This is a genomic window from Metabacillus idriensis (assembly GCF_050483325.1).
GTDB lineage: Bacteria > Bacillota > Bacilli > Bacillales > Bacillaceae > Bacillus_P > Bacillus_P idriensis_A.
The window spans coordinates 1-57,671 of the sequence record NZ_JBCMYF010000007.1; the positions used below are offsets into that span (position 1 = coordinate 1).

The window sequence follows — 57,671 nt, forward strand, 5'->3', positions numbered from 1 at the left end:
CACTTGACTAATCGTAAGAAAAGAGGCTGTGACGTAACTTTCATCTCCTGAATGAAAGCCGAACATTGAATCGCGCGAAAACCTTTAATAGAAAGGTTATTTCCGCATAAATTGTTGTTTTCGTGATAACTAATGTCGTTCCTTGCAGCGAGGGGAACTTGCATTCCGCGGGGAGCATGGGAGCCTCCTCGGCGTTTCGCCTGTGGGGTCTCCCAATTTGCTCTATTTCCCGCAGGAGTCAAGTTCCCTCCGCTGCAATCCACTAAAGTTTCTACCATTTAGTCTGGAAGCAGTAATATTTATGAAAAGAGCCAAAGAAAAAAATCCGAACTAAAACGAAATTCAAGTTGGAATTTCACATAATAGTTCGGATATTTCTTTGGCTGATAACCTTTTGTCCCTGCCTCTTCCAGAACCACTCACTTACAGGAGCGAGCTTCTTAAATCAAGGCGTGTAATCTACGCCTTTTGTATAGTTATTTCCGGCATTCCAAAGAAGGTACTCTTCTATCCCCTGATCATTCAATGCCTTGATTTGTGCTTCCACATCTTCTTTTCCGTACTTTTTGTAATTCCCGCTCCCGAGCCATGAGGCTGTGAAGTCTTGAAGCCATGGCCGTGAAACAGGTCTTGTTTTCAGCTCATCAAGTTTTTTATTTTCCAGTTTGGCATATTCAGTAATGAGTTCGTAAGGTTTTAAGTCTGGCTTCTCAATTCCAAAATAGGCCGTCCAGTGACTTGGGTAAATCATGGATGAGATGACATCAACATGGTCTGAGATTTTCGTGAAGTTTTGGCCGATTCCTGGTGCTTCAGGCAATGTTGCAGTATATCCAAAGATATCAACGGACGTTTTAACACCATAAGGCTTCAATTCTTCTCTTGCGTATTCAACAAAATCCGTTACAGCTGTTACGCGTTTTTGAATATTATCTTGATTTGTATCTGTATAATCGCCGTGGCTGTATTTTAGCGTGGCATCCTTATTTTCAAATCCTTCAGGGAAACGGACGTAATCAAATTGAATTTCCTGAAAACCGAGCTTTGCTGCTTCAATCGCAATCTTAACGTTGTAATCCCAAACGTCTTTTACAAATGGGTTTACAAATGATTCTCCGCGCCCGTTCTTCCAGACACTGTTTCCGTCTTTATATGACCATTCCGGTTTTTTATTTGCAAGAACTGTATCTTTAAAAACAACAACTCTCGCAATCGGATAGATTTTCTTTTTCTCAAGCTCTTTCAGCATGGCCCGCGGATCTTTTATGTATTGTTTACTAATATCGTAATAAGGCGACTCGGGGTCAGGGCGATACGTCAAATTCCCGTGATCATCTTTCACATCAATGACCATTGCGTTTAAATCCGTTGTATCCATCAGCTTTGTCAGCTGTTCAAATTTGCTTCCTCCGGCAGAATGACCTGTTACATAGATTCCTCTGATGGCATCTGGATATTCAAACTTCAATCCTGAATCAAATACGAAACGGGGCATCGACTCCGGCAATTCTTTCTTTTGATATACAAGTTCTTTGCTATCGTGTGCAGCAGCAACCAATCCTGTGTCTGCCTGAACCTGATTGCCTCCAGCTGCTGCAATAGACCCTGCTATCAGGAATGCAGGTACAATCTTTTGAAAAAAAGCCACGTTTAACACCCTCCATTTGCTGATTTCCCCTCATTATAAATGAAAAATCAGGATGTTCATACATGTATTGGGACTTATTTTGACAATTTTCTACAGCTTTCTGCTTTCATTTCTCATTCTTTTTACACATAAAAAAGTGATCTCAGTCAATGAGATCACTTTGAATTACTTCGCATATAAAGTTTTGTACTGCTTGTATTCAGCTTCTGAACACATTACGAAATGGCCTGGTTTTACTTCACGGAACTGCGGCTCATCTCCTTCTGTATACTGATGCTGAGCAGGGTCGTATTTCTTTCTGATACGAGTGCGCTCATAATCAGGATCTGGAAGAGGAATAGCAGAAAGCAAAGCTTGTGTATATGGGTGAATTGGATTGTTGTACAATTCTTCTGCATCTGCAAGTTCAACCAGCTTGCCGAAAAACATAACACCGATGCGGTCGCTGATGTATTTTACCATTGAAAGGTCATGGGCAATAAATAGATACGTAAGACCTTTTTCTTTTTGCAGTTTCTTCATTAAGTTTACTACCTGTGCCTGAATCGACACATCAAGTGCAGAGATTGGCTCATCTGCAATAATGAAGTCAGGATCTACTGCAAGTGCACGCGCGATTCCGATACGCTGGCGCTGTCCGCCGCTGAATTCATGCGGAAAACGGTTTGCATGCTCACGGTTCAGACCTACTGTTTCAAGGAGTTCATACACTCTTTCCATCCGCTCTTTATCTGATTTTGCCAAACCATGAATATCAATTCCTTCGGCAATAACGTCAGATACTTTCATACGCGGGTTTAAGGAAGCATATGGATCCTGGAAAATCATCTGCATCTTGCGGTTAAAGCTTTTCAACTCGCTTTTTGATTTCTTGCCGTGAACATTCACGCCATTAAATTTCACTTCACCGTCTGTAGCGTCGTATAAACGGATAATTGAACGGCCGGTTGTAGACTTCCCGCAGCCTGACTCACCAACAAGTCCAAGAGTTTCACCTTTATAGATATCAAATGAAATATTATCAACTGCTTTTACTTCATTTGCTTTTCCTACATTAAAATGCTGCTTTAAATTTTTGACCTCAAGTAGTTTTTCTCTTTCCATCTCTTACTTTCCCTCCTTCATTTCAGGGAACTTGCGCTGACGAAGCTTAACCGCTGCAGGCGGTTCAACTTTTGGTGCATCAGGATGAAGCAGCCATGTAGCAGCATAATGTGTATCCGAAACTTTAAACATCGGCGGCTGCTGTTCTAAATCAATTTGCATGGCATATTCGTTACGCGGTGCAAAAGCATCGCCTTTTGGAGGATGCAGCAGATTCGGAGGCGTTCCAGGTATTGCATACAGCTCCTGATCTTGCGAATCAAGGCTAGGCATCGAACTGATAAGGCCCCAGGTATACGGATGCTGCGGATTGTAGAAAATTTCATCTACCGTTCCAATCTCAATGATTTTTCCTCCGTACATAACCGCCACACGATCAGCAACATTTGCTACTACTCCAAGATCATGTGTAATGAAAATGATTGACGTATCAATTTTCTTTTGCAGATCCTTCATCAGTTCAAGAATCTGTGCTTGAATCGTAACATCAAGAGCGGTAGTAGGCTCGTCCGCGATTAACACTTTCGGATTGCAAGCGAGCGCGATGGCAATAACAACCCTTTGTCTCATACCGCCTGAGAACTGGTGGGGATATTGTTTGAAGCGCAGCTCAGGTTTTGGAATTCCAACAAGACGCAAAAGGTCAATCGCTCTTTCTTTCGCCTGTGCTTTGCTCATATTCTGGTGCTTTACGATCGGCTCCATAATTTGCTTGCCGACAATCATTGTCGGATTTAAAGAAGTCATCGGATCCTGAAAAATCATCGAGATATCTTTACCGCGGATTTTCTGCATTTGTTTATCAGACAGTTCCGCCAAGTTCTTTCCATTAAAGAGAATTTCACCTTGTTTGATTTCAGAGTTGCTCTCAGGCAATAATCTCATGATGGATTTTGTTGTAACAGATTTACCGGAACCAGATTCTCCTACAATTGCCAGTGTTTCCCCTTTTTTTAAGTCAAAGTCCACACCGCGGATAGCTTGTACTTCTCCTGCAAACGTGTGGAACGAAATATGCAAATCTTTTACTTCTAATATTTTTTCCATCTTAGGTCACCTGCCTTTTTCTAGTCTCTCATCTTAGGATCCAGCGCATCGCGCAGTCCGTCTGCAATCATGTTAAATGCAATCATAATGACACTGATTACGATCGCCGGATAAATCATTTGATAAGGGAATGCTCTCATTGATTTAAACCCTTCATCAATTAATGTTCCCAGAGAGGCAAGAGGATCCTGTAGTCCAAGTCCGATGAAGCTTAAGAACGCCTCGAAGAAAATAGCATTTGGGATGGTAAACATTGTATTAATGATAATAACCCCAACTAAGTTAGGAATCATATGTTTAAAAATAATTTTCGCATGACTTGCACCAAGTGTTCTCGATGCCAAAACAAATTCCTGATTCTTCATTTTAAGCACTTGAGCGCGGACAACCCTTGCCATTCCAACCCAGCCAGTGATTGTTAACGCAACTGTAATTGAAATAATACCAGGCTTTAATATCAGAATCATTAAGATAACGACAACTAAGTTTGGTATCCCCATCAGCACTTCAATGATACGCTGCATGACATTGTCAAGACGTCCGCCGAAATATCCGGAAATAGCACCGTAAGCAACACCGATAACCATGTCGATGAATGCTGCTAAAAATGCGATGTATAGCGAGATTTGTGTCCCTTTCCAGATGCGGGTAAACTGATCACGGCCCAGATTATCTGTTCCAAGCCAGTAGTATTCTTTAATTTGTTTTTGCTCATAAACCTTTACTTCTTCTCCATTATTAAGAGTTCTTGTTCCATCAAAAGGAAGCCATTCGATGTTTTCAAGTCCTTGAATACGCGGAGGCAAGTTTGCGTGTGTTGCTTTTTGGCGGGCTGAATCGTATCCGCTGACAGCAGGCCCGATAAAAGCTAATAGTGCAAGCAGAATAATAACAACCATGCTGAACACGGCAGCCTTATTTTTCTTAACCCGAAGCCAGGCATCCTGCCAATAATTCAGACTCGGCTTATTGATTTCCTCACTTTTTGCTGAATCAACCTTAGCGGGTTCGAATAATTCTTTGCTGATTTCTTTTTGTGCCATTATTTTTTACCTCCCGCTAAACGAATTCGTGGGTCAATGATGCCGTATAAAATATCGACAACAAGAATAATTAAAATAAATAGGAAAGCAAATAAAAGGGTTGTACCCATGATGACCGGGTAGTCATTTACTGTAATCGATTTAACGAACTGCTCACCAATTCCAGGAACGGAGAAAATTTTCTCGATAACAAGGGAACCGGTCATAAGTCCAACAGCAAGCGGTCCTAAAACCGTTACAACTGGAATTAACGCATTTCGCAATGCATGTTTAAAAGCGATTTCAAAATAGCTAGCACCTTTGGCTTTTGCAAGTGTAATGTAATCTGAATTTAAAACATCAATCATTTCTGTTCTCATAAAACGTGCAGCAATCGCGATTGGGAACATAGCAAGTGCTATTGTAGGCAAAATGCTGTATTCTGGTCCGCGCCAGAAGGCAACCGGAAGCCATCCGAGCTTTACACCGATGTAATATTGCATTAATCCGGCAAAAACAAACGATGGAATAGATTTACCGATTACAGCAAAGAATGTTGCACCGTAATCCACCCATGTATTCTGACGCAGTGCTCCGAGAATACCAAGAATTATTCCTAATATCGTTCCTACAAACATTGCCTGAAATCCGAGGATGGCAGATGGGGCTATACGTGCAGCAAGCAGCTCAGTTACCGGAGTGTTATTAAATTGGAAAGATACTCCCAAATCACCTTTTGCAAGGTTTGTCATATAAGTAAAGTACTGAACAGGTACAGGGTCATCTAATCCGTATTTTTCTTTCATGATCTCTACCTGTGCATCTGACAGCTTGTTGTTTTTAAATGGAGTACCGGGGATCACTTTCATTAGGAAAAATGTAAATGAAGCAATTAATATTAATGTGATAAGCATGTAAATCATACGTTGGCCTAAATATTTAACCATGTGTGCACCTCCTAGAACTATATGAAAAATTCAGAATCATCTACATAATTCGACAATTCTTTAGCAGGTAAAAAGAGAGTATATAGCATATACTCTCTTTTTATTCTTTTTGATTATAATCATTCGACTTGCATTCGTAAATAAGTATTACTCAGCGTCAGTGATTTTAATCCACTTGTAGCTGTATTCAGGACCAACAAGGTGATATGTGAATCCTTCAACTTTTTTGTTGATTAATAGGTTAGATGCACGTTGGTAAATTGGTGCGATACCAGCATCTTCTTCTAATACAACTTTCTCAGCTTGCTGAAGAGCTTCGAAACGTTTAGCAGGATCGTTAGCTAAAGTTGTTTGAGCGTCTTTTAATAATTTGTCATACTTTTCATTTGAGTATGCCATTTTATTGTTTCCGCCATCTGTAATCCATAGATCAGAGAAAGAAATCGGATCTAGGTAGTCAGGACCCCAGCCAGCAGCCTGGATGTCATAATCCATTGTTTTATCGCGGTCTAAACGAACACTGAAAGGAACACTTTGTACATCGATTGTTAAACCTTCAAGATTGTTTTGAAGCTGATCTTTCATGTAAGAATCGATTGTTTTTGACGTCTCAGTGTCTCCGCCAAGGTATACTAATTTCACTTCTTTTTGGCCGATTTCTTCTAAGCCTTTAGCCCAAAGTTTTTTAGCTTCTTCTACGTTGTAAGTTAACAGATCTCCATTAGCTTCGCGGAAGTCTTCACCAGTATCTGGGTTTGTAACGAATTCTTTCGGTACAGCATAGTTAGCTGGAATAGATCCATTGTTTAAGATCTCGTTTGTTAAATCTTCTTTATTAAATGCCATAGCGATTGCTTTACGGATGTTTACGTTAGCAAGAGCTTCGTTCTTCTGGTTTAATTTAAGCCAGAAAATTGTAGGCTCTAACCATCTTAATAAACGGTCGTCGCTTTCATATTGAGCGATAACAGCCGGTGTTGAAAGTTTAGGAGTAACATCAGCTTCTCCAGCTTCAAATGCATTTGCTGCAGCTTGAGGATCTTTTGAAACGTTGAATGTGATTTTCTCAAGGCTTACATTTTTTGCATCCCAGTATTCTGCATTTTTCTCTAAAGTCCACTCAGTATCAGCTGGTCCTTCCCATCCTTGGATCGTGAAAGGTCCGTTGAACACTAAATTTTCTGATTTTTTACCGAAGTTTGCAGCTTGTTCTTCAACAAACTTTTGGTTTTGAGGATAGAAAGTCGGGAAAGCCATTAATGATTTAAAGAACGCAATTGGTTTATCAAGTGTAACAACCAAAGTCTTTTCATCTTGAGCTTTAACACCTAATTCTTCTGGTTTCACTTCACCATTGAAAAGTGCTTCAGCATTTTTGATTTTACCCATCATCATGTATGGACCATATTCAGATCCTGTATCAGGGTTAAGAGCGCGCTGCCAAGCAAAAACGAAGTCGTTTGCAGTAACAGGCTCACCGTTAGACCATTTTGCATCTTCTTTTAATTTAATCGTATATTCTGTGCCGTCTTCATTAGCTTCTGGCTCGCCTTCAGCCATAGCAGGCACTGGCTCTTGGTTTTCATCAATACGGTATAAACCTTCATTCGTATTGTTTAATTGAGTTAAGCTGATTGTATCAGTAGCTAATACAGAGTCCATTGAAGGAATCTCAGATGATTCTAAAACTTTAAGCTCCTGTGCCACATTTGTTTCTTCTTTAGAGTCTTTCTCTTTGTCTCCTCCGTCAGAAGAACCTGAATTGCCTCCGCCGTAGCAAGCCGTTAAGAAAACGCTTAATACAAGCGAAAGAACTAAAAGCAATGAAAATTTTGACTTTTTCATTAATAACCCTCCCTTTTATTTTTAAAAAATTCTTACAAACACTATTATACAAGCTTTCGAATTTTTGTACATTCATTTTTTTAATAAAATTTACACAAATGCAATAAAATTAAGACTATTTTCAACTTAAAATAGTTCCTTATACCTATAAATTACACTGTATTCTGTCCTGATATTTCAGTTAATTTACACATGAAATACTAAATGCTTAGTCTTTGTAAAGAATTTAAACAGTGTGTAAAATATAAAATGTATACAATATACAACAATAGTTAATAAACTATTTTGCGGGCATAATGAAAAGATTCTGACTAGTTTTACTATTCGTGCTATAATATCTTTCGTATATTTCAATAAAAATTTGTTATTTAAACGTCTTTCATTTTAGTATAATTAATTAAAAAAAGAGGGTTTTTATGAAACGAAAATTATTTTTATCCGCTTTTTCCGTGTCGTTTGTTCTAGTCTTTTTGCTTTCCCTTCTATTCTATGGTGAAATCACGCTGCTTCACTATATCAATATTTCTTTTTACATATCTGGAATTCTGCTCTTCATTTCGCTGTTCCTGCTTGTAGCGGAAGGCGGATTTTTTGATGCAATTACGCTAGGCTTCAGAAGAACCTTTCAGTCAAAAGGCAGAGATTTAGAAAAGGAAGAAGCAGAGGAAATGAGGCTGTTTTCTGAACTGCTCAGCATTGAATACATGCCATTTTTATCAGCAGGCATGCTCCTTGCCGCCACAATGCTTGCCGGGTTAATGATCTATTACCTCTAAAGCAGTTGATTATCTGCTCATAAGCTTTTATAATGTAAAAAAATACTTATTTATGAAGCGATGATAAAGAGTAGTACATAGTGACTTCATTTTTAGAGAGCCTGCTGCTGCTGGAATGCAGGCAATGAAAGCTATCGAATGGACTTTTGAGCAGCTGGCCGAACATTAGTAGGATCAGCCGTTTCGTCTTGCGTTAAAAGACGTTAAGTGATTTCTTTTAGAAATAATTAGGGTGGCACCGCGGTCCATTCGTCCCTGTTCAGCAGGATACGAATGGGCTTTTTTGTATGTAATTCAAAACAGGAGTGATAAAATGAAAACTATTTTTTCGGGCATACAGCCCACAGGATCCGTTACACTTGGAAATTATATCGGGGCAATGAAACAATTTGTTGATCTTCAGCATGATTACGATTGCTACTTCTGCATCGTTGATCAGCACGCAATCACTGTCCCGCAGGATCGGCTTCAGCTGCGCAAAAATATCCGCAGTCTTGCAGCCCTGTACCTGGCAATCGGCATCGATCCTGAAAAAGCAACATTATTTGTTCAGTCTGAAGTTCCGGCCCATGCTCAGGCAGGATGGATGCTTCAATGTGTCGCGTATATCGGGGAACTTGAAAGAATGACGCAATTCAAGGATAAATCTACAGGAAAAGAAGCTGTTTCTGCGGGTTTGTTAACCTATCCACCACTTATGGCTGCCGACATTCTACTATATAAAACGGACATCGTTCCTGTCGGTGAAGATCAAAAACAGCATTTGGAGCTTACTCGTGATCTGGCAGAGCGTTTTAACAAAAAGTATAACGACATCTTTACAATCCCTGAGGTCAGCATTCCAAAAGTCGGTGCGAGAGTCATGTCACTTGCAGATCCTTTGAAAAAAATGAGCAAATCAGATCCAAATTTAAAATCGTTTATCACTTTATTAGACGAACCGAAGACGATTGAAAAGAAAATCAAGAGCGCAGTAACGGATTCAGAAGGAATCGTAAAGTTTGATAAAGAAAACAAACCAGGTGTCTCTAATCTGCTCTCTATCTACTCCATCCTTTCAGGTGAGTCCATTGAAAATTTAGAGAAAAAATATGAAGGCAAAGGATACGGTGATTTTAAAAGCGATACCGCGGCTTCCGTAGTTGAGGTTCTTAAGCCAATTCAGGATAAGTATCATGCTTTATTAGAGTCAGAAGAATTGGATCTTATTTTAGACCGCGGTGCAGAACGAGCAAATGCTGCAGCGAACAAAATGATTAAAAAAATGGAAAACGCCATGGGTCTTGGCAGAAAAAGAAGATAATCATCATATAAAAAAAGAGCATCGCATTCGATGCTCTTTTTTATATTTGCTGTTCAAACTCCATTCCTTTTTGGCTCATTAAATATTGAAGAGCCGTTCTGAAGGTTAAAAATGACTGAATTTCATTAAAGTTTGTCAGTCCGGAAGTGATCAGCAGCTGGGTTAAAGCCGGTCTAAAACCCACATATAGAATCTGAATGCCCATCAGCCTGATTGCTGATGTCATATTATGAATATAAGATCCAAACAGATCGAGTTCCCATATTTCTTTTTCTGAGATTGCTGAAAAATCAACAATAACAGTAGAAACTTCATCTGAATGAGAAACTTCTAATATTTTTGAAATTATAAAGTCAAATCTTTCAGACGAAAGTTTTCCGGTAATTGGAACAAGAATGGTATCAGGAATAATGGACGGGATAATTGGAACAGAAATTCCCTTAATAATCTCAGCACTTTCTGCTAATTGCTTTTTAAGTTCCAGAATTTCCGTCTGTAATTTAACAATTTGTTCTTTTTCGCTGCTCATATGAACCCTCGCTAATCGTTAATAATTGCATACCGCTCTATTTTACCATTCATTTTCAATTCATACAGATTTTTCACCATAAAAAAAGAAACCATATTCTGTGAATTGGTTTCTTTTTTTTAAGCTTGTCCTAGTTTACTTTTGATTCATGTTCCATTTCCCATAGCTTCTCAAAGAATGGCTGTCCTTTAATCAGATGTTCGCATAGCGTCATATGTTTAGGACTCCAGCCATTTAGCGTTTCATCGTAAAGCTTTCTCCACACATCTTCAAAGTTCATGTCCTGAATCATTTCATACATCGTCGGATTCCATTCTGTGTACCAATATTTCACCTCAGCAGCATTTTTTGTTGACTGAAGCTGATCAAGGGCCATGAAAAGCAGCTGCTTTAATTGCCGTTCTTTTCTAGTCAAACCGCTCATATGTGATGGACTTGGCGACAGGATATGAAATTCCTTTTCCATGGATTCTGCTTCAAACAAATATTCTTCTGCTTCCACATCTTTAATCATTTCATAAACAAGCTGTTCCTGGCGCGGAATTAACCTGCTTTTTCGGACCGGAATGCTGTAGCCGATCGTATCGACTGCAAGTATCCCCTGTCCATCTGTTACGACGAAACAGTAATCAAGCTGAATTCGCTCGTGATTTTTGCGAATGTAAGCTTTTTGGAAGGCATCTTTTAAAAGTCCCTGCGGCAGCTCCGATAAATCATTCTCAATATAATGGTATAAGACCGAGTTAACTTTAAATAGAGGAACCTGGTCCAGAAGCTCAACACTGTCATCTTTTCTCCATTCATGAAAATGACACACATTGTACCCGTTTTCTTCTCCTTCAAACCAGTTCACCCATACATCATGAAGAAACAACATTTATTACCCCTCACTTCCGATGCTTTTGTCTTTCAGTATAGGCAGAGAGAAGAAAATATATTCCAATTCGTTCATATTATGGATGTTTTCTTTCGACAATTTTTGAACATGCTCTGTATATCTTAGGATTAATCAGCAGGAATGATCAACCGATGAGCGAGAATTGCGTTCTATCCATGTAAATGTCATTCTATCGGCAAAATCCTGAATTCATTTAGTATTAATAGAAGTTCTATAAGGGAAAATCCGCGTGCTATCATTATTCAAAAAAAAAGCCAAGAATAAATTCTTGACTACGCGTTGTTATTCATTCACTTTAGGATCCAGTGCATCCCTGAGGCCGTCTCCCACGAAGTTAAAGGCAAGCACTGTCAAAAGAATCAGTGATCCCGGTAAAATCGGATACCATGGTGAAGTCAAAAGAATCGTAAAGTTTTGTGCGTCCTGCAGCATGTTCCCCCAGCTCGCAGTCGGAGGCTGAATGCCAAGACCAAGGTAGCTGAGCGTTGATTCAGCAAGGATAACTCCTCCTACTGAAAGGGTTGCAGAAACAATGATCGGTCCAATCGCATTAGGAAGAATATGCGAGAAGATAATCTTAAAGCTTTTTGTACCAATCGTTTTGGATGCAAGAACAAACTCACGTGTGCGCAGCGACAAGAACTCACCGCGTACAAGACGGGCAGTTGTCGTCCATCCAAGTACCGCAAAAATAATGATCAATTTATCTACACCCGGCTTAAAGATTGTTACAAGTGTGATTAATAGGAAAATCTGTGGAATGGAAAGGACAATATCAACAAATCTCATAAGAATTGCATCAATAATGCCGCCGAAATATCCTGCGATTGCTCCGATAACCGTACCAATGGTGATAGAACCAAGCACGGATGCAAATCCAACCAACAGTGACACTTGAGCCCCGTACAACAAACGCGTCAGCAAGTCACGGCCAAATCGGTCCGTTCCAAGAAGATGTTCACTGCCTCCTGGAGGAACAAGTTTCTTCATTAAATTCTGTGTTTCATATGAATATGGAGCGATCAGCGGAGCAAAGATTGCTGCTGAAATAATAATTATCAGAAAAACAGCACCTGCGATAGCCAATTTATTTTTACAAAATTTCCTGAAAAATATTTTCGTTAACGTATCAGGGTTCGCTTTTAAATTCCCATGAATCGCCAGTTGATTAGAAGTTTCCGGTGTTAGGTTTGTTTGTGCCATTTTGCTCCCCCTTCCTAATACTCAATTCTCGGATCAAAAATTGCATAAAGAATATCTGCAATTAAGTTGCCGATAACTACAAATACAGCGGAGATAACAGTTAGAGCCATAATGACAGGATAATCACGCTGGAATGCTGAATCGATAAACAGCAGTCCGATGCCTGGCCATGAGAAAATTTTCTCAACGACAACAGCTCCGCCAATAAATGAAGGAATCATTAATCCGAAAATCGTAATGATTGGGATTAATCCGTTGCGGACACCATGTTTAATAATTACTTTTGATTCACGGAATCCTTTTGCTCGTGCAGTTCTCATGTAATCCTGTTTAAGAACATCAAACATACTCGACCTTGAATACCTGGTCAGACCTGCCATATCGGCTGAGGCAAGAACAAATGCAGGCAGCATGAGATGATGAATCCTGTCCCATATGCTGAATTCGGCATTCAAAGTGGAGGTCCCTCCTGTCGGGAACCAATTAAGCTGAACAGCAAATACCATAATTAAGATTAATCCCAGCCAGAAGTTCGGTGTGGCCAGACCCAAAAAGGAAGTGACAGAAACGGTATAGTCAACTTTTGTGTACGGTCTTGCAGCTGAAATGATTCCAAACGGAATGGCGACAAGCAATGCAAGGACTGTAGATACGACCATTAAAAGAAGTGTGTTTGGCAAACGGTTCATAATCATTTCACTTACAGGTACACCTTTACGGATTAATGATGTTCCAAAATCCCCTTGAACCATGCTTCCGAGCCATTTTAGATATTGGATATGTACAGGATCATTTAATCCGTATTTCTCCATAAACTTCGCTTTATCAGCAGGGCTTATTGATGGATCCATTAATAAAGTTGTAGGATCTCCTGGAGCTAATCGTATGATCGCAAAAGAGATAATGGTGATGCCTAATAATAAGGGAATAGCCATTAACGTACGGCGGATGATATAAGTAATCACAGCTAGTTCTCCCCTCTCCTTCTCATTTTTCTATAAATAAAAACATGTCCAGAAATCTCAGGCAGACTCGTTCAATTTTCAAATTCATAAAAATGAGGGAAGGGAGTATTCCCTTCCCTCTGTAAGTTTCTAGAAGTGTTGCAGCAATCAATAAATGATTACTGTTTTAACCACCATTTGTGGATGTTGTAGAATTCGCTCTTAGCGTTGAACTCATAGCCTTGTAATCCCTCTGGCATTACGCGGTGAACGTTAGGGTAGTACAAGAATGTGTATGGCTGATCTTCAGCAATAATTTTGTAGATATCAGCGTGTTTTGCAGCATACTCATCTTGGTCAAGAATTTGTTTTGCTTCTTCCATTAACTTATCTGCTTCTTCGTTTTTATAATCAATCATGTTTAAGCCTTCAGCAATTTGGCTTGAATGGAAAATGTCATATTGATCAGGGAATGTGGACAAGCTCCATCCTAAGATCATTGCATCAAAATCCCAGTTTGGTGCAGATACTTGCTCGATGAAAGCAGAGAATTCAATGATCTCAGGCTTTACTTCGATGCCGATTTCTTTTAATTGCTGCTGAACAACTACAGCGATGTCTTCACGGATTTTGTTTCCTTGGTTCGTTTTTAAAGAGAATGAGAATTTTTTGCCGTCTTTGTCTAAGATTTTGTCGCCGTCAGTATCTTCCCAGCCAGCTTCTTTTAATAGAGATTTAGCTTTTTCAACGTCATAAGAGAACTTTGTTACATCGTCGCTGTAAGCGAAAGAAAGCGGGCTTTCAGGTACGTGTGCAACTTCTCCGTCACCGTTCATTACAGAAGAAACCATTGATTCTCTGTCAAGTGCCATTGTTAAAGCCTGACGCACTTTCACGTCTTTGAACAGCTCGTTCTTTTGGTTCCAGCCGATGTACGTGTAAGAAAGACCAAGGCCAGACTCCACTTTCACGCCGCTGAACGTGCTTTTTACTGTTTCAATGTCAGTTCCTGGAACTTCAGTGAAATCAACATCGCCAGCTTGAAGCTGTGCTAATAAAGCATCCTGGTCAGGAACGATTTTGTAAGTGATTGAATCTAAGTATGGCTCGCCCAAGAAATAATCAGGGTTTTTCTCAACTTTTACATACTCTCCATCTTTCCACTCAACGAATTTGAAAGGACCAGAACCGATTGGAGTTTTTGTGTTGAATTCGTTTTCGCCAAGCTCACCAACTGGAACTTTGCCAAGGATGTGCTCAGGAAGGATTCCGTAGCTAAGAGCTACAGGATAGAAAGAAGCATCTTTCTTAGAAAGCTTGAATTCTACTTCATAGTCGCCTTTTTTCGTTACAGACTCTAAAGATTCAAAAGAAGAACCGCGCTCACCGACATAGTCAGGGCTCTTAGGGATGCCGTATGTAAATACTACGTCATCAGCATTTAATTCTTCACCATCGTGGAATTTAACGCCTTCTTTAATTTTTACTGTATACGTTAATCCGTCTTCAGACGTTTGGATATCTTCTGCCAAGTGTAAAGTCGGGTTAAACTCTGTGTCAGAGCTTACAAGACCGTCAAAGATGAAACCTTCGATATCTGAGCTTGAAGCATCTGTTGAATACATCGGGTTAAACAATGTCGGTCCGCCAATCGTTCCAACAACTAAATCTCCGCCCATTTGCGGTTCGCCTGCATCTTCAGCGGGTTTTTCATCTTTCCCGCCAGAACCTGAAGCAGGTGTTTTTTCGCCAGCGCCGCTGTTACACGCAGCTAAGAACAAAGAGAAAACTAACAATAAACTAAGTAATGTTAATAAACCTTTACGTTGTTTCACTTCATATTTCCCCCTTAAAAATTTGAATTTTTAGTTTTCTTAACATGCATATTATTGTTGGTCCATCTCCTCCCTTCAAGTTGCTGATTTTATGCTGATCCTGCCATCAGTATAAATGGCAGGCAACAAAATGATTTTTCTTTACTTCTTTAAATTGCGGAACAGCTTCGCGGCATGCGCTTGTTGCAGCCGGACATCTAGTGTGGAATACACAACCCTGAGGCGGATTGGCCGGGCTTGGCAGCTCTCCTTTTAATACAATCCGCTCTCTTCTTGCCTGTCCTGCTTTTCTTGGCACCGGCACAGCTGACAGCAGTGCTTGAGTATAAGGATGAAGCGGTTCTGAGTAGAGGCTGTTCTTGTCTGCAAGCTCCATCATCTTTCCCAGGTACATAACACCAACGCGGTCGCTGATATGGCGGACTACACTTAAATCATGTGAAATGAACATATAAGTTAAGTTAAACTCGTCCTGAAGATCTTCAAGCAGATTAATGATTTGAGCCTGAATCGAAACATCAAGTGCAGAAACTGCTTCATCAGCGATTACCATTTGCGGATTCAGGGCGATGGCTCTGGCTATTCCAATTCTCTGCCGCTGTCCTCCGGAAAACTCATGCGGATAGCGGTTTATGAATGAAGCGTTTAATCCTACTTTTTCAAGGAGCTCTTCCACTCGTTCAGTTCGCTCTTTCCCTCTATATAAACCATGCGTATCCATTGGTTCTTTAATAATGGAACCGAGTGTTTTCCTTGGATTCAGCGATGCAAATGGATCCTGAAACACCATCTGTATATTTTTCCGGACGGTTTTGCGGAGTTCACTTTCGGGTAAATGTGAGATATCCTGACCGTCAAAAATAATCTTGCCGCCGGTCGGTTCATACAATCGGATAATGGTTCTGCCGGCTGTAGACTTTCCGCAGCCTGATTCTCCCACTATACCGATGGTTTCACCTTTTTTTACAGTTAAATTAATGCCGTCTACTGCTTTTACATGTCCGGCAGTACGCTGCAGAAAACCTGATTTGATTGGAAAGTGCTTCTGAACATCTATCAGCTGAAGGATCGTTTCATCCTGTTTCAGCAGCGGTGATTTTACTTCTGCATCTACTACTTTCATTGAACAGCGGCCTCCTCATCATCGTATAAAAAGCAGCGGACAGAGCGATGAGCTGATCTTTCCGTGAGTGCGGGAAGTGAGCTGAAACATTTGTCAAATGCTTTCGGGCATCTCGGTGCAAATCTGCAGCCTGCCGGGAGATTATCAGGGGTAGGAACGTTCCCTGGAATTGAATTCAGCTTTTCTATCTCTCCATCAATAGAAGGGATAGACTCCATTAATCCTTGTGTATATGGATGAAGCGGCTCATTGAACAAGTCATCCACAGAAGCTTCTTCTACTACCTGACCGCAGTACATAACAACAACCCGCTCTGCAATTTCAGATACAACACCAAGATCATGAGTGATTAATAGAATGCTAGTGTCAAATTTTTGACTGACATCCTTCATCAAATCAAGAATTTGGGCCTGAATTGTTACATCCAGTGCTGTTGTAGGCTCGTCTGCTATCAGCAGTTTCGGATTGCAGCTCATGGCAATGGCGATCATGACTCGCTGGCGCATACCGCCTGATAATCTATGGGGATAATCATTGATGATTTCATCAGCTCGGGAGAAACCTACTAATCTAAGTAATTCAATTGCTTTTTTTACAGCCTGATTTTTTGGAAGTTTTTGATGATACATCAGCACTTCTGTAATCTGATCGCCGATTGTCAGAACAGGATTTAAAGATGTCATTGGCTCCTGAAAGATCATCGATATATCATTTCCGCGGACTTTACACAAATCTTTTTCAGGTAACTTCACCAAATCTTTGCCGTTTAATAAGATCTCTCCATCAACAATTTTGCCGCCCGGGCTAGGAACAAGTCCCATAATCGATAAAGAAGTGATGCTTTTACCTGAACCAGATTCTCCTACTAATGCAACCGTCTCGCCTTTATGTATCTTTAAGTCAACACCGTCCACAGCCGGAACAGCCTGCTTCTTTTTGTAGAAATAGGTTTTTAGATTTTTCACTTCCAACAGTACTGACAATACCCTTCACCGCCCTATGATGTAAAAGATAAACCGCTCGAAAAACTTAATTTTATAAATCATCTTAACTTTCTTTATAAATAGAATAGTCAGAAAATATATATTTGTATAGTATTACAAAAGTTTTACAAAATCAAGCTAATTTTTAAAATAATGTAACTTTATATTAATAATACAATCAATAATAGGAAAAAATACCAACAAAAAAACCCTTATTTGGGTTTAATGGATGACTTTTTCACTATTTCTTCTGAAGAAACAGAGAATAATTCTTTTATATTCGTTTTTGTCATCTCCATGTAACATTTCACCATGTGATAACCTGCAGCATAGCCAAGCATTTTGGGATAAAAGCCGGTTCCAAACATCAGCTGGGAGAACTTGCGTGAATCTCTTGTGATAGTCTCATTAGGCTCTATAATTGTCTGATAAAATTTAGTCAATTGCTCATTTGAATAATATTTTGTCCATGAGCCCGTATATTCCGTACCCATCCGCTCACGCACGGCATTCTCTGCGAGTCCTTCGAGAATCACAGCGTCAATCAATGTGTAGTCTTTTTCTTTTTTAGGATCTTTTGCAAGTCTGCAAACATGATGGTACTCATGTGTAAGAATGGTCTGAATCTCTTTTTTGCTGTTATCCGATAGAAACAAAAAAAGTTTATCGTGAAAGGCAAGTCCTGATTTCCCGCCATATTCATTTTTCATTTTCCGGTTCCCTGCATCTGCAGGCAAAATAAAAATCGGCACATCCGGTCCGTCCCACTCTTTTTTTAATGCAGCTTCATCCTTTTTTACAAATTCCCAAACGCTGTTTTTCTTTAAATCTTCATACAGACTCTCACCAGTCGCCTCGCCTTTGAACATTCCAAATGAATGAAGATATTTGCTGATTTCCTCTGGATTGCTTTTATGAAAGTAAGGTTTTAGACGCTCGCAGATTTTAATATGATCTGCTGAGTGTTCAAGCCACTTACTTGTGTTGATGACAGTCATGGAAACTTCCCTCCCTCCTGCCGTATCTTATGTAGGAGTGTTTGAGGAAGTGAAAGGATAGGCACCTGAACTAAGAAAAGTGCAGGCCCGCTCAGGGTATGGCAGATATGAAATCGCGAAAGTCCAGGCATGACTTTTCGTGATTTTTATTTCTTCAAACAAAAAAAGCCAGCTAAGCTGACTTTTCAGTTTTACTGCTCGTATTTCTTAAAGATAATCGTTGCGTTGTGTCCGCCAAATCCAAGTGAATTGCTTAGTGCCACATTCACTTCGGCTTTTCTTGCTTCATTTGGCACATAGTCAAGATCACACTCAGGATCTTTTTCGCTGTAATTAATCGTTGGAGGGATGATGCCTTCTTTAATTGCAAGAATCGAAAGAATCGCTTCAACTCCGCCCGCAGCACCGAGCAAATGGCCTGTCATTGATTTCGTAGAAGAAACAGCAAGCTTATATGCATGCTCTCCGAATACTTCCTTGATGGCAAGCGTTTCAAACTTATCGTTGTAGGATGTGCTTGTTCCGTGTGCATTCACATAATCAACGTCTTCAGGTGAGAGTCCGCCGTTTTCCATCGCCATTCTCATCGCACGGACTCCGCCTTCGCCGCCTGGTGCTGGAGCTGTAATGTGATGAGCATCGCCTGTTGCTCCGTAGCCAACGATTTCTGCATAAATTTCTGCACCGCGGGCAAGTGCATGCTCAAGTTCTTCAAGGACTAAAATGCCTGCTCCTTCACCCATAACAAATCCATCGCGATTTGCATCAAATGGTCTGCTTGCTGTAGCAGGGTCCGGATTCGTAGACAAAGCTTTGCTTGCACAGAAGCCGGCAAATGCCATCCTTGTAATCGGCGCTTCAGTTCCTCCGGAAATCATAACATCTGCATCGCCCCGCTGAATGACTTTAAAAGCATCCCCAATGGAGTTTGTGCCTGTTGCACATGCTGTCACTGTACAAGAATTAAAGCCTTTTGCGCCCAAAGCGATTGAAACCTGGCCTGCTGCCATATCAGGAATCATCATAGGGACGAAAAATGGGCTTACACGTCTTGCGCCTTTTGTAAGAAGTGTTTCAAACTGATTTTCAAACGTTTCCATACCGCCGATTCCAGACCCTATCCACACTCCTGTGCGGGGAGCGATTTCATCAGTAATTTCAAGGTTCGCATCGCGAACTGCCATAAATGATGCAGCAACCGCATACTGAGTGAAGCGGTCCATTTTTCTTGCTTCCTTTTTATCCATGAATGTCTCAACATCAAAATCTTTTATTTCAGCAGCTACCTTCGCCGGATAATCATTTGAATCAATGCGGGTCAGCGGTCCGACGCCGGACTTTCCATTTACCGCACTTTCCCATGTTGATGCAACATCATTTCCAATTGGAGTAATTGCTCCCATACCCGTAATGACAACTCGCCTTTTGCTCATTTATAAACACCATACCTTTCACTCGCTGTAATATTTATTATCTGCCCCATCTCATGGCAATGGCTCCCCAGGTTAAACCTCCGCCAAAACCAACCATTACAAGGACGTCTCCGTCTTTTATTGTTCCTGCTTCGATTTCTTCTACAAGTGAAATCGGAATCGATGCCGCAGAAGTATTGCCATATTTGTGAACCGTTTTTGACATTTTTTCCACCGGCAGCTCTAAACGTTCTCTGGCTGCTTCCATGATCCGGATGTTGGCCTGATGTGGAATCAAGTAATCAACATCTTCCTTTTTCAATCCTGCCTTCTCAATCACATTTACGCTCGACTCACCCATTTGTCTGACAGCAAATTTAAAGACTTCACGGCCATTCATTATTAGCTTTTCACTTTGATACAAATGCTTTCCGCCAGAACCGTCCGAACCAAGTTCAAACGCAAGGAATCCTTTTCCAGCTGTAACTGAACTGACAACTGCCGCACCAGCTCCGTCTCCAAAGAGAACAGCTGTATTCCGGTCATCCCAGTCAGTGATTTTTGAAAGTTTTTCTACACCTACAACTAGAACATTTTTATAAGCGCCTGTTTCAATAAATTGCTGCGCTGTAATCAATCCGTACATGAAGCCTGCACATGCAGCACTCAAATCCATGGCAGCTACTTTCTTTGCACCCAGTTTCTCCTGAAGCATACAAGCTACAGATGGGAAAGGCTGATCAGGGGTGACCGTTGCGACCAGAATCATATCTATATCTTCAACAGTCAGACCTGCATTTTCAATCGCTTTTTCGGCGGCATAATAAGCCATATCTGAAGTATCTGTTTCGTCATCTGCAAGTCTTCGCTCTTCAATCCCAGTCCGTGTGCGTATCCATTCATCTGACGTATCCATTATTTTCTCCAAATCCGCATTTGTTACAACACGTTCTGGATTATACCGTCCGATTCCAATAATCCCTGCACTCATATACGCAGCTCCTTTTATCCTATATTTAGAATCAATTATTATTACCTGGTACTAATTTTATCCTATCTTTTTTAAAATTTCAATCAAAAATCTGTGCAAATGCCCCGTACAAGTTATAAAAGAAAACATACAGTACTAATAAAGAAGGTTAAGCGAGGTGTTTATGGTGAGCGAAAAAAGACAATATGAAGAGTCCGGAGATTTCTTCTCATCCTTCATGTTTGGTGATAAAAGAGAGCGTAGCACAGAGCAGAAGGAAGCTGAAAGAGACCCCGCTCCAGATGAGCAGGAACCTCAGTCAGAGACAGATTTATTTCAGCTTCTCATGCAGATTGATACGATTATGGACTCTTTAAAAGAATTAAAGCCAGTCGTAAAAGAGTTTTCTCCGATTTTGGACTATTTCAAACAAAAATTAAAATAAACTGGAGTTCGATGTGACGATATTCTGTTTATGAGTGCCGGTCAAGAGGGATCAATCCGCGAGTTGTCTTTTAAAAAAATCCACAGGTTCATATACACTGTGGATTTTTCATATTTATTTACCTGCCTCATTTTTTCCTAATTCATAAGCATCATTCATAACTTTTGTGAGAAGTTCCATCATAGGCTGAAGATGATCAGCGGTAATTTCTATGCCTGCTTCATCAAGCTTAGCTTTTGCTTCTGGAAGATATTTCATGGCGATTTGCATAAATTCTAACGTTTTTGTTTCATGACTCATATGTATTCCCCTTTTCATAGTTGATTAGGCAGTTTATCTGTCTGCCTGTATGTTTCAATATGTTCCCTCATTTTGTTCTGAAAAGCTTTGTCCACACTCGGACTGTATTTGCCGAGTTCAATGACATCGTCCTGAAAATCAAAATACAGATTTCCGCTTTCGAGCTCACCAACTGAATATTTTTCGGCTACAAGCTCATATAAACGGTCTACATGCTGAATGGTGCTTGTGAGGACAGTTGTTTCGCCAAGATCTGACTGATCGGAAACGAAGCCAATTGCATACAGGCCATTTTCTTTTATGCGTTCAATGACAGGTACATTATACCCATCGCCTGCAGGATATACAACATCTATGCCATCAGCAATCAATTCATCTGTATAATTAAGGGCGGTTTTTACATCATCCCAGCTTTGAACATATCGGATATCTACTTCGACATCAGGGTTCTGATAGTTCGCACCTTCATAAAAGCCATCAATTTCAGGCTGCCATTCATATGCTGCCAAGATCCCGACTTTATTTGTCTTTGTCATTTCGCCGGCAATCATTCCCCCGAAAAAACCCATGGCATTTGAGTCAAAGTTAAGGCTTGTCATATTGTCTCCATCAGCCTCTCCATTAAAGAAAACAAAGTGAATATCTTCATATTCTTCATTCAATTCTTCAAAGTACACTTCATATTCGCTGCCGTGGCCGAAAATTAGATTAACGCCTTTTCCCGACAGCTCTTTTACTGCTTCTCTGACTACTTCCTGATTATTCATGCCTTCTTTATAAAAAACATCAACACCGTACCGTGATTGTATTTTCAATAATCCTTTATATCCCTTTGTGCCCCATACTTGATCACTGATTGTATCCGGGACAAGCAAACCCACTTTTTCAAGTTCGTTCTGCCTGGGTTGTCCGCATCCTGTCAGAAAAAAAAGGCACATGGCAAAAAGAATACTTTTCTTCAGCATTCCAAGCAGCTCCTTTAGCTTGTGCAAGTCATGATTCCTCCTATATTTTAGACTGTAACCATTTCATCGCACAAGGATATATTTCCCAATAACGAATAAAACTTGTATTTTATCTAAAATTATTGGTAAATATACAGGTTTTGCTTGATCCATTCTGTTTGAATCTGTATGCCTCTTTCTAGAGAAACACTAGCTTCAACTTGACATATGATATCCTTCGATAACTTATAAGAAAGATTTCGATCTGCTTTTTCTGAAAATAATTGAGCGATTTTGCTCCACTGCCCTTCCTTCATAGACGAGAGATGAACAACAGATTCTTTATAAGGATGCGCCTCTGCAATTTCCAATAGCGTGCTTACGGCATCATCAATAAAGAGGATATCTCTTTTTTCTTCTTTTGCTTCAATCTCAGATTTTTTTCCAGTCAAGTCTGAAATAATGGATTGATGAATAAAGCTTGTTTCAGGCTGCCACGGACCAAAAAGACCGGGAAATCTTACAATTTTATACAAATTTGATTCACCAAAAAGCTCACGGATCTCTGACTCCTGCTGCAGATGGGCCTTGCCGTTTTCTGTTGCAGGATGGGGAACCGTATCCTTTTCAATTTTCTCTTGGGTTTCATTGAAAACTTCAGCAGATGATATAAGAATAAATGGTATTTTTCGCTTAATGGATAAATCTGCACAATCCCTTAATAATGTTGAATCGTGCCTATTCTGCTTATCAGTGGGATCCTGGATGCAATAAAAAATCACATCATTTTCTTTCGCTTCTTTGATTGAAGAGATAGTTTCAAACAAAGCGTTTCTGCCGATCAGCATCATTTTTTCATCCGCAATTTTTTGTTCCTGATCATCTTTATAAGTATTCATATATCCGTCAACCCCGATGCCATCTTCAAGCAGGCGGCTGCATAGAGCAAAACCGACAAATTGCCCAAAACCTGCGATCAATGCTTTTCTCATCATCTATTTCCTCCTTTTGGGAAGCGTTATAGTATGGTATGCAGCATTTGAACACAAAAGAATCGTCCTATATACCATCAGGACGATTCCGCTTATAAAATTTTTTCATTTTCTTTGAAGAATTTCACTACGGAATGATTCAGTCTGTATTGATTGTCTGCAAGATGAAAGGTTAAGTCGATAGGGGAGCCTTCTTTGTTTCTGAAGTCTTCGTAGATTTTACTGTGATCCTGGTAAGGGTAAGTAATGCTGTTCATTCTCTGCCATATATGAACAGGTGTGGCAGTGCGGTCAAAACTTGATTGAAAATAGTGGTCTTTTACTTTCTTTGAATCCATTTCATATGCCTGCGCAATTTCTTTTGTCAGCCTTTTATAAAAAAACATGTTTTCTCTTTCTTTTTCAAGGTGGGCTTGAAGGTTCAGGCATGGATTAAACATTGCGACAGAGCGGATTTTTTCATTAGAAAGCTTCATAAAATCTTTTGCAATCAGCGCCCCCATTCCTTCACAAAGAATATGAACCCGCTCATTCAGAATTTCTTTTTTCATGATTATATGATAAATCTTCTGTGCAAGACTCAGTGCTTTAGGACTTCCCCAGTTTGCACCATAAAGGTTAGAAGTAAAAACGGTATAACCTGCATCAAGCAAGATTGACATCAGCTGGTTTCTGCCGTAATGCTGCTGCCAAAAGCTCGTTTCGCAATCGACGAAATGTGTTTTGTCACCAAAGATAAAGACACCGAATCCATTTGGTTTATAAGGGTAATGGATAATGTTCCATTCTGATTCAAGCTGAAATAAACGCTTTGTAATTCCCATCATTTGCCCACCACCTTTCTTTCGTACTTTGAGCACTTTATATAAGATATGTTCGTTCTTGTGAAAGCGAATGGATATTCGCCTAATTAGTCAGTAATGAACGTTCATGAAATAGTCAACTTTCAGTGTAAATAAAGCTTTTATTCCACAATCTATGTATGATAATATGGACATAGAATTGTTTGAAGAATGAGGTGAACAGATTGCGCTATTTTTGGACATTTTTTTGGACGTTTTTATTAATGCAAATGATGGCTTACGTCGTTTCTTCAATGACAGGTGTTGCATATAACTTTGTTACTGCTTCAATTCTTGCTGTTGTTGCAACCGTTCTCATCCTGATACTCGGTGAAGTTGTGCCTGACCGATCTGCAGAGGGACATCATTAATACCTAATTTTCGACTCTGCACATAAAAAACCCTACTATAAATAGTAGGGTTTTTTTTTCGGATTTCACGATTATGGTTTTCTTTGATACGTCCAGTGGCGGTCATCATTTGACGTTTCAGGGAAATGATCTCCTGCCTGAAGCTTTATTTTTTGAGGATTTTTGACCATTGAGCCTGTTTCCCCAACTTCTACGTAGATGCCATTATTAGGTGCTTTTTGACCTGATTTAAAGCGATGCTGCTGCCCCAAAATAAGATCCCTCCTTAAGGTTCCTTCTTTATGTAGTATGGCAAATCTCCTCTAAATACATGTAAAGCTGAATCGAAATTTATCCTTTACACGTTTTTTTCCCTATAGTTTAATGGTAGTGACCTCAGAAGATAGGAGGACAAAAATGGATGAAGTATATTTAATTTTTAACTATTTACTGCTCGGTTTATTTCATGGGTCTGATTTCCGATGAACATTTCAGCGAGCTTTTAATGCCTTATACAGCAGGGTTTATCGGTTCCTTGATCATGTCTTACTTCTCACTAAAATGGTTTATGGGCATTATGGAAAAAGGGAATTTGAAGTACTTTGCGTTTTATTGCTTCATTGCCGGACCGCTTGTTTTATTTTTTGCTTAGAAAAAGCATGGATCTTATCTTTTGATCCATGCTTTATTTCATATGCCTTTAAAATTTTCTCAGATGTGATTTATCCAATCAGCAGTTCCTTCAGCAGGGCTTTTTGAACATGGAGACGGTTTTCCGCCTGCTGGAAAACGGCTGATTGTTTTCCGTCAATTACTTCTGCTGTTACTTCCTCGCCGCGATGAGCCGGCAGACAATGAAGGAAATGACTGTCTTTTTTTGCACCGCTCATTAGTTCTCCGTTTATTTGATAAGCGTTAAATGCAGTAAGGCGTATTTCATTTTCTTTTTCCTGTCCCATGCTCGTCCATACATCTGAATACACAATATCTGCCTGATGAACAGCTTCTTCTGGATCCGTTGTGGCAGAGATGACAGCTCCTGTCTGTTTGCAGATCTCAGCGATTTTCCCCATTACGGACGGATCTGGACCGTACCCTTCCGGATGAGCGATGACCGCATCCATTCCAACCTTTGCACATGCAATTAATAAAGAGTGCGCCACATTATTTCCATCGCCGACATATGCAACCTTTATGCCATTAAACGTTTTTTTCAGCTGGAAAATCGTCATTAAATCTGCAAGTGCCTGGCACGGATGAAATGTGTCTGTTAATCCATTAATAACTGGAATTGTCGCATGGAGGGCAAGCTCCTCTACTTTTTCATGTTCAAATGTCCGGATCATAATAGCATCTACATACCCTGACAGGACTTTTGCTGTATCACCAATGCTTTCCCCGCGGCCTAATTGAAGATCCTGACTGCTTAAAAAGAGCGCGCTCCCTCCAAGCTGCTGTATGCCCGCTTCAAATGAAACACGTGTCCGAGTTGACGATTTTTCAAAAATCATCGCCAATATTTTCCCGGACAAAATCGATTGAATGGGAAATTTCTTCATATGGATTCCTTCTTCAACAAGATGCAGGATTTCCTCAGTCGTGTAATCAAGCAGGGTCAAACAATCTTTTCCTAATAATGCGGATGATTTAGTCTGCGCCAATTTTACCGAACTCATATCATGTTCACTCCCGTTCGTGTCAGTTCTCTTATTGAATAAACCTTATAGTCAGATGCCGCTTTTAAATAAGCCATAAAAGATGCGGAATCTGAAAAAACTTTGATTCCTTTCTCAGCAGCAAGCAGCCGTTTTTCTTTCGATTCTTCATTTTTCAGACTGAGAAACACACCGTTCTCTACCGTTTCAGCCCATTTCAGAAAGCATTCCGTTTCGGTTTTCAGTCCAGCTGCTTCTGCTTTTTGGATCAGAGTATAATCTGCTGCATCCATAAAAACACTGATGCTGCTCTTATCGCGATCTTCATCAAATACCTTGCCGAGGGCTTCCTTTAATGTAGGTGCAAGGCACATCCCTTCCCCTGTTGATCTCATTTCAGGACTTAGCTTAAGGTCTACATTTTGAAGAGCGTGACTAGAGAAAACGGGATATTTCACAGCCGTATAGGGTCTTTCTTTTTCTATATAATAATGTGTGAGCTTTTCTCCATTCAGCATTCCTGAAGCAAGTTCAATCATCGGTACATCCATCACTTTGCTGACAATCGGGGCCGTCCGGCTTGCCCGCGGATTGACTTCAAGTACGTACAGCGTTTCGTCTTGAATCAGAAACTGGATATTCATGATTCCTTTAAAGCCTAGATGCTTCACAATTTTTTGAGCCGCATCATGCATGTCTTGCTTCAGTTTGTCACTTATATTCTTGGAAGGAATAATCGCCATGCTGTCTCCTGAATGCACACCAGCTGGCTCAATATGCTCCATCACTGCAGGGATGAGGATGCTTTCCCCGTCTGCAATGAGGTCCACTTCTGCTTCCTGACCTGTCACATAACGATCAATCAGGATTGGAAACGATTGATTTCCGGCTTTTTGAACCTGCCTCTTAAGCTGCTCTTTATTTTCAAGGACAATCATTCCTTTTCCTCCAATAACGTATGAAGGTCTGATTAGAACAGGATAGCCGATTTTGTCTGCTTCCTTGATGGCCTCATCTGCGTTATGAGCAGTTGTGCCGGGCAGATGCGCGACTTCTATTTTGTCTAGCAGGCGATAAAATTTCTCCCGTTCCTCAAGGATATCAAGGGTTTCTGAATCTGTTCCGAGAAGGAGTGCACCATTTTCTTCAAGTTCAGCTGCAAGATTGATTGCCGTTTGGCCGCCAAATTGGACAATCGTTACATCTATCTGTTCAGCCTCAATGACATTCAAAACGTGTTCAACAGTCAGCGGTTCGAAGTACAGACGATCACCTGTTTCAAAATCCGTGCTGACAGTTTCAGGATTATTGTTGATCATAATTGCTTCAAACCCCAGCTTTTGCAAGGCTTGAATTCCCTGCACAGCACTGTAGTCGAACTCAACTCCCTGTCCGATGCGGATGGGGCCAGATCCAAGTACCAGTGCTTTTTTTCTGGAATTTGCAGCTTTTTCAAGTTCGCATTCTCCGAAATAAGTTGAATAATAGTAGTTGGTTCTCGCTTCAAATTCCGCTGCACATGTATCAACAATTTTATATTTAGCAGTGATGCCGAGTGATTTTCTCAGCGTTCTTACAGCAGATTCCTTTTCATCTAAACAATGTGAGATGTACTGATCAGAACATCCTTTTTCTTTTGCATAGGACAGGAAGTCTTTTGTGATTTCGTGCAGGGTCATGGATTTAAGCTCTTTTTCCAATGTGACAAGTGAGAGAAAGCTGTTTAAAAAATAATAATCAATTCCTGTTTCCTCATGGATCACATTTAGGCTTTCCCCTCGTCTTAACAGCTCTATTATGGCGAAAAACCGCTGATCTGTAGCTTTTTTTATTATGTTTAATAGTTGAAGATCTGACAGCATTGATATTTCATCAAAATAAATTCCGACATTTCCGAGTTCAAGTGATGATACTGCTTTTTGAATAGCTGCTTCTAGATTTCTTTCTATCGCCATCACTTCACCGGTTGCCTTCATTTTCGTGCCAAGTGTGCGGTCGGCATCTTTGAATTTATCAAAAGGCCATCTTGGAAATTTCACGACCACATAATCAAGAGCAGGCTCAAAGCTTGCAAAGGTTGACTGTGTCAATGGATTTTTCAGTTCGCTTAATGTGTAGCCGGCTGCAAGCTTTGCTGCAATCTTAGCAATTGGATACCCCGTCGCTTTTGATGCAAGAGCTGAAGAACGGCTGACACGCGGATTGACCTCAATAACGTAATATTGCTTGCTGACCGGATCAAGAGCAAACTGGATGTTGCAGCCGCCAACCACATTCAAAGCTGAAATGATGGTTAACGAAGCACTCCGGAGCATTTGATATTCGTGATCAGTCAGCGTTTGTGAAGGTGCCACTACAATAGAATCCCCTGTATGAATCCCGACAGGATCGATGTTTTCCATATTGCATACAGTGATACACGTATTGGCTGCATCTCTCATAACCTCGTATTCAACCTCTTTGAATCCGGCAATGCTTTTTTCCACCAGGCATTGATGAATCGGGCTTGCACTTAATCCGCTTTTCATCAAATCAATTAATGCCTTTTCATCATCAGCAATCCCGCCTCCCTTACCGCCTAGTGTGTAAGCAGGGCGGACAATGATCGGGTAGCCGATTTCCTTTGCAAATGCCAGTGCTTCATCTGCACCAGTTACAATTTCGCTTGCAGGTACAGGCTGTTTCAGGTCATACATCAGCTTTCTGAACTTTTCTCTGTCTTCTCCCATTTGAATCGATCGAACAGATGTACCCAGAACGTGCACATTATGTTTTTGCAGAACTCCGGCCTCATGAAGTTTCACAGCCAAATTGAGTCCGGTTTGACCGCCAAGCGTTGCAAGCAGGCCGTCCGGTTTTTCTTTTTCGATTATTTTCGTGAGGCTTTTTACCGTTAACGGTTCAAAGTAGACCTCATCTGCGTATTGATGATCCGTCATTATCGTTGCCGGATTGTTGTTCACAAGAATGACCTTGTAGCCTTCTTCTTTCAAGGCAATGCAGCCTTGAGTCCCTGAATAATCAAACTCTGCAGCCTGGCCAATGATAATTGGGCCAGAACCGATTACTAGGATGCTTTTTATATCATGACGTTTAGGCATAAACCATTTCTCTCCTTGTGTTTAGAACCATTTCCAGAAATTCATCGAAGATATATTCACTTTCTGCAGGTCCGGGATGGGCTTCTGGGTGAAATTGTACGGACAGAATCGGAAGTGTCTGATGAAACATGCCCTCAACCGACTGATCATTCACATTGATGAATCTGACGCCAAACACTTTATGATGTGCTGACGTCACCACATAGCTGTGATTTTGAGAAGTCATAAAGACCTTTCCTTTTTTCTGATCCGAAACAGGATGATTTGCTCCTCTATGTCCAAACGGCAGCTTCATCGTATCTCCTCCGTAAGCAAGGGCAATAAGTTGATGCCCAAGGCAAATGCCGAGCGTTGGATAGCTGTCCGCAATCTTTTTTATAGCCGGCAAATAGGTTTCAAGGTCTTTTGGATCGCCTGGCCCGTTTGATAGAACAACAGCATCAGGCTGAATATGCGCAAGCTGATTCAGTTCTGTATAAGGAATAATCGTTACTTTGCAGTTTCTCTTCAGAAACGATTGCAAAATTGATTTTTTGAATCCGAAATCAATCAAGGCAACGTGAATAGATCCTTCTCCGCGAACTGTGATTCCCTTTTCAATAGCTGGCAATTTTTTTGTTGCTTTACTTTGTTTTATTTCATTACAATCATCAGCCGATAGCTGTGCCTTCATCGTTCCATTTTTGCGGATTTGCTTGACGATGGACCTTGTATCCACATGACTGATATATGGAACATTCCATTTGTCCAAGTACTCTTTGACACTATAAGCGGCCTCATAATGAGAGAAATGTTCACAGCATTCATAAAAAACGGCACCTTTTACTTGAGGTCTCTCACTCTCAAAGTCAACTGCATTTATGCCGTAATTTCCGATCAAAGGATAAGTAAACACGATGATCTGATTCTGATACGACGGGTCAGTAAGCACCTCTTGATAGCCTGTCATGCCCGTGTAAAAGACGATCTCTCCTTCACTGTCTTCGCCGTTCAAATTTCCTTTATAGCTGGTGCCATCCTCAAGAAGCAGGTAACCGCTCATTTTCATTCACCTCGTAATGAATTTTTATTTATATTAGAGTATATTTATACATTTAGCATTAAAAAAATTTATGTTACCGGCTGACTGTCACTTCTGCATGTTTAATCGTTTTTTCTATAATCCCAACCGCTTCATTTATTTCATCCGCTGATACAGTGAGCGGAGGAAGAAGCCGGATGACGTCTGGACCTGCAGGGAGTGTTAATAACCCATTGTTTCGCAGTTCCGTAATAATTGGGGCTGAGTCCTGATTTAATTGAATGCCGATCATGAAACCTTTTCCTCTAATCTCTGTTACAGCAGGCGCATCAAGCAATGCAGCTTCTAGCTTTTCGGCCATTTTTTCTGACTTTTTAGCAACTTCCTGTAAGAATTGGGGCTGAAAGATCTTTGTGAGCGTTGCTCTAGCTGCTGCCATCGCAAGCGGATTCCCTCCAAATGTCGTTCCATGTGAACCCGGCTGAAAGGATGCAATCAGCTCTTTTTTTCCAATCATGGCTCCAACAGGAAATCCGCTGCCGAGTCCTTTGGCTGCTGTAATAATATCAGGCTCTATTTTAAAATGCTGATAAGCAAATGGCAGACCCGTACGTCCAATGCCTGTTTGGACTTCATCAACAATCAGCAGTGAGCCGAGCCGTGCACATGTTTCTTTCACTTTTTCTAAAAATGCAGCTTCTGCCGGTACAACTCCGCCCTCTCCCTGAATAACTTCAAGCATAATCGCAGCATAATCGTCTCCGTCTAATTGGTCTAGAGACTCCATATCGTTAAAAGGCAAGTATTCAAATTGCGGCAATAACGGTCCAAAGCCATCATGAATTTTCGCCTGGCCGGTAGCAGACATCGCTGCAAATGTTCTGCCATGAAACGATTGCTTAAAAGTAACAATCTTCGTTTTGCCCGTGTGCTTTCTCGCAAGCTTTATCGCAGCTTCATTCGCTTCTGCCCCGCTGTTGCAAAAAAACACTGCATCACAGCAGCAGCTGGCTGTAAGAATCTCAGCTGTTTCCTCCTGCAATGGATGCTGAAAAAGATTCGATACGTGCCAGACTTTATCAAGCTGATCTTGAACCGCCTGCAGCACATCCTTGTCTCCGTGGCCTAAATTACAAACAGCAATTCCTGAGATAAAATCAAGATAAGTTTTGCCGTTTTGATCCGTCGCGACCGAGCCGCTCGCTTCCTTTATCTCCAAATCCCAGCGTGCATATGTAGGAAATACATGACTCATTTAAATGCAGCCTCCTTTTTCATGGTAATTTTTGTTCCCAAGATGGATTGTTCTGCAACAAACATTGACTGGCCGCTGACTATCATCACTTCTTTTAAAGATTGAGACAATGACCTGATCGCAGCCTGCACTTTCGGAATCATCCCGCCGTTAATAATTCCTGCGCCAATCAACTCTTCAATTTCATCGGGCGTAGTATGATTGATCACTTGTTTTTCCTTTAAAATACCTGGTACATCTGTGACAAACAGCAGTTTTTTAGCACCAAGTGCACTTGCTATAGCAGCTGCTGCTGTATCTGCGTTGACATTAAGTGTCTGATGATCTTCTGTTCTCGCAATCGGAGCAATAACAGGAATGTAATCACCATCAAGCAGTGTTTTTATCAGATGGATTTGGACGTTTGATATTTGTCCTACATATCCAAGTTCTTTCTCATTTAGAAAATCAGCTGTCAGTATTCCGCCATCAGAACCTGCAATTCCAGCAGAAGTGAGGTTATTTTGTTCCAGAGCCCTTACAATTTGTTTATTGATTTGGCCTGCGAGCACCATCTCAGCGATATCCAGGACCTGCTTAGTTGTCTTTCTCTGTCCGTTGATAAACTCCGTCGCAACGTTCATGCTTTGGAGAACGCTATTGATCGCAGGACCTCCGCCGTGGACAATGACGACTTTATATCCTTGTTTTTTCAGCTCGTGCAGACTTCCGAAAAATGGCTCTGACAGTTCATCAACTATACTTCCTCCGCATTTCAATACGACAACTTTGCTCATGGTCCTCTCCTTACGTTCTGTAGCTTGCGTTAATTTTGACATAATCGTATGTCAGATCGCAGCCCCAGGCTTTTCCTTCTCCGTTTCCGATCCGGAGGTCGATATGAATATTCACTGTGTTTTTTTCCAGTACTTCTTTTGCCTTATCTTCAGAAAAATTCTGAGGCTGACCATTATGATACAGACATTGATCACCTAAAAAGATGCCGATTTTATCAGGATTCACCTCTGCGCTGCTGTGGCCGATTGCACCGATAATTCTTCCCCAGTTTGCATCAGCACCATAAATGGCTGTTTTGACAAGACTTGATCCGACCACTTTTTTTGCCGTAATTCGTGCTTCCTCATCAGTTGCTGCTCCTTCGACTGTCACTTCAATCAGCTTCGTAGCGCCTTCACCATCCCTTGCTATGCTCTTTGCAAGATCTTCGCATACAAGCTTTAGGCCCTGCTTGAAGGTATCCCAATCATCATGCCCTGAAGTAAGAGGTTCATTATTAGCCAATCCATTTGCCATCACTAAAACCATATCGTTCGTTGAGGTTTCGCCGTCAACTGTAATTTGATTAAATGAAACATCCGTCAATTCACTGAGAGCCTCCTGCAGAACACTGCTTTCCACAGCGGCATCTGTTGTAACAAATGCAAGCATGGTCGCCATGTTTGGATGAATCATCCCGGACCCTTTTGCACAGCCGCCGATCGTTACTTTTTTTCCGTCAATCATCATTTCATAGCATGTTTTCTTCGTCATTGTATCCGTCGTTAAAATCGCTTCTTGGAACTCTGGTGACCCGTCTTTTGATGGAGAAATTTCCTCAACACCATTCCGGATGCAGTCCATTTTTAAATATTCACCGATAACACCTGTAGAAGCTACTGCCACATGCTCTTCTTTTAATGCAAAAGACTTTGCGCACAATGCCCTCATCTCATACGCATCTTTCAATCCCTGCTCTCCTGTACATGCATTGGCAATCGCACTGTTCACTATAAGCGCCTGCAGTTTATGATCCATTTCAATGCTTTCTTGTGTTATTTTCAGCGGAGCTGCCTGAAAATGACTTTGTGTGTAAACCGCAGCACAGCTTGCGGGAACTTCGCTTATTAAAACGCCTAAATCCTTTTTAGCATATCGCAGTCCGGTATGTACCCCATCTGCTGTAAATCCTGCTGGTGATGTAACTGATCCTTCATCTATTTTGCGGAGCCCGGTGGACTCTTTTACTTTAAGCATAATTCAGCCTCCTATGGATATAGCGGTGTGAGTTCAAGTCCCATTGTTTCTTCAAATCCATTCATCATATTAAAGTTTTGCACGGCCTGACCTGCAGCGCCCTTCATCAAGTTATCAATCACCGAAACGATTGTGACTCTTCCTGTCCGTTCATCAAAAGAAAGGCCGATGTCACAAAAATTGGAACCGAAAACCTCTTTTGTCGAGGGAAATTCTCCCTGCGGCCTGACTCTGACAAAATAGGAATCTCTATAATAAGCTTGATAGCATGCAAGTAATTCCTCTGAACTCATTTGTCCTTTTGTATCCGCGTAGATGGTTGCCATGATTCCCCTTGTCATTGGAACCAAATGTGACTGAAAGGTAATGGCCGATATGTTTTCATTCATCAGGTGGAGCGCTTGTTCAATTTCAGGAATATGCTGATGACCATTTACTTTGTAGATTTTCAGATTTTCATTAACTTCTGAGTAATGAACACCGATGCCGGCTTTTCGCCCTGCACCCGATACTCCTGTTTTTGCATCAATAATAATGGAAGATTCATTGATCAAATGATTAGAGACAGCCGGCGCAAGACCAAGAATTGACGCTGTCGGAAAGCAGCCTGGATTTGAAAGAATGGATGCGTTCATAATGGCTGGTTTATTCAGCTCAGAAAGACCATAAACCGCTTCATCCACAATCTTCTGATCTGCAGCCTTTCGTTTATACCATTTTTCGTATAAATCAGAATCTTTTAATCTTAAATCTCCTGACAGATCAATGATCTTTACCTGCGCTAAGTTGATTTGCGGCAAAATCTCTGCAGCAGCTCCAGGCGGTGAGGCCATAAACAGGACATCAACCTCTTTGTCGATTGAGGCGCTGTCTATGCTGACAAGTACTTCATCACTTATCCCAGTCAAATGAGGATAAGATTCCCTGTATGCCTTTCCGTCTTCAGAAGATGTATATAAGATACATTTATCCACTTTTGGATGTTTTGTGAGAAGGCGGTATAACTCATTGCCCCCATAGCCCGTTGCACCTATAATACCTACATTCATTTGAATCACCCTTTAATTTATATCGTTCGTTTATTTGAATTAGTACCCATTATAATACTGCATAAAAATAAAATCAATTGTATATTTAGAAATTTTTCAGATTAATTGATTGTGTCCGGCTGCTCAGTGCGAGCTGATAGAGTTTAACGTATTTGATCGGAGTGGCAACTTTATTAAAATTATATTTGTACCTTCTTCATGTCTTGGGGTTTGTGTACTCATTAAGGACACTTTTGGGGGTTTTAGCCGCGATTTTGGAATCATAGCATGCGGTTGTTTCCTCTTTTCGCGCTCATTTCATTGATTGTGGAATCATAGTACGCTTTTAATTCCTCTTTTTCGCGCTCTTTCAGTTGAATGCGGAATCATTCGGCCACTCTTCATCATAAACTGATCTCCGGTTTTTACGGCTACAAGGATTCATTTAATATTTTGAGTCATCTATCAGTTTTTTCAGAAGTTATCTTATAAACGCTCGCAAAAAAAATCCCGGTCCTTTTAAGAACCGGGATCTAACTATTTCACTGTACACCTAATGCAATTTTTGCAATTCTGCTCATTCGGTCTTTTGTCCATGGCGGATTCCAGACAATATTTACTTCTGTTTCTTTAATTTCTGGAATATCACGCAAGGCTGTTTTTACTTGATCGATGATTGTGCCTGCAAGCGGACAGCCCATTGAAGTCAGTGTCATTGTTACAATCGCAGTACCGTTCTCGTCAAGTTCCACATCATAAACAAGTCCCAGATTTACAATATCAACACCAAGCTCAGGGTCAACGACAAGCTCAAGCGCTCCATACATATTTTCTTTAAGTGCTTCATCCATCATAATCAATCACTCCTCATAGCAAAGTATATCGAAACTAAGCAGCAACCTGAAATTATTTGCTTTCAGTCAAGAAATCGGCAAACCAGTCGACGGCAGCAATCAGCCCTTCGCGTGAAACTTTATGATCTGCATTGGTATCCGCAATAAATTTCAGATATTCGGGCTTTTCCTCATAGGACGATTTGATTTCCTCAAAGAATGTATAAGTCGGATCAAAAGGTACAACCTGATCCTTTTTGCCGTGCCAGAATAATAATGGACGGGCTGCGAGCTTTTCTGTATGTATACTCAAATCATAAGCCTGCAGACTTAAGAAGTGCTTTTCAAGCTCTTCATCCGTCAGCGGAACTTTAATGCCCATCTTCTGTATATATTGTATTTGCTGACGGGAAAACTGTTCATAATAAGGACTTCCCATTAAGCTTGCAGCTGCTTTAATCCATTCGTATTGGGTCAAAGCACCAAGTGTCACAATACCGCCCATGGAAGTTCCTGCAACACCGATCTGATCGGGATCAATCAGTTTTTCATTTTCAAAATAGTCCTTAATGATCTGCAATTCATTGATTTCATTTATTACAATGCTCCAAAATTGCATATTTAACTCAAGTCCGGCAAGATTTTCGTTTCTTTCTCCGTGATGAAGGGCGTCCGGCAGCACAACACGAATACCTTTTTCAGCAAGCAGGTAGGCATAGTGCAGGTTATGTTCTTTCGCGCTTGTAAAACCGTGGATAAAAATGACAAACGGCGTTTTATCATTTTTGGCAGAATCCTTTACCACATGAAGTAATGGAATACCGGCTGCATTCATTTTTTCAACAGCGATCATGTTTTATGCCCCCTCTTTTTTATTATCATAAGTGTAACATGTAGACAATAATCTTGGAAAAAAGATACACTGATAATGGGACTTGTTTTTTATTTCAAAGAATAAAGGAGCTTCTATGACAACAAAACCTTATTTAATTGCACTTGATTTAGATGGTACTTTATTAAAAGATGATAAAACGATTTCTGCCTATTCAAAAGAAATCATAAAAAAAGCAAAAGAAGCAGGACATGTTGTCTGCATTTCAACAGGACGCCCGTATCGTGCAAGCTCGATGTACTATGAGGAGCTTGGGCTCGATACACCGATTGTCAACTTCAACGGAGCATTTGTCCATCATCCAAAAGATGATCAGTGGGGAGCATATCATACGACTCTATCACTTGATGTTGTAAAGCAAATCGTTGAAGTGTGCGAAAAACACAACGTTAATAACATTCTTGCGGAAGTAATGGATCATGTTTATTTTCATTATCACGACGAAAAGCTTCTTGATATTTTCACAATGAACTCATCTGACATCACGGTAGGAGATTTGCGGAAAAATCTTGGGGATGATGTAACAAGTATTCTTATTCATGCAACTGAGGAAGAAGTGGACAATATCCGCAGGTATTTATCCGATGTTCATGCTGAGCTTGTTGATCACAGACGATGGGCTGCACCTTGGCATGTCATTGAAATCATCAAGCACGGAATGAATAAAGCCGTTGGATTAAAGAAAATTGCTGATTCGTACAACATTCCCGCCGAAAGAATTATTGCATTCGGTGATGAAGACAATGATCTTGAAATGCTTAAATACGCAGGGCAGGGTGTTGCGATGGGCAATGCCATACCTGAACTCAAGAAAGTTGCGAACAGAGAAACGAAAACAAATGAAGAAGATGGCATTGCCATTTATTTAAAGGACGCCTTGTCACTATAAAGGCGTCTTTTTTAGTGAAGATTACCATCCATATAACCGTGAGAGTTGAGACAAACTAGGAAGGACGCATCAGCAGCGTCAGCAATTAATCATTTAGGGGGAATTTCGCATGAGCAGTAATAAATCTAAACGCTTTGTACAGCAAGGTAAAGATTCCGTTTCGAAACATGATGAACGTTTCCCTTATCACACAACAATGGCTGAGTCAGAAGAGCGCAAAGCTCAAATGGCAGACAAATCCTCTTTAGGAGGCTTTTAAGATGGGCAATCAACTATTTCAGGCAGCAAGAAAAGCCGTTGAAAAAGCAGGCGAGGTTTTAAGCGGCAAGATGAATGACGATCATAACAAGCATGATCATCATCAGCAAAATCAATACAGCGGGCATGATGACAGTCAGCAAAATCAATATTCAAGTGAGCATCAGGGCCAAAATGGCGCACAGCACAGCCACCAAGGCGCAGATGCGGATGCAAAAGCAAAAGCAGAAGGTGCACTCATGTCCGCCTTTGCAAATGCTTCTCCTGAAGAACAAAAGCAGCTGAGCGAGCTTCAGGACGAACTGAAGAATATGTAGCTAAAGTGAAAACAAAACCCCCTGGAAATCATTTTCGGGGGATTTTGTTTTATGCTGGTAAGAGGAAATTGGTTGATTCCACCTTAAAGTGCAAAAACCAAAAAAGGTGGAAACAAAGCATGCGGTTGATTCCACCTTACAGGGCAAAAACCAAAAAGGTGGAATCAAAGCATGCGGTTGATTCCACCTTACAGGGCAAAAACCAAAAAGGCGGAAACAAAGCATGCGGTTGATTCCACCTTACAGAAAAAAACCAAAATGGTGGAAACAAAGCATGCGGTTGATTCCCCTATACAAGGCAAAAACCAATAAGGTGGAATCATAGCGTGCATTTGATTCTGCACAATAAACAAATTTATAGAGGGTAATCAAAAACAACAATCTATGCGAAAACAGCCTAAATATATATTCTGATCAATATAAAAAACTGCGGTTTTACCCGCAGCTTTTCACGCTATTCGGAAACTGTAAATTTCTGCTTTTGCTCAAGCCGTTTAACACCATCTGCTTTTCCGGCAAACATCACTGTTACTGTGTATTCACCTGCTTCAAGCTTTGTCCCGGCGCTTTTCATATCCCACGTTTCCTGATAGGTTTGGCTCTCGTGAGGGGGCAGGGTCATATATTGCAGGGCCTGTGTAAACATTCTGCCTTTGGAATACTTGTACACTTCTGCGCCACTCGGATCTGTGATGATGATTTCATACTTTTGGCCGGATGAGAATTCGAAGTTTTTTTCTTCATCTGTATGATTTTTCACTGTGATGTTAATCTGAACAACTCCAGCATCCTCTTTTGTCTCAACAGATAACTGCACACCTTTTGTCTCCACGTCACCTGACACCTCTTCCGCTTCATCCTTTTTTTCAGCAGTTTGACCGCAGCCGACAAGAAATAATAAGCCCAGCATAATAAATACAAGCTTTTTCATATCCTGCACGTCTCCTATTCTTTGCGGAAGAAACCAAAGATTCCTGTTGTTTGAATGATGTTTGTAAATGCCTTTGGATCAACTTCCTTAATGATTTTTTCTAAATCATAAAGCTCATAGCGCGTGATCACAATCATCAGCATGTCCTTTTGCTCATTAGTAAAAGCTCCTTTAGCAGGAACCAATGTAATGCCTCTAACCATTTTAGCATGAATTGCCTTTTTTAGATCATCCGCTTTTTTTGTAATGATCATAGCTGTCAATTTTTCATGGCGGGTATGAATGGCATCAATGACCCTTGTAGATGCGTACAGAGTGACAAGGGTATAAAGCGCTTTTTCCCAGCCATAAAGCAATCCGGCTGTAAAAATGATAATTCCGTTTAAAATAAAGAAATAAGTGCCAACCGGTTTATCCTTCATTCTTGAAAGGATCATCGCTACAATATCAAGTCCGCCTGTTGATGCACCGTATTTAAGTGTAATACCTACACCGATCGCAACAATGACGCCTCCAAAGACTGCATTGAGCAGGATATCTTCTGATAATGGATATAAAGGGACAATCGATAAAAATAGTGTGGTCGCTGCTACACTAAGAACACTGTACAGAGTGAACGACTTCCCGACTTTCTGCCAGCCCAGAATTGCTACCGGAATGTTAAGCAAGAGCAGCAGGACCCCTGTGGATATGTATAAAGGTGTATATTCTTTAATAACACTTGATAAGAGCTGGGCGATTCCGGTAAAACCGCTCGCATAAACATCAGCTGGAATCATGAATAAATTCAGGCCGACAGCATTCAGCAGCGCTCCAAAAATAACGACAATCGCTTTTTTCACTTCTTCATAAACCATTTGCAGAAAATCCTCCCGGGCTATAAGATATTGATAGTATTTCTGATTTACCCCTATTTCTTGCAGATCAATACAAATATTGTCTATTTAGGGCAAACTAACTTTCTTTACTTCTTTTTGGCTAAGTGCTAATTTAGAACTATATATAAGGCTAAAATCCCGTTTTACGGGGAAAACCAGATGAATTGAGGTGTCAAAATGACTGTACATATCATCGCCGACAGTGCAAGCGATCTGCCGCTTGAATTTTATGAGGAACACGGCGTAGCGCTTCTCCCTCTAGGTGTCCATATAGAGGAAAATGACTATCGCGATTTAGTCACGATTTCCCCTAAAGAAGTATATGACGCGATGCGAGAAGGGAAAATAGCTAAAACGACTCAAATCTCTCCACTTGATGTAAAAGAGACATTTACTGAACTTGCGAAAAAACAAGTACCTGCACTATATGTTGCTTTTTCATCCGAACTCTCCGGAACCTATCAGACAGCTGTTATGATCGGGAATGAAGTCAAAGAGGAATATCCTGACTTTGAGCTTTCCATCGTTGATTCCAAATGCGCTTCCCTCGGGCTTGGACTCGCAGTTAAACATGCAGTTGAGCTTGCCAGTAAAGGAATCACTCTACATGAAATTAAAGCGTCTGTAAAGGATTTTTGTGAGCATACAGAACACATTTTCACTGTTGATAACCTTGAATATTTAGCAAGAGGGGGCAGAATCAGTAAAGCATCCGCATTTGTAGGCGGTCTTCTCAACATAAAACCTCTGCTTCATGTTGAAGACGGCAAGCTGATTCCTCTTGAAAAATTAAGAGGCAAGAAAAAAGTTTACCGCCGGGTCATTGAACTTATGAAAGAACGCGGCTCAGATCTTGAAAACCAGACAATCGCCATCAGTCATGGGGACGATATAGGCTCTGCGAGCGAAATAAAAGCCATGATTGAATCGGAATTTCACCCGAAAGAAGTATTTATCAACACCGTCGGCTGTTCAGTTGGCGCACATTCTGGACCAGGCACAATCGCCATTTTCTTTTTAAACAAACCGATCTCATAATATTATTCATACAGGGCAACATAAACTTATCTTTAAAAAAGGGAGTTTTTATGATGCCGCATACGAGCGATAACGACAAAAAAGCAAAAGATAATAATGCCAAAGAACACGAAAGAAACATGATGCGCGAGAAAAACCGCCAAAAAGGCGAAAGACAATATTCTAAAAAAACAGATCATATATAAAAAACAGCAGCGAAATTCGCTGCTGTTTTCGTTTTATTGAAGCTTAAACTTTGAAAGCGTCTGATTTAAATCATCTGTAAGCTGTCTTAGTTCAATCACTTTTTCTACCATCTTTTCAAAAGCCATGAGCTGTTCAGTTGTCGAAGCTGATATTTCCTCGCTGCCAGCTGCTGTCTCTTCTACCACGGCGCTGATGCTTTCTACATTTTGCAGCACTTGTTCTCCGAGTTGTTTTGAATTCAGCATTCCTGTTTTTAACTCATTTAATTCTGATGTAATTCCTTTTACTTTATGATCAATATCTTCAAAAGCACTTGTTGTATGATCCATTCCGTTCTGCTGTTTTTCGGCAATCGATACCCCATTTACAACAGAATCTGAAATACTGGATATTCCTGACTGAATCAGACTTACCATTTCAAATATTTGAGTTGTTGCACCGGTGGATTCTTCTGCAAGCTTTCTTACTTCAGCAGCAACAACAGCAAAGCCTTTGCCTGCCTCACCGGCACGTGCAGCTTCGATAGCAGCATTTAATGCAAGCAAATTCGTCTGATTTGCAATATTTGAAACAACCTTAGCCATATCTTCTATTTTCGTCATATACCCAATAAATGTTTTAGTTGATTCTTCAATTTGCCTAGTTGTATTCATATTTTCCATAATGAGCTTCCGCTGCGCTTTAATGGCGTTCTGCCCTGATGCAATGGCGTTAACCGTTTCTTTTCCGTATTGAACGGATTGTTCAGTCCGGTTGACATTTTCGCTGAAATCAAAATCCATTCTCTCAATCAAAGTGACCGCATCTTGAAGGTCTGTAGAAATCGATTGAGATCCTGCCGATAGTTCATCTGTAGAAACAGCTACCTGATTGCTGATTTCAGTTAATATCCTGTTCTCTCCTTCGAGATCTTTTGCAAAACCTTCTACTTCTTTACTTACGCTGTCGATTGAGAATAGAAGTCCTTTAAGCTGATGAGTCATTGCAGTGAAAGAATCGTTCAGTGCAGCGATTTCATCTTTTCCTTTGTAAGTGATCATGTTCACTGCCAAATTGCCATTTGCAATTTCATTTGCCTGATGGGAAAGCCCTTTTAGCGGCTTTGTAATGGCATTGGTCATGCGAATGACAAGATAAGAAGATAGTAAAATTAAAAGAACTGTACCAATTATTGCAGATAAAATAACGAATTCGATTTGTTTTTTCAAATTCCCCTGAAGCATCTCATATCGTTCATTCGCATAAATGTTCATCAAGTGCACATCATTTGAAACTCCATCAACCCGGACAGACTGACGCTTCGCTTCTGCCTGATTTTTTTCATTCAGTGCCTGCCCTGTTTCTTCTTTTAAAGCAGTAAATTTATTTGCAGCCTTTTGCAGAGCTTGCTTCGTATTTTTATCCTTCACGATTTGATTCAATTCCTCTAAAAGCGTTTCATTTCTCTGCAATGCATGTAAGGTTTCCTCTTTTTGGGCATCTGTCAATGAAAAGGCAAAGTTGTTCAGGCTTTGCTTTGTTACAGTAAGCTCTCCCTGCAGTTTTTCTATATTTAATAGGACCGGAACCTCATTTTGATTAGATGATTGAATGGAAAGCATATTTACAATAATAAAACCAATCATCAAAGTAGCCATAATAATGATGCTGAGTGAATTCAGCAAAAGCTTTTTCTTAAGTGACACAAGTAATCCCCCTAGTTGCCTTCTGCTAATTTTTTCTGCCATTCATCAAGGGTTTTCTGCTGATCTTCCGTAAATGAAATAACACGGATTGGCGCCAGCTGAACGCCATTGTCTTTTAAACCTAATTCAATATGACCATCAGGTACTTCTTTTTCCCTTACATACTCTTTAAGCAGTTTGTAGATTCCTACGTCTACATTTTTGAGCATAGAAGTTATGACTGATTTTTCTGCGTAAAAATACTGATCGCTGTCAACCCCAATTGCGTAAACTCCGTTATCCTGTGCAGCTTTTAGTGCACCTACACCAGTAAAACCAGCGGCAGCATATAAAACATCAGCCTTATTGCCAATCATTTTTTCCGCTATTTCACTTCCAAGTTTATCGTCGCCGAAATCATTGGCATATTCCGTTATGATTTTTATATCCGGATTAATTGCCTTTGCGCCTTCTGAAAATCCATCGGCAAACTTATTGATGAGCGGAACATCAGCTCCTCCAATAAATCCGACTGTACTCGATTTTGATGTCATGGCAGCAGCAGCTCCTGCTAAAAAGCTGCCCTCTTCCTCTTTAAATGTGATTGACGTGATGTTATCGAGCTCTGAAACGGCATCAATTAAAATAAATTTCTGTTCAGGAAATTTTTTCGCTGTTTTCTCAAGATCCTCCTGAACCATAAAACCTAATCCGATAACTAAGTCATTGCCTTCTTTAACTAATTCAGTTAATCCCTTTTCATAGGTCCCGGTATCTTTAATTTCTCTGTAATCGAATAAAATGCCAAGCTCATCACGAGATTTCATCAGCCCTGAAAATGCTGAATCACTAAATGACTGATCGCCAAGTCCGACATCAGACAACATTATGCCCACCTTTATTTTTTCATCAGCCTTACTCACAGATTCTGATTTTCCGCAGCCTGAAAGCAGCATCATGAGGCAAAACGAAAGCAGTATCGCTCTATGTTTTCTTTTCATTAATGGTTTCTCTCCCTTTAAAAGTATCTCCTCATGTCATATCGACTGATTTTCGGAAATCTTTATTGCTGGAAGGGTTTTGCGTATAATTTTTTTAAGAGAACAGCATAATATCAGTCATTTTTTGATTTTTTCTGTCAAAGTCTGAGTTACATCAATCAAATCTGCAGTTGCTCAAAAAAAAAACAGCAAGCGATCAAACCGCTTACTGTTCCTTTTTGAAATATGTCCAGCCGTCTTCCTGATAAACTTTCCCTGCTTTCATTAATGTGCCGATTGCACGCTTGAACGCGCCTTTGCTCATGTTAAAGCGTTCTTTAATATCTTCAGGATCGCTTTTATCGAAGAATGGCATTGCCCCGCCTCTTGATTCCATGTAATCATAAAGCTGCTGGGCGTCTGCATCCAATGCTTCATGCTTTCTTGGCAGAAGGGATACATTGATTGTTCCATCTTCTTTTACATCAATTACGCGTCCTGTTACAAGCTCGCCAAGTCTCGGCTCTCTTTTACGCTGCGAAGAGTGTATGAATCCTTTGTAGCCTTCTTCTGTGATCATGTATGATCCGGCAATGATCATTCTGTACACTCTGCCTGTTACGGTTTGATTGTTGGCTGCACTTTCCGCTGAGACAATGTTCTCCTGCATGACATCTTCCGTAGCAAGCTTCGTGAAAAACCTGCCATTTTTCGTTACTTTCAAAGAACAATAAAGCATGTCCCCTTCTTCAGGCCAGACTTCAATAAATGCGGGAAGAATATCGTTTGCCACCAGCGCATCCTTGGATAAGCCAATGTCAACAAATGCTCCCATATCTTCTCTTACACTTACAACCTCTACCCAGTCGTAATGATCTTCAGTAATTTTCGGTCTTTTCATTGTTGCAGCAAGACGGTCCTCATGATCGACAATTAGATAAACCTCAACCTCTTGTTTGTCTTCAATCGGCTCCGTGATTTCAGTTTTGTGAAGCAGCACACGGCTTTCTCCGTCTGTTAAATAGTAGCCATAATCTAATTTTTCATCTATTGAAAGCGTCATAAACGTTCCTGGATTCATCAGTGATTTTCGTTCCTTTCTTTTGCAGGTTGAATTTGCTGTTATTGTTAAACTGATTAGGCGGGGAGCTTGTGAGCTTTGCCTTGTCCGGCTCCAGCTCCCACCCCCTCGGTCAGAACAGATCCGCCAGTAAAGGCAAAAAGCACCTTTACTGGCGGATCCTTATCTGCCTGTCGGGGCTAAACGGGAGCTTCCGCACTTCGTTATTTGTTATCTCAAGTACATTCTACTATAATCTAAGGATAATACAAAGTTCTTGGAGGGATTCTTATGGCGAAGGATAGTTCTTTTGATATTGTCTCGAAGGTGGATATGCCGGAGGTGACGAATGCGATTACGATGACAATGAAGGAAATCGGCACGCGCTATGATTTTAAAGGGAGCAAAAGCAGCATTTCACTTGAAAAAGAAGAGCTTGTTCTAGTTTCAGATGATGAGTTTAAAATGGATCAGTTAAAGGATGTTTTTATTTCCAAACTGATTAAGCGCAATGTAGCGACACGAAATATTGATTACGGTAAAATTGAAGGCGCATCAGGCGGTACGATTCGCCAGCGTGCTAAGCTGATTCAGGGTATTGATAAGGATAATGCCAAAAAGATTAATGCCATTATTAAAAATTCTGGTTTAAAAGTAAAAACACAGGTTCAGGATGATCAGGTACGCGTAACCGGCAAAAATAAGGACGACCTCCAGCAGGTGATTGCTGCCGTTCGCGGTGCAGACTTGCCAATTGACGTCCAGTTTCTTAATTTCAGATAAAGTGAACGAACACCCGGGGGCTCTTCTCAGCCGGGTGTTCGTTTTGCTGTTCAGAAGGCTTTCCATTAAACTCTCTCCTCAATAAATTCCCCGTCTATTCAGAAAACTTTTACTTTTGTATTGAATCTATCCGAAAAAACATGTAAATTAGATATAATATCTTTTTGCTAATTTCATATTTCACCATTCTTATCTAGAGAAGCTGAGGGACTGGCCCTTTGAAGCTTCAGCAACCTGGCTTAATGAAACCATCTGTATTCAGCAGAGCTTTCATTCCAAGGTGCTAATTCCAGCGATGCATCCATCGAACGATAAGAAGAAGTCATGAACGTTCAAAAGTCTTCTTCTTGGAAGGCTTTTTTTGTTTTTCTTTACTTGCATGAAGGAGGTTTTCTTAGTTTGACACTTTTAAACGATTTACAGAACAAGATCCTGATTGGTGACGGAGCAATGGGAACACTGCTTTATTCTCACGGAGTGGACCGGTGTTTCGAAGAATTGAATTTATCAAAGCCTGATGAAATCTTAAATGTCCATAAGGCATATATTGCAGCCGGCGCTGATGTCATTCAGACAAATACCTACGGAGCCAATTATATTAAGCTTTCAAGATACGGTTTAGAAGATGAAGTCAGAGCGATTAACCGAACTGCTGTTCAAATTGCCAAAAAATCAGCAGCCGGCAATGACACTTATGTTCTCGGCACCATTGGAGGCATCCGTGCTTTCAAAAAAAACGCCTATTCTCTTGAAGACATTAAAAGAAATTTCAGAGAACAGCTTTACCTTTTGCTCAGTGAACAGGTCGACGGGCTTCTGCTTGAAACCTACTACGACCTCGAAGAAATAAAAACAGTATTAGAGATAGCAAGAAAAGAAACGAATATCCCGATTATCACAAACATCTCCCTGCACGAAATTGGTGTGCTGCAGGACGGGACACCCCTGCATGAAGGTCTTTCTCAGCTTGAAGCACTTGGTGCTGATATTGTCGGACTGAATTGCAGACTGGGACCTTATCATATGCTTTCATCACTTGAAGAAATTCCGCTGCCTGATAAAGCATACCTATCTGTTTATCCAAACAGCAGCTTGCCTACCCTTGAGGAAGGCAGACTTGTGTATGGCTCAGGAGAAAAATATTTTGCAGAAAGTGCTCTTGCCTTCAGAAACCAGGGAGCAAGGCTGATTGGAGGGTGCTGCGGCACAACACCGCTGCACATTAAAGCAATGGCGGCTGCGCTTAAAGGCCTGCCTCCTGTTACAGAGAAGAAAGTGAAAATCAGAAAAGAAGAGATTTCTGTCTCGTCAGCTGCTGAAAGAAAGTACCCTCCCCTGCAGGAAATAGTGAGCAAGAAACGTTCCCTGATTGTAGAACTCGATCCTCCAAAAAAACTTGGAATCGACAAATTTCTAAAAGGTGCAAAAGCACTGCAGACAGCTGGAATCGATGCCTTAACACTTGCGGATAACTCGCTTGCATCACCCCGGATAAGCAATGTTGCTGTTGGGTCCATTGTTCAGCAGACAATTGGGCTCAGGTCATTAATTCATATTACATGCCGCGACCGGAACTTAATTGGCCTTCAATCTCATTTAATGGGTCTTCATACACTTGGACTTACAGACGTCTTAGCAATCACTGGCGATCCATCTAAAATTGGGGATTTTCCGGGAGCCACATCCGTTTATGATCTTTCATCTTTTGATTTGATCAGCCTAATCAAGCAATTTAACGACGGTCTTTCTTATTCAGGAAAACCGCTTGGAGAAAAAACCAATTTCTCAGTAGCTGCCGCGTTTAATCCTAATGTCAAATATCTTGATAAAGCGGTAAAAAGGCTTGAGAAAAAAATTTCCTGCGGGGCAGATTATTTCATCTCGCAGCCTATTTACTCAGAAAAACAGCTGATTGATGTGTATGAGGAGACGAAGCATTTAACCGTTCCGATTTATATAGGAATTATGCCGCTCACTAGCAGCCGCAACGCTGAGTTTATTCATAACGAAATACCGGGCATTACTCTCTCTGACAGTATCCGGGAACGAATGGCTAAGACTGGTGATAATCGTGAGAAAGCCTATCAGGAAGGACTCGCTATTGCTAAAAGATTGATTGATGCTGCCTTTGACTTATTTAATGGAATCTACTTAATTACACCATTTTTAAACTATGAATTAACCGTTGAACTGACAAACTATATTCATAAGAAACAAACTGAGGTCGATGAAAGGAAGATTACGCATGTCTGATATAAAAACACAGCTTGAGAAAAAAATCCTCGTTCTTGATGGAGCGATGGGCACCATGATTCAGGATGCAAATCTTTCAGCAGCTGATTTCGGCGGCGAAGAATACGAGGGCTGCAATGAATATTTAACGATTACTGCTCCCGAAGTCATCGAATCCATTCATGATGCTTACCTGGAAGCGAAAGCAGATATTATCGAAACCAACACATTTGGCGCGACTAAAATTGTTCTTGATGAATATAACCTTGGTCACCTCGCTTTTGAATTAAATAAAAAAGCGGCGGAGATTGCAAAGAAAGCAGCTGAAAAGTATTCTGCTCCGGAATGGCCGCGTTACGTCGCAGGCTCAATGGGCCCAACAACAAAAACATTGTCAGTCACAGGCGGAGCAACGTTTGAGGAGCTTATTGAAAATTACGAGGAACAGACACTCGGTCTGCTCGCCGGCGGCGCTGATTTGCTGCTCCTTGAAACCAGTCAGGATTTATTAAACGTGAAAGCAGGGTTTCTTGGCATTAAACGAGCCTTTGAACAAGCAGGCAAAGAAATTCCGCTGATGATTTCAGGAACAATTGAACCTATGGGAACAACACTTGCAGGTCAGGATATTGAAGCCTTTTTCATCTCGCTTGAGCACATGAAGCCTTTATCTGTAGGCCTTAACTGTGCCACGGGACCTGAATTTATGACGGACCATATCAGAACACTGTCAGGTATGGCTCATACGGCAGTCAGCTGCTATCCTAATGCGGGATTGCCTGATGAGGAAGGGAATTATCACGAATCTCCACGTTCTCTTGCACAAAAAGTGAAAGGATTTGCAGAGCAGGGCTGGCTGAACATTGTCGGCGGCTGCTGCGGAACGACACCTGCACATATTACGGCCATTGCTGACGCTGTAGGTGAACTCGTTCCCCGCTCCGTTCCGGGACGCGATCCAGCTCATACTGTATCAGGCATCGATCCGCTGATTTATGATGATTCGATGAGGCCGCTATTCGTAGGAGAACGGACTAATGTTATTGGCTCCAGAAAATTCAAACGATTAATCGCGGAGGGAAAATTTGAAGAAGCAGCTGAAATTGCCCGTGCGCAAGTGAAAAACGGCGCACACGTTATTGATATCTGTCTTGCTGATCCAGACCGCGAAGAATTAGAAGATATGGAAGCATTTATGCAGGAAATCACAAAAAAAGTAAAAGCACCGCTTGTCATCGATTCAACCGATGAGAACGTGATTGAAAAAGCACTCTCCTATTCTCAAGGGAAAGTGATCATCAATTCAATCAACTTAGAAGACGGTGAAGAACGATTTGACGCTGTCGTCCCTCTCATTCATAAATATGGTGCAGCTGTTGTTGTCGGAACGATTGATGAAAAAGGAATGGCGCTTACGGCTGAGCAAAAACTTGATATCGCTGTTCGTTCATTTGAGCTGCTGACAGAAAAACACGGTCTGAATCCATCAGATATTATTTTTGATCCACTCGTTTTCCCTGTCGGAACGGGAGACGCGCAATATATCGGATCAGCTGAAGAAACGATAAAGGGCATACGCTTAATAAAAGAGCGGCTGCCGCAATGCCTGACTATCCTTGGCGTAAGCAATGTATCATTCGGACTCCCGCCTGTGGGGCGCGAAGTGCTGAATGCGGTCTATTTGTATCACTGTACACAGGCTGGACTGGACTATGCCATTGTCAATACAGAGAAACTTGAACGATTTGCGTCCATTCCAAAAGAGGAAATTGAAATGGCGGAAACTCTGCTTTTCAACACAAATGACGACACATTGGCTGCTTTCACAAACCACTATAGAGGGAAAAAGAAGACGGTAAAAAAACCGGTTCAATCTCTTCCACTAGAGGAACGTCTTGCTCAATATGTAGTCGAGGGCACGAAAGAAGGACTTCTGGCAGATCTTGAAATTGCCTTAAAAGAGTACGCGGCACCGCTGGATATTATCAACGGTCCTCTAATGAAAGGCATGGCTGAGGTTGGAGAGCTGTTTAATACAAATCAGCTGATTGTTGCTGAAGTACTGCAAAGTGCAGAAGTCATGAAAGCATCCGTTTCCTTTTTAGAACCTCACATGGAAAAAAAGGATGACAGCGGAAAAGGCAAAATTCTGCTGGCAACTGTCAAAGGTGATGTACATGACATCGGGAAAAATTTAGTCGATATCATCTTAAGCAACAATGGCTACAAGGTTGTGGACCTAGGCATAAAAGTAACACCCCAGGATTTAATTCTTGCGGTTAAAAAAGAAAATCCTGATATTGTAGGACTTTCAGGTCTTCTCGTAAAGTCTGCGCAGCAAATGGTTTTAACTGCACAGGATTTAAAAGAAGCTGAAATTTCTGTTCCAATCATGGTTGGCGGTGCTGCTTTATCCAGAAAATTTGCAGACGGAAAAATTGCGCCTCAATACAGCGGTCCTGTCATTTATGCCAAGGACGCTATGGATGGACTTTCCCTAGCTAACCGGATCAGAGTGGATCCCTCACAATTCAAGAAAAAAGACGCCGTTCCAGAAAGATCCGCTGAAAAGAAAGCTACTCCTGCTGTAACGGAATTGCTGGAAAAAAGAGCAGAGCTCACACCATCTCCTTATTTTCAGCCAGAAGACTGCAAACGGCACATTATTAAAGATATTGACCTGTCACATCTGATTCCCTACATTAACATGCAGATGCTGATAGGCCATCATCTTGGCCTAAAAGGAAAAGTAAAAGAAATGCTTAAAAATAAAGATCCAAAAGCGGTTGCCTTAAAAGAAACTATCGATGAACTTCTTAAACAGGGCTACGCGGAAAAATGGTTTCAGCCTGCAGCTGTCTATCAATTTTTCCCGGCAGAATCTGATGGCAATAGTCTGCACATTCTTGATCCTGAAACAGAAAAAACACTGCAGACATTTGATTTCCCAAGGCAATCAAAGCTCCCGCACCGCTGTATATCCGATTACATCCGTCCAAAAGAAGACGGCAAACAAAGAGACTATGTCTCCTTCTTTGCCGTAACGGCCGGTAAAAAAGTGAGGGAAATTGCCAACCGCTTTAAAGAACAGGGTGATTACCTGAAGAGCCATGTGGTACAGGCACTGGCACTTGAGCTTGCTGAAGGATTAGCAGAACGGACTCACCAGCTGATCCGCGATCAATGGGGTTTTCCTGATTCTCCTGAGTTCACTATGGACCAGCGCTTTTCTGCCAAATACCAAGGTCAGCGCTTTTCCTTCGGATACCCTGCCTGTCCGAATCTGGATGACCAGGCAAAATTATTTGACCTCATTGCACCTGAAGATATCGGCGTGAACTTGACGGAGGGCTTTATGATGGAGCCGGAAGCTTCTGTAACGGCAATCGTAGTCGCTCATCCTGAAGCAAGATATTTCAATGTATTGAACTAAAACTTCGGTTTTAGTTCTTTTTTCATTAAAATTTTTTACGTTTCATCTCATACACACAGGGAATATATTCTACATAACAGCTACATATTCAACAACCTTTTCACCATACTAATTAAGATTAAACCATGGAGGGATTTGAATGAGCCAAGATAGTCAAAACAAAAAAACAATGCCTGCACAGCATCAGGAGGTTCAGCCGGGGCATGAGAACTTAATGAACCCTCAGCCTGAGTTTGATGCACTTCAATATAAGGGCAGTGAGAAGCTGCTTGATAAGGTGGCTATTATTACAGGCGGAGATTCAGGTATAGGACGGGCCGTTGCTGTCCATTATGCAAAGGAAGGCGCTGACGTTGTCATTTCTTATTTGGACGAGCATGAGGATGCCAATGAAACAAAACGGCTTGTTGAACAGGAAGGCCGCAAATGCATTCTGATGCCTGGAGATATTGGAGAAGAATCATTCTGCGGAGAAATCGTATCTGAAACCGTGGGTCAGCTTGGAAAAATTGATATTCTTGTAAATAACGCAGCAGAACAGCATCCACAGGCGGGAATTGAGGAAATCTCAAAAGAACAGCTTGAACGGACGTTTAAAACAAACATCTTCTCCTTCTTTTATATGACAAAAGCTGCCCTTCCACATATGAAGCAAGGCAGCAGCATTATCAATACATCTTCCATTACAGCCTATGCAGGGAACGACCAGCTGATCGATTACTCATCAACGAAAGGCGCGATTACAGCCTTTACCAGATCTCTTTCCGCTTCTCTTGTTAAAAAAGGAATTCGGGTAAACGGAGTTGCGCCAGGTCCAATCTGGACTCCTCTGATACCATCTACCTTCGATGCAGAGAAAGTTTCAGAATTTGGAGCGGACACACCTATGGGACGTCCCGGTCAGCCTGACGAACTAGCACCAAGCTACGTTTTCCTTGCAAGCAATGATTCCACATATATTACAGGTCAGATGATTCATGTAAATGGCGGAAAAATCATTAACGGATAAACCTATTTTAGAACGTCCTGAATTTGCTGATTCAGGGCGTATTTTTGTTTGAAAATTTTTTTCTCTTTATATAAATGTGTGAATGACCGCTACTTTTTTGAAAGCGCATACATATAATGTATCAGAAAGGGGGGAAAATCAATGGACCGTTTAATTTTCTTGTTCTTGGCTGCCATTCTTGCCGGCTTTGCTTTACTTGAACTGTCATTACCTGCATTCTTAGCTTTCTTAGCGCCTTTTATAACTTTCGTTGGCACTTTATCAATTTTAGTATTTTCTTTAGTACTGATCTTTAAAGCATTCAAAGCTTTATTTAAAAAATAGCGGGAAACCGGCAGATTATTTGCCGGTTTTTTTAGTTTTTATTTCACTTTACGCTGCCGCTCTCCATAAATAGGCTAACATAATTCCTCCTCCGGCATACCTTAACTCTGAGACATGAAAATGCTCATCAACAAGATTTAACAATAGGAGGAATTTTTAATGGGTAAAGACGGAGGAAATTGCGGCGGCGGCTATAACAGCGGTTTCGCATTAATTATCGTATTGTTTATTTTATTGATTATCATCGGTGCTTCTTTTGTAGGCGGCGCAGGCTACGGCCCTGGCTATTGCTGATGACAGGTGAACGGCTTCCCTTATAGGGGAAGCCTTTTTTTGTATAAGAAAACGCATGAATACCGATGTATCCATGCGTTTCAGCTTAAACTTGTGCACTTGTCAAAATGTCTGTAATAACAGGTACGATTTGTTTTTTGCGGGAAACTACGCCTTTTAAAACAGCTGTGTTGTCCACAAGTTTCACATCATATGCCTGTTCTACAGCACGTGTTTCGCGTCCAAGAGCGAGTGCTACCGAATCATTGATTAAAATATCTGTTACGACAAAAATGAATAAATCTAACTCTTTTTCAGCGATAACAGCGGAAATCAAGGCTTCAATTTCCTCTTTATGAATGAAAACATCGTTAGGATCTACAGCGTTCACTTGCGCAATTTCTACTTTATAGTTGCCCATAGAAAATTCCTTAGCATCAAGTGAAATCAGCTCAGCCACTGTTTTGCCGCTTAAGTCAGCACCTGCTTTAAGCATATCAAGACCATAGACCTCAGCATCTACTCCTGCAATTTCAGCTAATTCACGCGCAGCTGCTATATCCTGATCTGTGCATGTAGGTGATTTAAACAATAGTGAATCTGAAATAATCGCAGAAAGCATTAATCCAGCAATTTCTTTAGGAATGCTGATTCCATTTTCTTTGTACAATTTGTTTAAAATGGTTGCTGTGCAGCCTACTGGCTCTGCTCGATAATACAAAGGATCACTTGTTTCAAAATTCGCAATGCGATGATGATCAATCACTTCAAGCACTCGAACATCGTCAATGTCACTTACACTTTGCTGGCGCTCGTTATGGTCGACTAAAATAACCTGGCTGACTTCATTTGCAACTGTTTCTACAAAGCGGGGAGTTTCAATCCCAAAAGCTGTTAAAGCGAACTGAGTTTCACCATTGATTTCACCTAAGCGCACAGGCTCAGCATCTAAACCAAGCTTTGTTTTAAGATCAGCATACGCAATGGCAGAGCATATTGTATCTGTATCTGGATTTTTATGACCAAAGATTAAAACTTTTTCCATTTAAAAAACTCCTTTGCTGTAAATACTCTAGAATTTTTGCCGCATCAAGGGGCGTATATTTTCTTATTTTAACAGAAAATTGTGCTGATCACTGTCTAATTTTTAAAAGTTTATTAAAGATACACCTTATTATTAACCGTTTTGCTTACTTTTTCAAGTACGGCCTTATGACTGCAAGCAGCTTTTGCTTTTCATGAGGCGGAATGGATTCTGAAAGTCTTGCTGCAGCTAATGGCAGTTCCCACGCATAATACTCCTCAGCAGTGAATGTACGATGTTTTTTATATTCTCGAATATACAGCATGCACAACCATTTGCGGATGAACCCCATAATGGCATCATTCGTGTTCAATCCGCCAAACCTTAAAATCAGAATAGTCCGGGCAAGATCAGCCATAGGATGCCCGCACACCGCATCAGCCCAATCAATCACTGCAGAATTGCCGGCAGAGATTACTATATTATCTGGGTGAAAATCCCCGTGACAAAGCTGTTTTCCAGAGGAAAGAGAAGCTAAATGGTCCACTATCGCTGTCTTTTCTGTATCAGAAAGACTTGAAGCATGGATTTTCATTGCAATAGAACTCTTCTGGTTTTTTAGAGATTCTGCGGGTTTTTCATGGATATCAGCATGAAGCCTTGCCATCCTCTTCAAACCCTGTATTGCTCGTGAAGGACTTTTCATCATTTCAGCTGTTAACGGCTGGCCTGCTGCTTTTTCAAAAACAATTCCTTCTTTACCGTCAATGGTCACAATCTCATAAGCTTTTGGAACGCTGAGGCCGATTTCAGTCAAGTATCTATTCACTTCAAATTCGTAACGAATAGCTGCTGAATCATATCTATACATCTTAACAGCCTTATCTTTTCCGTAAGAATACGTAATAGCTGTCGAGCCTTCGCCGATCAAATCCATCTCCTCAAACATTATCTTTTCATCAGCGGATTTATCGGAAAATATCCCGCTTCTTTCAGTGATTCTAAATCTTCGTCATCGTCTGCCATCTCAGTGAAAATAAATTCTTCATCAAGCTCATAAAGAGCCTCCAGCTGCACGGCAGATTCTTTGTATTTTCCCAGAGCTGAAAGATAACAAGCTCTGTTATACAAACTGATTAAATCCTCAGGCTCTATTGAGATAGCTTTCTCAACGGCTTCAAGTGCTTGTCCTGGTTTATGCTGATGCCGGTAAATCAGTCCGAGCTGATTGTAATTGTCATGATCATTCGGATTTAAATTGATAGCATGCAGGATCGTTTCTTCTGCTTTGCTGTACTGTTCTATAGCTTCATAGACTCTGGCCAAGTGGAAGTATCCTTTTTCAACAGCAGGCTCGATTTTCACTGCACGCATGAGAGCTTGTTCTGATTCTTCCAATTCTCCAAGTTCAAGCAAGGCTATTCCAAGGACAACGAGATAATCGGGATCCTCATTTTCTTCAAGCAGCGTTTCAATAACGCTGCATGCCCCCGACAAGTACTTAACAGCTTTTTTCTCCGGGACATTTCCGAATTCATTTATATAAAGGACAGCCAGCTTGAAGGCAGCGTCAGTCTCCCACTGATAGCGGAGCCACTGTTCCAGAATTTTAATGGCATCTTCCGCTAATCCCGCATCCAAGTGAAATTCGACATACCACATAAGGGCTGTAACATTTTCCCGGTCATGTTTCAATGCCTCTTCATAAAGGCCAATCAGTGTTCCAAATTTCAGGCTCATCTTCGAAAAATTCGTGAACCGCTTCAGCCAGCCTTTTTGTTCTTCCATCTCTTCGTATGCATCACGCATAGATTGCATTTGCCGTTCATATGCAGCAGCTGCATTCATGAAGACAATGCTTTTTTCTTCACCTGCAAGCTTCATTTTTTTTATTTCATTTTCAAGTTTATGCATGGACTTTGTGCCAATCATCATTTCAATCCACGTTTCATATAGAAGCTTATTCTCCTGATTTTCCATAATCAGTGTGAGGAGCTGGGATTTTGCTTGTTTCATTTTTCCCTGCTTCATCCAGAGCTTGACTTGATGATGAAGGATTTGCAATTGGGCTGGCGCAAGGGCAAATGCCTTGTTCAAATTTTCTTCTTCTTCTTTCAGATTTCCAAGCTTTCCGTGAATATGGGCAAGGGCATCATGGAGGAAGGCTTTTTCAACATTCGCCCTTAATAGAAGCTCTTTAAACGCTTCAATTTCCGGCTGAAGTTCAAGAACCTCGAGCAGCGCTTCGACCGAAACACAATAAGGGTCCGCTTCAAAGGCAGACAGCAGGTATCTCTTTTCTGATTTCCTGTCCTCTCTGGCATTTGCGATACCCGCAAGGTCAAGCATCGCCTGCTCATGTGCAGGATCAAGCTCAAGCACCCGTTTATACTGTTTTTCTGCCTCGCGATAATCTTCTTGTTTAAAAGCAATCTCCCCAAGCCGGTAAAACGGAAGAATATCCTCCTTATTTAAGGCAGCGGCCTGATTTAAATACTGTTTCGCCTTATCCAAAAGACCCTCTGACTCATATAAACAGCCGATATAGCTGATCAGAAGAAATTCGTCTATTTTTCCTTCTCTTAAGCTTTCTAAAAATTTAATTCCCCGGCGTGAGTACGGCGTTTCAGAGACGAGATCAACATAGATCTCAATGGCTTCCCCAATATCGGCATCCGCAAATAAAATTCCTTTTTCTGCATAAGAAAGTGCGAGATCTATATGTGAGTCTTTTTCTTTCATTTCTGCGCTTGCGGCGAACATCAGCTTTCCTGCGTTGATAAGAAATTCACTGTCTTCCTGGAATTGTTCGTAATAGCAGTGAATGGCTTTGAAAAATTGATCTGTTTTTCCTTCCTCTTTATAAAGAGCGGCTAGAGAAATACGCGCATACACATCTTTCGGATCGAGCTCTTCAGCCTGCATAAAAAATTGTCTGGCCCGAACAAGTTCCCCGGCACGTTCAGATATATCTCCCGCTTCATGGAGGAGCATCTGTTTGTCTTTTGCAGCTGCAATCCCCTGTTTTAGGATCTCTTTCGCTTTAGAAACATCTTCGTAAACGATTTCGTAAAGCCCTGAAAGCTCTTTATATGCAAGCGGCACTTCCGGATCGAGTGCTATTGCAGTCTGAAAACCTCTTCTTGCAAGCTTATATTTCCCTAATTCTTTATCGCACCTTGCCCGCTGAAACCACACATACCCGTCCTCCTTCTCACTTTTTAAGAAAGAGTGGAAGAGATTTCTGGCTTTTTCAAACTCGTTCATTTCCATTAAAATAAGTCCATGGTTAATCAGTGAAAAAGCATCATCTTCATTAATGTCCATCGCAATCTCTGAATATCTCAATGCTTCCTGAACACGGTCCCGATTGAGTTCAGTCAGAGCGAGATATCCCCACAGGATATGATCATCCGGTTCTGATTTCAATGCTTCCTTAAATGCCTCATATGCACCATCATAATCATCCTTGTTATAGCTTATTCTGCCTTTTGCATACCAATAAGCCGCCAAATACTGTTTGAATGGAAGCTGCTCCAAGTACTCCAATGCACGCTCATCGTTTTTTATGCTGAAATAAGCCATGGCAGCAGAAAGACTGCGGTATTCAGATTCCTTAGAATGCTCAAAGACATACATGGCAGCTGAATCCAGTATTTCTTCTGCCACTATTCCGGGAAGATATTTAATGACGCAGGCTGCAACAGCCATATTGTGAAGATTATCTTTTAGAAAGGCTTGTTCATCAACACTCAGCTGCTTGTTCGAGACCTCGGTCATTGAAAAAAGCTTTACTGCTAATTCGTGTTCATGTAGAGATAATACATTCAATTTATCAGCTTCTTTTTCAGGAAGAACGGCTACAGATAAGACTCCATTGTTCCCATATTCCTGCTCAAAATCTTCATACGAGACTTCATGGGCGGTTCTGAGATTTGGATCCTGAACGTGGAAAACATTCAAATTGTCATCATATCCCGCAAGCAATTGAACATGGGAGGTTGTTGGATAATCGATATTGATCATAACGGCCGCATCCAGATCAATCATCGTTTTTAAAATGTCAGGATTCCCCAAAAAATACCTGCTTGTAAACTCTTTTTCTTCGAAGTACTCAATCATTTTAGATAACTT

53 protein-coding genes, 1 pseudogene, 1 riboswitch and 1 other annotated feature (1 of these 56 running past the window's edge) are annotated in these 57,671 nt (G+C 40.9%); of the genes and pseudogenes, 16 read left to right on the top strand and 38 right to left on the bottom strand.

The window, feature by feature from the left end; translation table 11 throughout:
• Nucleotides 1-445 precede the first annotated feature (445 nt).
• The 6 genes from ABEQ24_RS04460 to ABEQ24_RS04485 form a co-directional block, all read right to left on the bottom strand.
• Nucleotides 446-1,558 (bottom strand): putative glycoside hydrolase, encoded by a 1,113-nt coding sequence (locus tag ABEQ24_RS04460; protein ID WP_430005711.1) that lies wholly within the window; start codon nucleotides 1,556-1,558, stop codon nucleotides 446-448.
• 255 nt (nucleotides 1,559-1,813) lie between these two features.
• A complete protein-coding gene (locus ABEQ24_RS04465; protein ID WP_430005653.1) occupies nucleotides 1,814-2,752 on the bottom strand; it encodes an ABC transporter ATP-binding protein in 939 nt (312 codons plus the stop codon).
• Between the two features lie 3 nt (nucleotides 2,753-2,755).
• Nucleotides 2,756-3,799 (bottom strand): ABC transporter ATP-binding protein, encoded by a 1,044-nt coding sequence (locus ABEQ24_RS04470; protein WP_070879184.1) that lies wholly within the window; start codon nucleotides 3,797-3,799, stop codon nucleotides 2,756-2,758.
• A 20-nt stretch (nucleotides 3,800-3,819) separates the two neighbouring features.
• Nucleotides 3,820-4,842, bottom strand: a complete 1,023-nt coding sequence (gene opp3C, locus ABEQ24_RS04475; RefSeq protein ID WP_430005654.1) for an oligopeptide ABC transporter permease — start codon at nucleotides 4,840-4,842, stop codon at nucleotides 3,820-3,822.
• The gene (gene opp3b / locus ABEQ24_RS04480) at nucleotides 4,842-5,768 is read right to left on the bottom strand and encodes an oligopeptide ABC transporter permease (protein WP_430005655.1); all 927 of its coding nucleotides are present in this window, start codon (nucleotides 5,766-5,768) and stop codon (nucleotides 4,842-4,844) included. The genes opp3C and opp3b overlap by 1 nt, the downstream gene beginning before the upstream one ends.
• A 147-nt stretch (nucleotides 5,769-5,915) precedes the next feature.
• Complete coding sequence (locus ABEQ24_RS04485) at nucleotides 5,916-7,613, bottom strand: peptide ABC transporter substrate-binding protein (RefSeq protein WP_430005656.1); 1,698 nt, start codon at nucleotides 7,611-7,613, stop codon at nucleotides 5,916-5,918.
• 416 nt (nucleotides 7,614-8,029) lie between these two features.
• Between ABEQ24_RS04485 and ABEQ24_RS04490 the strand changes: the two genes are divergently transcribed.
• Nucleotides 8,030-8,389, top strand: coding sequence for a DUF3899 domain-containing protein (locus ABEQ24_RS04490; protein WP_430005657.1), 360 nt, complete (start codon nucleotides 8,030-8,032; stop codon nucleotides 8,387-8,389).
• Nucleotides 8,390-8,440: 51 nt separating this feature from the next.
• Nucleotides 8,441-8,649: a binding site (T-box leader), on the top strand.
• A gap of 53 nt (nucleotides 8,650-8,702) precedes the next feature.
• The gene (trpS, locus tag ABEQ24_RS04495) at nucleotides 8,703-9,692 is read left to right on the top strand and encodes a tryptophan--tRNA ligase (RefSeq protein ID WP_430005658.1); all 990 of its coding nucleotides are present in this window, start codon (nucleotides 8,703-8,705) and stop codon (nucleotides 9,690-9,692) included.
• Between the two features lie 40 nt (nucleotides 9,693-9,732).
• Here the strand turns inward: trpS and ABEQ24_RS04500 are convergent, their stop codons facing one another.
• The 10 genes from ABEQ24_RS04500 to ABEQ24_RS04545 form a co-directional block, all read right to left on the bottom strand.
• Nucleotides 9,733-10,221 carry an STAS domain-containing protein gene (locus ABEQ24_RS04500; RefSeq protein WP_430005659.1) on the bottom strand — a complete coding sequence of 163 codons (489 nt, stop codon included), beginning with the start codon at nucleotides 10,219-10,221 and terminating at the stop codon, nucleotides 9,733-9,735.
• 130 nt (nucleotides 10,222-10,351) lie between these two features.
• The gene (locus ABEQ24_RS04505; RefSeq protein WP_430005660.1) at nucleotides 10,352-11,098 is read right to left on the bottom strand and encodes a YjbA family protein; all 747 of its coding nucleotides are present in this window, start codon (nucleotides 11,096-11,098) and stop codon (nucleotides 10,352-10,354) included.
• Between the two features lie 303 nt (nucleotides 11,099-11,401).
• On the bottom strand, nucleotides 11,402-12,322 hold the full coding sequence (gene opp4C / locus ABEQ24_RS04510) for an oligopeptide ABC transporter permease (protein ID WP_430005661.1): 921 nt from the start codon (nucleotides 12,320-12,322) through the stop codon (nucleotides 11,402-11,404).
• Between the two features lie 14 nt (nucleotides 12,323-12,336).
• Complete coding sequence (locus ABEQ24_RS04515; RefSeq protein WP_430005662.1) at nucleotides 12,337-13,287, bottom strand: ABC transporter permease; 951 nt, start codon at nucleotides 13,285-13,287, stop codon at nucleotides 12,337-12,339.
• Nucleotides 13,288-13,445: 158 nt separating this feature from the next.
• Entirely contained in the window at nucleotides 13,446-15,101 is a 1,656-nt protein-coding gene (locus ABEQ24_RS04520; RefSeq protein WP_430005663.1) for a peptide-binding protein, read from the bottom strand.
• 106 nt (nucleotides 15,102-15,207) lie between these two features.
• Entirely contained in the window at nucleotides 15,208-16,224 is a 1,017-nt protein-coding gene (locus ABEQ24_RS04525; RefSeq protein ID WP_430005664.1) for an ABC transporter ATP-binding protein, read from the bottom strand.
• Nucleotides 16,221-17,207 (bottom strand): ABC transporter ATP-binding protein, encoded by a 987-nt coding sequence (locus tag ABEQ24_RS04530; RefSeq protein WP_430005665.1) that lies wholly within the window; start codon nucleotides 17,205-17,207, stop codon nucleotides 16,221-16,223. The genes ABEQ24_RS04525 and ABEQ24_RS04530 overlap by 4 nt, the downstream gene beginning before the upstream one ends.
• Nucleotides 17,208-17,419: 212 nt before the next feature.
• Nucleotides 17,420-18,205 carry a DUF2268 domain-containing protein gene (locus tag ABEQ24_RS04535; protein WP_430005666.1) on the bottom strand — a complete coding sequence of 262 codons (786 nt, stop codon included), beginning with the start codon at nucleotides 18,203-18,205 and terminating at the stop codon, nucleotides 17,420-17,422.
• Nucleotides 18,206-18,396: 191 nt separating this feature from the next.
• Entirely contained in the window at nucleotides 18,397-19,638 is a 1,242-nt protein-coding gene (gene fabF, locus ABEQ24_RS04540) for a beta-ketoacyl-ACP synthase II (protein ID WP_430005667.1), read from the bottom strand.
• Between the two features lie 37 nt (nucleotides 19,639-19,675).
• Nucleotides 19,676-20,608, bottom strand: coding sequence for a beta-ketoacyl-ACP synthase III (locus ABEQ24_RS04545; RefSeq protein ID WP_430005668.1), 933 nt, complete (start codon nucleotides 20,606-20,608; stop codon nucleotides 19,676-19,678).
• 166 nt (nucleotides 20,609-20,774) lie between these two features.
• Between ABEQ24_RS04545 and ABEQ24_RS04550 the strand changes: the two genes are divergently transcribed.
• On the top strand, nucleotides 20,775-21,032 hold the full coding sequence (locus ABEQ24_RS04550) for a hypothetical protein (RefSeq protein WP_430005669.1): 258 nt from the start codon (nucleotides 20,775-20,777) through the stop codon (nucleotides 21,030-21,032).
• Between the two features lie 114 nt (nucleotides 21,033-21,146).
• Here the strand turns inward: ABEQ24_RS04550 and ABEQ24_RS04555 are convergent, their stop codons facing one another.
• From ABEQ24_RS04555 to ABEQ24_RS04570, 4 genes are all read right to left on the bottom strand, one after another.
• On the bottom strand, nucleotides 21,147-21,332 hold the full coding sequence (locus ABEQ24_RS04555) for a ComZ family protein (protein ID WP_430005670.1): 186 nt from the start codon (nucleotides 21,330-21,332) through the stop codon (nucleotides 21,147-21,149).
• A gap of 14 nt (nucleotides 21,333-21,346) precedes the next feature.
• Nucleotides 21,347-22,297: a BMP family ABC transporter substrate-binding protein gene (locus ABEQ24_RS04560; protein WP_430005712.1), complete on the bottom strand. Its 951-nt coding sequence runs from the start codon at nucleotides 22,295-22,297 to the stop codon at nucleotides 21,347-21,349.
• A 119-nt stretch (nucleotides 22,298-22,416) separates the two neighbouring features.
• Nucleotides 22,417-23,271, bottom strand: a complete 855-nt coding sequence (locus ABEQ24_RS04565; RefSeq protein WP_430005671.1) for an NAD-dependent epimerase/dehydratase family protein — start codon at nucleotides 23,269-23,271, stop codon at nucleotides 22,417-22,419.
• A gap of 89 nt (nucleotides 23,272-23,360) precedes the next feature.
• Nucleotides 23,361-24,092: a hypothetical protein gene (locus tag ABEQ24_RS04570; protein ID WP_430005713.1), complete on the bottom strand. Its 732-nt coding sequence runs from the start codon at nucleotides 24,090-24,092 to the stop codon at nucleotides 23,361-23,363.
• Nucleotides 24,093-24,295: 203 nt separating this feature from the next.
• Here ABEQ24_RS04570 and ABEQ24_RS04575 point away from each other — a divergent pair, with 203 nt between their 5' ends.
• The gene (locus ABEQ24_RS04575) at nucleotides 24,296-24,481 is read left to right on the top strand and encodes a YjzD family protein (protein WP_070879203.1); all 186 of its coding nucleotides are present in this window, start codon (nucleotides 24,296-24,298) and stop codon (nucleotides 24,479-24,481) included.
• Between the two features lie 71 nt (nucleotides 24,482-24,552).
• Here ABEQ24_RS04575 and ABEQ24_RS04580 read toward each other — a convergent pair whose 3' ends face one another.
• Nucleotides 24,553-24,732 carry a YjzC family protein gene (locus ABEQ24_RS04580; RefSeq protein ID WP_070879204.1) on the bottom strand — a complete coding sequence of 60 codons (180 nt, stop codon included), beginning with the start codon at nucleotides 24,730-24,732 and terminating at the stop codon, nucleotides 24,553-24,555.
• Between the two features lie 218 nt (nucleotides 24,733-24,950).
• Here ABEQ24_RS04580 and ABEQ24_RS04585 point away from each other — a divergent pair.
• Nucleotides 24,951-25,112 (top strand): annotated as a pseudogene (locus tag ABEQ24_RS04585) (undecaprenyl-diphosphate phosphatase); the annotation flags it as partial.
• A gap of 70 nt (nucleotides 25,113-25,182) precedes the next feature.
• Here ABEQ24_RS04585 and argF read toward each other — a convergent pair.
• The 9 genes from argF to ABEQ24_RS04630 all read right to left on the bottom strand — a co-directional run bounded on the left by argF (nucleotide 25,183) and on the right by ABEQ24_RS04630 (nucleotide 36,219).
• Nucleotides 25,183-26,136, bottom strand: coding sequence for an ornithine carbamoyltransferase (gene argF, locus ABEQ24_RS04590; protein ID WP_430005672.1), 954 nt, complete (start codon nucleotides 26,134-26,136; stop codon nucleotides 25,183-25,185).
• The gene (locus ABEQ24_RS04595) at nucleotides 26,133-29,216 is read right to left on the bottom strand and encodes a carbamoyl phosphate synthase large subunit (protein ID WP_430005673.1); all 3,084 of its coding nucleotides are present in this window, start codon (nucleotides 29,214-29,216) and stop codon (nucleotides 26,133-26,135) included. The genes argF and ABEQ24_RS04595 overlap by 4 nt, the downstream gene beginning before the upstream one ends.
• Entirely contained in the window at nucleotides 29,209-30,258 is a 1,050-nt protein-coding gene (locus tag ABEQ24_RS04600) for a carbamoyl phosphate synthase small subunit (protein ID WP_430005674.1), read from the bottom strand. The genes ABEQ24_RS04595 and ABEQ24_RS04600 overlap by 8 nt, the downstream gene beginning before the upstream one ends.
• Before the next feature lie 73 nt (nucleotides 30,259-30,331).
• Nucleotides 30,332-31,492 (bottom strand): acetylornithine transaminase, encoded by a 1,161-nt coding sequence (locus ABEQ24_RS04605; protein ID WP_430005675.1) that lies wholly within the window; start codon nucleotides 31,490-31,492, stop codon nucleotides 30,332-30,334.
• Nucleotides 31,489-32,268 (bottom strand): acetylglutamate kinase, encoded by a 780-nt coding sequence (gene argB, locus ABEQ24_RS04610; RefSeq protein ID WP_430005676.1) that lies wholly within the window; start codon nucleotides 32,266-32,268, stop codon nucleotides 31,489-31,491. The genes ABEQ24_RS04605 and argB overlap by 4 nt, the downstream gene beginning before the upstream one ends.
• A 10-nt stretch (nucleotides 32,269-32,278) precedes the next feature.
• Nucleotides 32,279-33,505: a bifunctional ornithine acetyltransferase/N-acetylglutamate synthase gene (gene argJ, locus ABEQ24_RS04615; RefSeq protein ID WP_430005677.1), complete on the bottom strand. Its 1,227-nt coding sequence runs from the start codon at nucleotides 33,503-33,505 to the stop codon at nucleotides 32,279-32,281.
• A gap of 11 nt (nucleotides 33,506-33,516) precedes the next feature.
• The gene (gene argC, locus ABEQ24_RS04620) at nucleotides 33,517-34,554 is read right to left on the bottom strand and encodes an N-acetyl-gamma-glutamyl-phosphate reductase (protein WP_430005678.1); all 1,038 of its coding nucleotides are present in this window, start codon (nucleotides 34,552-34,554) and stop codon (nucleotides 33,517-33,519) included.
• A gap of 521 nt (nucleotides 34,555-35,075) precedes the next feature.
• Nucleotides 35,076-35,384: a metal-sulfur cluster assembly factor gene (locus tag ABEQ24_RS04625; RefSeq protein ID WP_430005714.1), complete on the bottom strand. Its 309-nt coding sequence runs from the start codon at nucleotides 35,382-35,384 to the stop codon at nucleotides 35,076-35,078.
• 55 nt (nucleotides 35,385-35,439) lie between these two features.
• Nucleotides 35,440-36,219 (bottom strand): alpha/beta fold hydrolase, encoded by a 780-nt coding sequence (locus ABEQ24_RS04630; protein WP_430005679.1) that lies wholly within the window; start codon nucleotides 36,217-36,219, stop codon nucleotides 35,440-35,442.
• A 115-nt stretch (nucleotides 36,220-36,334) separates the two neighbouring features.
• On the opposite strand from ABEQ24_RS04630, the gene ABEQ24_RS04635 reads away from it, so the two are divergent.
• From ABEQ24_RS04635 to ABEQ24_RS04645, 3 genes are all read left to right on the top strand, one after another.
• Complete coding sequence (locus tag ABEQ24_RS04635) at nucleotides 36,335-37,147, top strand: Cof-type HAD-IIB family hydrolase (protein ID WP_430005680.1); 813 nt, start codon at nucleotides 36,335-36,337, stop codon at nucleotides 37,145-37,147.
• A 109-nt stretch (nucleotides 37,148-37,256) separates the two neighbouring features.
• Nucleotides 37,257-37,406: a hypothetical protein gene (locus ABEQ24_RS04640; RefSeq protein ID WP_165970965.1), complete on the top strand. Its 150-nt coding sequence runs from the start codon at nucleotides 37,257-37,259 to the stop codon at nucleotides 37,404-37,406.
• Nucleotide 37,407: 1 nt separating this feature from the next.
• Entirely contained in the window at nucleotides 37,408-37,722 is a 315-nt protein-coding gene (locus tag ABEQ24_RS04645; protein ID WP_430005681.1) for a DUF3813 family protein, read from the top strand.
• Between the two features lie 454 nt (nucleotides 37,723-38,176).
• Here ABEQ24_RS04645 and ABEQ24_RS04650 read toward each other — a convergent pair whose 3' ends face one another.
• Together ABEQ24_RS04650 and ABEQ24_RS04655 are read right to left on the bottom strand one after the other, a co-directional pair.
• The gene (locus ABEQ24_RS04650; RefSeq protein ID WP_430005682.1) at nucleotides 38,177-38,653 is read right to left on the bottom strand and encodes a BsuPI-related putative proteinase inhibitor; all 477 of its coding nucleotides are present in this window, start codon (nucleotides 38,651-38,653) and stop codon (nucleotides 38,177-38,179) included.
• A gap of 14 nt (nucleotides 38,654-38,667) precedes the next feature.
• Nucleotides 38,668-39,510 carry a YitT family protein gene (locus ABEQ24_RS04655; protein WP_430005683.1) on the bottom strand — a complete coding sequence of 281 codons (843 nt, stop codon included), beginning with the start codon at nucleotides 39,508-39,510 and terminating at the stop codon, nucleotides 38,668-38,670.
• Between the two features lie 198 nt (nucleotides 39,511-39,708).
• On the opposite strand from ABEQ24_RS04655, the gene ABEQ24_RS04660 reads away from it, so the two are divergent.
• Together ABEQ24_RS04660 and ABEQ24_RS04665 are read left to right on the top strand one after the other, a co-directional pair.
• The gene (locus tag ABEQ24_RS04660; protein WP_430005684.1) at nucleotides 39,709-40,569 is read left to right on the top strand and encodes a DegV family protein; all 861 of its coding nucleotides are present in this window, start codon (nucleotides 39,709-39,711) and stop codon (nucleotides 40,567-40,569) included.
• 53 nt (nucleotides 40,570-40,622) lie between these two features.
• Entirely contained in the window at nucleotides 40,623-40,754 is a 132-nt protein-coding gene (locus ABEQ24_RS04665) for a DUF3941 domain-containing protein (protein WP_430005685.1), read from the top strand.
• Nucleotides 40,755-40,787: 33 nt separating this feature from the next.
• Here ABEQ24_RS04665 and ABEQ24_RS04670 read toward each other — a convergent pair whose 3' ends face one another.
• The 3 genes from ABEQ24_RS04670 to ABEQ24_RS04680 all read right to left on the bottom strand — a co-directional run bounded on the left by ABEQ24_RS04670 (nucleotide 40,788) and on the right by ABEQ24_RS04680 (nucleotide 44,480).
• Nucleotides 40,788-42,440: a methyl-accepting chemotaxis protein gene (locus ABEQ24_RS04670; protein WP_430005686.1), complete on the bottom strand. Its 1,653-nt coding sequence runs from the start codon at nucleotides 42,438-42,440 to the stop codon at nucleotides 40,788-40,790.
• A gap of 11 nt (nucleotides 42,441-42,451) precedes the next feature.
• Nucleotides 42,452-43,420 carry a BMP family lipoprotein gene (locus ABEQ24_RS04675; RefSeq protein WP_430005687.1) on the bottom strand — a complete coding sequence of 323 codons (969 nt, stop codon included), beginning with the start codon at nucleotides 43,418-43,420 and terminating at the stop codon, nucleotides 42,452-42,454.
• A 205-nt stretch (nucleotides 43,421-43,625) separates the two neighbouring features.
• The gene (locus ABEQ24_RS04680; protein ID WP_430005688.1) at nucleotides 43,626-44,480 is read right to left on the bottom strand and encodes a CvfB family protein; all 855 of its coding nucleotides are present in this window, start codon (nucleotides 44,478-44,480) and stop codon (nucleotides 43,626-43,628) included.
• 270 nt (nucleotides 44,481-44,750) lie between these two features.
• Here ABEQ24_RS04680 and ABEQ24_RS04685 point away from each other — a divergent pair, with 270 nt between their 5' ends.
• The 6 genes from ABEQ24_RS04685 (at nucleotide 44,751) to ABEQ24_RS04710 (ending at nucleotide 52,534) form a co-directional block, all read left to right on the top strand.
• Complete coding sequence (locus ABEQ24_RS04685) at nucleotides 44,751-45,242, top strand: YajQ family cyclic di-GMP-binding protein (protein ID WP_430005689.1); 492 nt, start codon at nucleotides 44,751-44,753, stop codon at nucleotides 45,240-45,242.
• Nucleotides 45,243-45,428: 186 nt separating this feature from the next.
• A riboswitch (SAM riboswitch) is annotated at nucleotides 45,429-45,560 on the top strand.
• Nucleotides 45,561-45,641: 81 nt separating this feature from the next.
• Nucleotides 45,642-47,495, top strand: coding sequence for a bifunctional homocysteine S-methyltransferase/methylenetetrahydrofolate reductase (locus ABEQ24_RS04690; protein ID WP_430005690.1), 1,854 nt, complete (start codon nucleotides 45,642-45,644; stop codon nucleotides 47,493-47,495).
• Nucleotides 47,488-50,907 (top strand): methionine synthase, encoded by a 3,420-nt coding sequence (gene metH / locus ABEQ24_RS04695; protein ID WP_430005691.1) that lies wholly within the window; start codon nucleotides 47,488-47,490, stop codon nucleotides 50,905-50,907. Before ABEQ24_RS04690 ends, metH begins: the two co-directional genes overlap by 8 nt.
• A gap of 139 nt (nucleotides 50,908-51,046) precedes the next feature.
• Nucleotides 51,047-51,916 carry an SDR family oxidoreductase gene (locus ABEQ24_RS04700; RefSeq protein ID WP_430005692.1) on the top strand — a complete coding sequence of 290 codons (870 nt, stop codon included), beginning with the start codon at nucleotides 51,047-51,049 and terminating at the stop codon, nucleotides 51,914-51,916.
• A gap of 141 nt (nucleotides 51,917-52,057) precedes the next feature.
• Complete coding sequence (locus tag ABEQ24_RS04705) at nucleotides 52,058-52,240, top strand: hypothetical protein (RefSeq protein ID WP_430005693.1); 183 nt, start codon at nucleotides 52,058-52,060, stop codon at nucleotides 52,238-52,240.
• A gap of 159 nt (nucleotides 52,241-52,399) precedes the next feature.
• Complete coding sequence (locus tag ABEQ24_RS04710) at nucleotides 52,400-52,534, top strand: YjcZ family sporulation protein (RefSeq protein ID WP_430005694.1); 135 nt, start codon at nucleotides 52,400-52,402, stop codon at nucleotides 52,532-52,534.
• An 85-nt stretch (nucleotides 52,535-52,619) separates the two neighbouring features.
• Here ABEQ24_RS04710 and ABEQ24_RS04715 read toward each other — a convergent pair whose 3' ends face one another.
• From ABEQ24_RS04715 to ABEQ24_RS04725, 3 genes are all read right to left on the bottom strand, one after another.
• The gene (locus ABEQ24_RS04715) at nucleotides 52,620-53,558 is read right to left on the bottom strand and encodes a manganese-dependent inorganic pyrophosphatase (RefSeq protein WP_430005695.1); all 939 of its coding nucleotides are present in this window, start codon (nucleotides 53,556-53,558) and stop codon (nucleotides 52,620-52,622) included.
• Nucleotides 53,559-53,703: 145 nt separating this feature from the next.
• Nucleotides 53,704-54,468, bottom strand: a complete 765-nt coding sequence (locus ABEQ24_RS04720) for a phosphotransferase family protein (RefSeq protein WP_430005696.1) — start codon at nucleotides 54,466-54,468, stop codon at nucleotides 53,704-53,706.
• A gap of 17 nt (nucleotides 54,469-54,485) precedes the next feature.
• Nucleotides 54,486-57,671: the 3' portion of a tetratricopeptide repeat protein gene (locus ABEQ24_RS04725; protein WP_430005697.1), read on the bottom strand. It continues 1,041 nt past the right edge of the window; 3,186 of the gene's 4,227 nt are visible here — the last part of the coding sequence; its start codon lies beyond the right edge, outside the window; the stop codon is at nucleotides 54,486-54,488.

What these genes read in the sequence shown, in the direction of transcription:
- ABEQ24_RS04465 (WP_430005653.1), bottom strand. Translation starts at nt 2,752, where the DNA reads ATGGAAAGAGAAAAACTACTTGAGGTCAAAAATTTAAAGCAGCATTTT.
- ABEQ24_RS04470 (WP_070879184.1), bottom strand. Translation starts at nt 3,799, where the DNA reads ATGGAAAAAATATTAGAAGTAAAAGATTTGCATATTTCGTTCCACACG.
- opp3C (WP_430005654.1), bottom strand. Translation starts at nt 4,842, where the DNA reads ATGGCACAAAAAGAAATCAGCAAAGAATTATTCGAACCCGCTAAGGTT.
- opp3b (WP_430005655.1), bottom strand. Translation starts at nt 5,768, where the DNA reads ATGGTTAAATATTTAGGCCAACGTATGATTTACATGCTTATCACATTA.
- ABEQ24_RS04485 (WP_430005656.1), bottom strand. Translation starts at nt 7,613, where the DNA reads ATGAAAAAGTCAAAATTTTCATTGCTTTTAGTTCTTTCGCTTGTATTA.
- ABEQ24_RS04490 (WP_430005657.1), top strand. Translation starts at nt 8,030, where the DNA reads ATGAAACGAAAATTATTTTTATCCGCTTTTTCCGTGTCGTTTGTTCTA.
- trpS (WP_430005658.1), top strand. Translation starts at nt 8,703, where the DNA reads ATGAAAACTATTTTTTCGGGCATACAGCCCACAGGATCCGTTACACTT.
- ABEQ24_RS04500 (WP_430005659.1), bottom strand. Translation starts at nt 10,221, where the DNA reads ATGAGCAGCGAAAAAGAACAAATTGTTAAATTACAGACGGAAATTCTG.
- ABEQ24_RS04505 (WP_430005660.1), bottom strand. Translation starts at nt 11,098, where the DNA reads ATGTTGTTTCTTCATGATGTATGGGTGAACTGGTTTGAAGGAGAAGAA.
- opp4C (WP_430005661.1), bottom strand. Translation starts at nt 12,322, where the DNA reads ATGGCACAAACAAACCTAACACCGGAAACTTCTAATCAACTGGCGATT.
- ABEQ24_RS04525 (WP_430005664.1), bottom strand. Translation starts at nt 16,224, where the DNA reads ATGAAAGTAGTAGATGCAGAAGTAAAATCACCGCTGCTGAAACAGGAT.
- ABEQ24_RS04535 (WP_430005666.1), bottom strand. Translation starts at nt 18,205, where the DNA reads ATGACTGTCATCAACACAAGTAAGTGGCTTGAACACTCAGCAGATCAT.
- fabF (WP_430005667.1), bottom strand. Translation starts at nt 19,638, where the DNA reads ATGAGCAAAAGGCGAGTTGTCATTACGGGTATGGGAGCAATTACTCCA.
- ABEQ24_RS04545 (WP_430005668.1), bottom strand. Translation starts at nt 20,608, where the DNA reads ATGAGTGCAGGGATTATTGGAATCGGACGGTATAATCCAGAACGTGTT.
- ABEQ24_RS04555 (WP_430005670.1), bottom strand. Translation starts at nt 21,332, where the DNA reads ATGAGTCATGAAACAAAAACGTTAGAATTTATGCAAATCGCCATGAAA.
- ABEQ24_RS04560 (WP_430005712.1), bottom strand. Translation starts at nt 22,297, where the DNA reads ATGCTGAAGAAAAGTATTCTTTTTGCCATGTGCCTTTTTTTTCTGACA.
- ABEQ24_RS04565 (WP_430005671.1), bottom strand. Translation starts at nt 23,271, where the DNA reads ATGATGAGAAAAGCATTGATCGCAGGTTTTGGGCAATTTGTCGGTTTT.
- ABEQ24_RS04570 (WP_430005713.1), bottom strand. Translation starts at nt 24,092, where the DNA reads ATGGGAATTACAAAGCGTTTATTTCAGCTTGAATCAGAATGGAACATT.
- argF (WP_430005672.1), bottom strand. Translation starts at nt 26,136, where the DNA reads ATGAGTTCGGTAAAATTGGCGCAGACTAAATCATCCGCATTATTAGGA.
- ABEQ24_RS04595 (WP_430005673.1), bottom strand. Translation starts at nt 29,216, where the DNA reads ATGCCTAAACGTCATGATATAAAAAGCATCCTAGTAATCGGTTCTGGC.
- ABEQ24_RS04600 (WP_430005674.1), bottom strand. Translation starts at nt 30,258, where the DNA reads ATGAGCGGTTACCTGCTTCTTGAGGATGGCACCAGCTATAAAGGAAAT.
- ABEQ24_RS04605 (WP_430005675.1), bottom strand. Translation starts at nt 31,492, where the DNA reads ATGAGTCATGTATTTCCTACATATGCACGCTGGGATTTGGAGATAAAG.
- argB (WP_430005676.1), bottom strand. Translation starts at nt 32,268, where the DNA reads ATGAGCAAAGTTGTCGTATTGAAATGCGGAGGAAGTATAGTTGATGAA.
- argJ (WP_430005677.1), bottom strand. Translation starts at nt 33,505, where the DNA reads ATGCTTAAAGTAAAAGAGTCCACCGGGCTCCGCAAAATAGATGAAGGA.
- argC (WP_430005678.1), bottom strand. Translation starts at nt 34,554, where the DNA reads ATGAATGTAGGTATTATAGGTGCAACGGGCTATGGGGGCAATGAGTTA.
- ABEQ24_RS04625 (WP_430005714.1), bottom strand. Translation starts at nt 35,384, where the DNA reads ATGGATGAAGCACTTAAAGAAAATATGTATGGAGCGCTTGAGCTTGTC.
- ABEQ24_RS04630 (WP_430005679.1), bottom strand. Translation starts at nt 36,219, where the DNA reads ATGATCGCTGTTGAAAAAATGAATGCAGCCGGTATTCCATTACTTCAT.
- ABEQ24_RS04635 (WP_430005680.1), top strand. Translation starts at nt 36,335, where the DNA reads ATGACAACAAAACCTTATTTAATTGCACTTGATTTAGATGGTACTTTA.
- ABEQ24_RS04640 (WP_165970965.1), top strand. Translation starts at nt 37,257, where the DNA reads ATGAGCAGTAATAAATCTAAACGCTTTGTACAGCAAGGTAAAGATTCC.
- ABEQ24_RS04645 (WP_430005681.1), top strand. Translation starts at nt 37,408, where the DNA reads ATGGGCAATCAACTATTTCAGGCAGCAAGAAAAGCCGTTGAAAAAGCA.
- ABEQ24_RS04650 (WP_430005682.1), bottom strand. Translation starts at nt 38,653, where the DNA reads ATGAAAAAGCTTGTATTTATTATGCTGGGCTTATTATTTCTTGTCGGC.
- ABEQ24_RS04655 (WP_430005683.1), bottom strand. Translation starts at nt 39,510, where the DNA reads ATGGTTTATGAAGAAGTGAAAAAAGCGATTGTCGTTATTTTTGGAGCG.
- ABEQ24_RS04660 (WP_430005684.1), top strand. Translation starts at nt 39,709, where the DNA reads ATGACTGTACATATCATCGCCGACAGTGCAAGCGATCTGCCGCTTGAA.
- ABEQ24_RS04665 (WP_430005685.1), top strand. Translation starts at nt 40,623, where the DNA reads ATGCCGCATACGAGCGATAACGACAAAAAAGCAAAAGATAATAATGCC.
- ABEQ24_RS04675 (WP_430005687.1), bottom strand. Translation starts at nt 43,420, where the DNA reads ATGAAAAGAAAACATAGAGCGATACTGCTTTCGTTTTGCCTCATGATG.
- ABEQ24_RS04680 (WP_430005688.1), bottom strand. Translation starts at nt 44,480, where the DNA reads ATGAATCCAGGAACGTTTATGACGCTTTCAATAGATGAAAAATTAGAT.
- ABEQ24_RS04685 (WP_430005689.1), top strand. Translation starts at nt 44,751, where the DNA reads ATGGCGAAGGATAGTTCTTTTGATATTGTCTCGAAGGTGGATATGCCG.
- metH (WP_430005691.1), top strand. Translation starts at nt 47,488, where the DNA reads ATGTCTGATATAAAAACACAGCTTGAGAAAAAAATCCTCGTTCTTGAT.
- ABEQ24_RS04700 (WP_430005692.1), top strand. Translation starts at nt 51,047, where the DNA reads ATGAGCCAAGATAGTCAAAACAAAAAAACAATGCCTGCACAGCATCAG.
- ABEQ24_RS04705 (WP_430005693.1), top strand. Translation starts at nt 52,058, where the DNA reads ATGGACCGTTTAATTTTCTTGTTCTTGGCTGCCATTCTTGCCGGCTTT.
- ABEQ24_RS04710 (WP_430005694.1), top strand. Translation starts at nt 52,400, where the DNA reads ATGGGTAAAGACGGAGGAAATTGCGGCGGCGGCTATAACAGCGGTTTC.
- ABEQ24_RS04715 (WP_430005695.1), bottom strand. Translation starts at nt 53,558, where the DNA reads ATGGAAAAAGTTTTAATCTTTGGTCATAAAAATCCAGATACAGATACA.